The 57279-nt window shown below is 64.7% G+C and carries 51 protein-coding genes (1 of these 51 only partly in view); 20 read left to right on the forward strand and 31 right to left on the reverse strand.

The window, feature by feature from the left end; genetic code table 11:
* The 4 genes from JQ627_RS19390 to JQ627_RS19405 all read right to left on the reverse strand — a co-directional run.
* Nucleotides 1–81, reverse strand: partial view of a 5-methyltetrahydropteroyltriglutamate--homocysteine S-methyltransferase gene (locus tag JQ627_RS19390; protein ID WP_212485745.1) — the beginning only. It extends 1038 nt beyond the left edge of the window; the window shows 81 of its 1119 coding nt (coding positions 1–81); it begins with the start codon at nt 79–81; its stop codon lies off the left edge, out of view.
* A gap of 16 nt (nt 82–97) precedes the next feature.
* The gene (locus JQ627_RS19395; protein ID WP_212485809.1) at nt 98–1228 is read right to left on the reverse strand and encodes an ABC transporter substrate-binding protein; all 1131 of its coding nucleotides are present in this window, start codon (nt 1226–1228) and stop codon (nt 98–100) included.
* Between the two features lie 115 nt (nt 1229–1343).
* Nucleotides 1344–2450: an aromatic ring-hydroxylating dioxygenase subunit alpha gene (locus JQ627_RS19400; protein WP_212485746.1), complete on the reverse strand. Its 1107-nt coding sequence runs from the start codon at nt 2448–2450 to the stop codon at nt 1344–1346.
* A gap of 18 nt (nt 2451–2468) precedes the next feature.
* Nucleotides 2469–3440, reverse strand: coding sequence for a PDR/VanB family oxidoreductase (locus JQ627_RS19405; RefSeq protein ID WP_212485747.1), 972 nt, complete (start codon nt 3438–3440; stop codon nt 2469–2471).
* Nucleotides 3441–3595: 155 nt separating this feature from the next.
* Between JQ627_RS19405 and JQ627_RS19410 the strand changes: the two genes are divergently transcribed.
* On the forward strand, nt 3596–4807 hold the full coding sequence (locus JQ627_RS19410) for a LysR family transcriptional regulator (protein ID WP_212485748.1): 1212 nt from the start codon (nt 3596–3598) through the stop codon (nt 4805–4807).
* A gap of 112 nt (nt 4808–4919) precedes the next feature.
* On the opposite strand, the gene JQ627_RS19415 is transcribed toward JQ627_RS19410, so the two are convergent.
* The 5 genes from JQ627_RS19415 to JQ627_RS19435 all read right to left on the reverse strand — a co-directional run bounded on the left by JQ627_RS19415 (nt 4920) and on the right by JQ627_RS19435 (nt 11843).
* On the reverse strand, nt 4920–5711 hold the full coding sequence (locus JQ627_RS19415) for a CarD family transcriptional regulator (RefSeq protein WP_212485749.1): 792 nt from the start codon (nt 5709–5711) through the stop codon (nt 4920–4922).
* Between the two features lie 343 nt (nt 5712–6054).
* Nucleotides 6055–6393: a ferredoxin FdxA gene (fdxA, locus tag JQ627_RS19420; RefSeq protein ID WP_014490375.1), complete on the reverse strand. Its 339-nt coding sequence runs from the start codon at nt 6391–6393 to the stop codon at nt 6055–6057.
* A gap of 132 nt (nt 6394–6525) precedes the next feature.
* Nucleotides 6526–6795, reverse strand: a complete 270-nt coding sequence (locus JQ627_RS19425; protein ID WP_212485810.1) for an RNA-binding S4 domain-containing protein — start codon at nt 6793–6795, stop codon at nt 6526–6528.
* Nucleotides 6796–6820: 25 nt separating this feature from the next.
* The gene (locus tag JQ627_RS19430) at nt 6821–10192 is read right to left on the reverse strand and encodes a helicase-related protein (protein WP_212485750.1); all 3372 of its coding nucleotides are present in this window, start codon (nt 10190–10192) and stop codon (nt 6821–6823) included.
* 775 nt (nt 10193–10967) lie between these two features.
* Entirely contained in the window at nt 10968–11843 is an 876-nt protein-coding gene (locus JQ627_RS19435) for a DUF3108 domain-containing protein (RefSeq protein WP_409363812.1), read from the reverse strand.
* Nucleotides 11844–12349: 506 nt separating this feature from the next.
* Between JQ627_RS19435 and rpmB the strand changes: the two genes are divergently transcribed.
* The 5 genes from rpmB (at nt 12350) to ftsZ (ending at nt 18492) form a co-directional block, all read left to right on the forward strand.
* Nucleotides 12350–12658: a 50S ribosomal protein L28 gene (gene rpmB / locus JQ627_RS19440; RefSeq protein ID WP_014490379.1), complete on the forward strand. Its 309-nt coding sequence runs from the start codon at nt 12350–12352 to the stop codon at nt 12656–12658.
* Nucleotides 12659–12953: 295 nt separating this feature from the next.
* A complete protein-coding gene (locus JQ627_RS19445) occupies nt 12954–13949 on the forward strand; it encodes an ATP-binding protein (protein ID WP_312015782.1) in 996 nt (331 codons plus the stop codon).
* A 124-nt stretch (nt 13950–14073) separates the two neighbouring features.
* Entirely contained in the window at nt 14074–16383 is a 2310-nt protein-coding gene (locus JQ627_RS19450; RefSeq protein WP_212485752.1) for a S8 family peptidase, read from the forward strand.
* 253 nt (nt 16384–16636) lie between these two features.
* Nucleotides 16637–17182, forward strand: coding sequence for a hypothetical protein (locus tag JQ627_RS19455; protein WP_212485753.1), 546 nt, complete (start codon nt 16637–16639; stop codon nt 17180–17182).
* A 59-nt stretch (nt 17183–17241) separates the two neighbouring features.
* Nucleotides 17242–18492, forward strand: a complete 1251-nt coding sequence (ftsZ, locus tag JQ627_RS19460; protein WP_249143189.1) for a cell division protein FtsZ — start codon at nt 17242–17244, stop codon at nt 18490–18492.
* 343 nt (nt 18493–18835) lie between these two features.
* Here ftsZ and JQ627_RS19465 read toward each other — a convergent pair whose 3' ends face one another.
* Nucleotides 18836–19393, reverse strand: coding sequence for a hypothetical protein (locus JQ627_RS19465; RefSeq protein ID WP_249143190.1), 558 nt, complete (start codon nt 19391–19393; stop codon nt 18836–18838).
* 276 nt (nt 19394–19669) lie between these two features.
* Between JQ627_RS19465 and JQ627_RS19470 the strand changes: the two genes are divergently transcribed.
* Both JQ627_RS19470 and JQ627_RS19475 read left to right on the forward strand, forming a co-directional pair.
* Complete coding sequence (locus tag JQ627_RS19470; protein WP_212485756.1) at nt 19670–21010, forward strand: DUF2235 domain-containing protein; 1341 nt, start codon at nt 19670–19672, stop codon at nt 21008–21010.
* 320 nt (nt 21011–21330) lie between these two features.
* Nucleotides 21331–21576: a PilZ domain-containing protein gene (locus JQ627_RS19475; RefSeq protein WP_212485757.1), complete on the forward strand. Its 246-nt coding sequence runs from the start codon at nt 21331–21333 to the stop codon at nt 21574–21576.
* Nucleotides 21577–21631: 55 nt separating this feature from the next.
* Here JQ627_RS19475 and JQ627_RS19480 read toward each other — a convergent pair whose 3' ends face one another.
* The 7 genes from JQ627_RS19480 to cobS all read right to left on the reverse strand — a co-directional run bounded on the left by JQ627_RS19480 (nt 21632) and on the right by cobS (nt 28851).
* Nucleotides 21632–22039, reverse strand: a complete 408-nt coding sequence (locus JQ627_RS19480) for a hypothetical protein (RefSeq protein WP_212485758.1) — start codon at nt 22037–22039, stop codon at nt 21632–21634.
* Nucleotides 22040–22402: 363 nt separating this feature from the next.
* Nucleotides 22403–23515, reverse strand: coding sequence for an NADH:flavin oxidoreductase/NADH oxidase (locus tag JQ627_RS19485; RefSeq protein WP_212485759.1), 1113 nt, complete (start codon nt 23513–23515; stop codon nt 22403–22405).
* Between the two features lie 225 nt (nt 23516–23740).
* Nucleotides 23741–24436 (reverse strand): hypothetical protein, encoded by a 696-nt coding sequence (locus JQ627_RS19490; RefSeq protein WP_212485760.1) that lies wholly within the window; start codon nt 24434–24436, stop codon nt 23741–23743.
* Nucleotides 24437–24467: 31 nt separating this feature from the next.
* Nucleotides 24468–25538 (reverse strand): esterase-like activity of phytase family protein, encoded by a 1071-nt coding sequence (locus JQ627_RS19495; RefSeq protein WP_212485761.1) that lies wholly within the window; start codon nt 25536–25538, stop codon nt 24468–24470.
* Nucleotides 25535–27442: a cobaltochelatase subunit CobT gene (gene cobT, locus JQ627_RS19500; protein WP_212485762.1), complete on the reverse strand. Its 1908-nt coding sequence runs from the start codon at nt 27440–27442 to the stop codon at nt 25535–25537. Before cobT ends, JQ627_RS19495 begins: the two co-directional genes overlap by 4 nt.
* Nucleotides 27439–27849, reverse strand: a complete 411-nt coding sequence (locus tag JQ627_RS19505; RefSeq protein ID WP_212485763.1) for an N-acetyltransferase — start codon at nt 27847–27849, stop codon at nt 27439–27441. The genes cobT and JQ627_RS19505 overlap by 4 nt, the downstream gene beginning before the upstream one ends.
* Before the next feature lie 3 nt (nt 27850–27852).
* Entirely contained in the window at nt 27853–28851 is a 999-nt protein-coding gene (cobS, locus tag JQ627_RS19510; RefSeq protein ID WP_028159559.1) for a cobaltochelatase subunit CobS, read from the reverse strand.
* Between the two features lie 293 nt (nt 28852–29144).
* Here cobS and JQ627_RS19515 point away from each other — a divergent pair, with 293 nt between their 5' ends.
* On the forward strand, nt 29145–29804 hold the full coding sequence (locus JQ627_RS19515; RefSeq protein WP_038934391.1) for a DedA family protein: 660 nt from the start codon (nt 29145–29147) through the stop codon (nt 29802–29804).
* A gap of 29 nt (nt 29805–29833) precedes the next feature.
* On the opposite strand, the gene JQ627_RS19520 is transcribed toward JQ627_RS19515, so the two are convergent.
* Nucleotides 29834–31045 carry a citrate synthase family protein gene (locus JQ627_RS19520; RefSeq protein WP_212485764.1) on the reverse strand — a complete coding sequence of 404 codons (1212 nt, stop codon included), beginning with the start codon at nt 31043–31045 and terminating at the stop codon, nt 29834–29836.
* 79 nt (nt 31046–31124) lie between these two features.
* Here JQ627_RS19520 and JQ627_RS19525 point away from each other — a divergent pair, with 79 nt between their 5' ends.
* Nucleotides 31125–32219, forward strand: a complete 1095-nt coding sequence (locus tag JQ627_RS19525; protein ID WP_212485765.1) for a citrate synthase/methylcitrate synthase — start codon at nt 31125–31127, stop codon at nt 32217–32219.
* Between the two features lie 177 nt (nt 32220–32396).
* On the opposite strand, the gene JQ627_RS19530 is transcribed toward JQ627_RS19525, so the two are convergent.
* Nucleotides 32397–33029 carry a J domain-containing protein gene (locus JQ627_RS19530; protein WP_212485766.1) on the reverse strand — a complete coding sequence of 211 codons (633 nt, stop codon included), beginning with the start codon at nt 33027–33029 and terminating at the stop codon, nt 32397–32399.
* 106 nt (nt 33030–33135) lie between these two features.
* Here JQ627_RS19530 and JQ627_RS19535 point away from each other — a divergent pair, with 106 nt between their 5' ends.
* The gene (locus JQ627_RS19535; protein ID WP_212485767.1) at nt 33136–33411 is read left to right on the forward strand and encodes a BolA family transcriptional regulator; all 276 of its coding nucleotides are present in this window, start codon (nt 33136–33138) and stop codon (nt 33409–33411) included.
* Between the two features lie 126 nt (nt 33412–33537).
* Here JQ627_RS19535 and JQ627_RS19540 read toward each other — a convergent pair whose 3' ends face one another.
* From JQ627_RS19540 to JQ627_RS19550, 3 genes are read right to left on the reverse strand one after another with little or no spacing between them, the layout of a single operon-like run.
* Nucleotides 33538–34842 carry an HlyC/CorC family transporter gene (locus JQ627_RS19540; RefSeq protein ID WP_212485768.1) on the reverse strand — a complete coding sequence of 435 codons (1305 nt, stop codon included), beginning with the start codon at nt 34840–34842 and terminating at the stop codon, nt 33538–33540.
* Nucleotides 34843–34871: 29 nt separating this feature from the next.
* Nucleotides 34872–36020, reverse strand: coding sequence for a 3-dehydroquinate synthase (gene aroB, locus JQ627_RS19545; protein WP_212485769.1), 1149 nt, complete (start codon nt 36018–36020; stop codon nt 34872–34874).
* The gene (locus JQ627_RS19550) at nt 36017–36640 is read right to left on the reverse strand and encodes a shikimate kinase (RefSeq protein ID WP_212485770.1); all 624 of its coding nucleotides are present in this window, start codon (nt 36638–36640) and stop codon (nt 36017–36019) included. Before JQ627_RS19550 ends, aroB begins: the two co-directional genes overlap by 4 nt.
* A gap of 171 nt (nt 36641–36811) precedes the next feature.
* Between JQ627_RS19550 and JQ627_RS19555 the strand changes: the two genes are divergently transcribed.
* The 4 genes from JQ627_RS19555 (at nt 36812) to JQ627_RS19570 (ending at nt 41100) form a co-directional block, all read left to right on the forward strand.
* Nucleotides 36812–36958, forward strand: coding sequence for a hypothetical protein (locus JQ627_RS19555; RefSeq protein ID WP_014439243.1), 147 nt, complete (start codon nt 36812–36814; stop codon nt 36956–36958).
* 17 nt (nt 36959–36975) lie between these two features.
* The gene (gene xerD / locus JQ627_RS19560) at nt 36976–37935 is read left to right on the forward strand and encodes a site-specific tyrosine recombinase XerD (protein ID WP_212485771.1); all 960 of its coding nucleotides are present in this window, start codon (nt 36976–36978) and stop codon (nt 37933–37935) included.
* 214 nt (nt 37936–38149) lie between these two features.
* Nucleotides 38150–39112 (forward strand): acetyl-CoA carboxylase carboxyltransferase subunit alpha, encoded by a 963-nt coding sequence (locus tag JQ627_RS19565; protein WP_212485772.1) that lies wholly within the window; start codon nt 38150–38152, stop codon nt 39110–39112.
* Nucleotides 39113–39540: 428 nt separating this feature from the next.
* Nucleotides 39541–41100, forward strand: a complete 1560-nt coding sequence (locus JQ627_RS19570) for a murein L,D-transpeptidase family protein (RefSeq protein ID WP_249143191.1) — start codon at nt 39541–39543, stop codon at nt 41098–41100.
* 114 nt (nt 41101–41214) lie between these two features.
* On the opposite strand, the gene JQ627_RS19575 is transcribed toward JQ627_RS19570, so the two are convergent.
* From JQ627_RS19575 to JQ627_RS19605, 7 genes are all read right to left on the reverse strand, one after another.
* Nucleotides 41215–41910 (reverse strand): ABC transporter ATP-binding protein, encoded by a 696-nt coding sequence (locus JQ627_RS19575; RefSeq protein WP_212485774.1) that lies wholly within the window; start codon nt 41908–41910, stop codon nt 41215–41217.
* Nucleotides 41903–42637, reverse strand: a complete 735-nt coding sequence (locus JQ627_RS19580) for an ABC transporter ATP-binding protein (RefSeq protein WP_212485775.1) — start codon at nt 42635–42637, stop codon at nt 41903–41905. Before JQ627_RS19580 ends, JQ627_RS19575 begins: the two co-directional genes overlap by 8 nt.
* Nucleotides 42624–43745, reverse strand: a complete 1122-nt coding sequence (locus JQ627_RS19585; RefSeq protein WP_212485776.1) for a branched-chain amino acid ABC transporter permease — start codon at nt 43743–43745, stop codon at nt 42624–42626. The genes JQ627_RS19580 and JQ627_RS19585 overlap by 14 nt, the downstream gene beginning before the upstream one ends.
* 6 nt (nt 43746–43751) lie before the next feature.
* The gene (locus JQ627_RS19590) at nt 43752–44969 is read right to left on the reverse strand and encodes a substrate-binding protein (protein WP_212485777.1); all 1218 of its coding nucleotides are present in this window, start codon (nt 44967–44969) and stop codon (nt 43752–43754) included.
* A gap of 2 nt (nt 44970–44971) precedes the next feature.
* Nucleotides 44972–45829, reverse strand: a complete 858-nt coding sequence (locus tag JQ627_RS19595) for a branched-chain amino acid ABC transporter permease (protein ID WP_212485778.1) — start codon at nt 45827–45829, stop codon at nt 44972–44974.
* 99 nt (nt 45830–45928) lie between these two features.
* Entirely contained in the window at nt 45929–47443 is a 1515-nt protein-coding gene (locus JQ627_RS19600) for an amidase (RefSeq protein ID WP_212485779.1), read from the reverse strand.
* 151 nt (nt 47444–47594) lie between these two features.
* A complete protein-coding gene (locus JQ627_RS19605) occupies nt 47595–48779 on the reverse strand; it encodes a substrate-binding domain-containing protein (RefSeq protein WP_212485780.1) in 1185 nt (394 codons plus the stop codon).
* Between the two features lie 178 nt (nt 48780–48957).
* Here JQ627_RS19605 and JQ627_RS19610 point away from each other — a divergent pair, with 178 nt between their 5' ends.
* Nucleotides 48958–49392, forward strand: coding sequence for a MarR family transcriptional regulator (locus JQ627_RS19610; protein ID WP_212485781.1), 435 nt, complete (start codon nt 48958–48960; stop codon nt 49390–49392).
* A gap of 231 nt (nt 49393–49623) precedes the next feature.
* Here the strand turns inward: JQ627_RS19610 and secA are convergent, their stop codons facing one another.
* Nucleotides 49624–52464: a preprotein translocase subunit SecA gene (gene secA / locus JQ627_RS19615; RefSeq protein ID WP_212485782.1), complete on the reverse strand. Its 2841-nt coding sequence runs from the start codon at nt 52462–52464 to the stop codon at nt 49624–49626.
* A 354-nt stretch (nt 52465–52818) separates the two neighbouring features.
* Between secA and JQ627_RS19620 the strand changes: the two genes are divergently transcribed.
* The 3 genes from JQ627_RS19620 (at nt 52819) to JQ627_RS19630 (ending at nt 55503) form a co-directional block, all read left to right on the forward strand.
* On the forward strand, nt 52819–53739 hold the full coding sequence (locus JQ627_RS19620) for a peptidylprolyl isomerase (protein ID WP_212485783.1): 921 nt from the start codon (nt 52819–52821) through the stop codon (nt 53737–53739).
* A gap of 100 nt (nt 53740–53839) precedes the next feature.
* Complete coding sequence (gene argJ / locus JQ627_RS19625; RefSeq protein ID WP_212485784.1) at nt 53840–55081, forward strand: bifunctional glutamate N-acetyltransferase/amino-acid acetyltransferase ArgJ; 1242 nt, start codon at nt 53840–53842, stop codon at nt 55079–55081.
* An 11-nt stretch (nt 55082–55092) separates the two neighbouring features.
* Entirely contained in the window at nt 55093–55503 is a 411-nt protein-coding gene (locus JQ627_RS19630; protein WP_212485785.1) for a (deoxy)nucleoside triphosphate pyrophosphohydrolase, read from the forward strand.
* 43 nt (nt 55504–55546) lie between these two features.
* On the opposite strand, the gene JQ627_RS19635 is transcribed toward JQ627_RS19630, so the two are convergent.
* Nucleotides 55547–56395 (reverse strand): methyltransferase domain-containing protein, encoded by an 849-nt coding sequence (locus tag JQ627_RS19635; RefSeq protein WP_212485786.1) that lies wholly within the window; start codon nt 56393–56395, stop codon nt 55547–55549.
* Between the two features lie 64 nt (nt 56396–56459).
* Here JQ627_RS19635 and JQ627_RS19640 point away from each other — a divergent pair, with 64 nt between their 5' ends.
* Nucleotides 56460–57269 (forward strand): ComF family protein, encoded by an 810-nt coding sequence (locus JQ627_RS19640; RefSeq protein ID WP_212485787.1) that lies wholly within the window; start codon nt 56460–56462, stop codon nt 57267–57269.
* The last annotated feature ends 10 nt before the right edge of the window (nt 57270–57279 follow it).

Consider the following 57279-nt stretch of genomic DNA (forward strand, 5'->3'; position numbering starts at 1 on the left):
CGCGGCGTGGAGACTATCCGGGCGTAGCAGGCTGCCGACGGTGTCGGCGCGGACCGGTGCGTTCAGGGAGGCGTTCGTCATGGGAGACCTCGGTCGATCATTTCGCTTCCGACGCGCCATGCGCCGGGTCTTTCACGTTCGGGAAGGTCTCGAACTCCATGTTGTAGAGCTCGCCGTCGTGACGCTCGACCTTCCGCATGTAGATGTTCTGGACAATGTCGCGCGTCGCGGGATCGATCGAGATCGGCCCGCGCGGGCTGTTCCAGCTCTGCCCCTTCATCGCCGCGATGAGGGCATCGCCATTGGTGTCGCCCTTGGTCGCTTCCACGGCGCGATAGATCAGCTCGAGAGCATCCCACGCGCCGACGGCGACAACGTTGGGACGCATGCCGGGATTGACGGCCTTGAACTGCGCGACGAAAGCCTTGTTCTCCGGCGAGTCGTGGCTCGCCGAGTATGGCCCGCCGGTGATGGCGCCGAGGGCGGCATCGCCCATGTTGTTGAGGAGATCGTCGTCGGTGAGGTCCGACATCGCGACCAGCTTCATTCCGGCCTTGTCCAGACCGCGCTCGACGAACTGCTTCATGAAGTTGCCGCCCGCACCGGTCGGGACGAACACGAACAGCGCTTCCGGCTTGGCATCGGCCGCGCGTTGCAGGAACGGCGCGAAGTCGGGATTGGCGAGGGGAACCTTCAGCTTCTCGATGACGCGGCCGCCATGGGCTTCGACGGTCTTGGCGAACCATTCCTCGGCGTCGAGGCCCGGACCGTATTCGGAGACGATGCTGACATAGGTCTTCGGACCTGATTTCGGCGCCCACTGGCCGATGACGCTGGCGATCTGCGGGATCGATTGCGACGTGCGCACGATGTACGGCGACTTCTCGACGATCGACGATGTCGCGGCGACCATGATCACCTGCGGTACCTTCGCCTTGGCGGCGAACGCAGCGGCCGAGAGCGCGGCGGGCGTGTTGCCGAAGCCGGTCAGGATCGAGACGCGGTCCTGCGCGATCAGCTCCTGGGCGAACCTGTTGGCGTTATCGGGCGCGCCGCGATCGTCGCGCAGGATGAACTCGATCTTGCGGCCGGCGACGGTATCGCCCTTCGCCTTGGTGTAGGCGTTGATCGCCGCCTCGATCTGCTTGCCGTTCGACTGGAACGGGCCGGTCATCGGGATGATCACGCCGATCTTGATGGGATCGGCGGCGTGGGCCGCCGTTGCCATTCCCAGTGCCGCTACCGCGGCGATGCCCCAAGTCGCCAACTTGTTCTTCAATTGCTTCCTCACTCGTCCCTCCCTTGCGATGTTGTTTTTGGTCGTCAGAACTCACACGCGCCGCTTAGCGCGTTTCCTTGGCCGACAGGCGATACATGATGCGGCGAGCCATCAGACCCGGCTTGTCGGGCGCAAAGCTCAGGTCGAACTGCGCTTCGCCGTCGGTGCGCACCACCTCGTTGATCCATTCCAGCGCCTCGACGTCCTCGTGATAGGCCTGCGAATGCGCCTCGAACATGAACTTGTCGATCTCGGGATCGCCAGGACGATAGTCGCGCGAGTTGAACCACCAGTAATGGATGGAGTTGTTGGTCTCCGGCGTGAAGACGTGGGTGATGTTGTAGCGGTAGAGCGAGGGCTGGCCCGGATCGGGCGCGCCGTCGCGCACGCTGGCGAAGGCGGTGTGCAGCGCCGGGGAGACGAAACGCGCCTCGGAGGCGCGATCGACACGCTTGTGCATGATGTTGGCCGGCTTGCCGTAGACGCCCGGCGGCGACGCGTCCTTCAACTCCCGCCGGATCACGATTTGATTGTTCTCCGTGGAGACGCTGAGCTTCGAGCGCGCATATTCCGGCGTGCCCACCGTGCCCGGATGCAGGAACGGAAAATGGGTCTGGTCGATGAGGTTTTCATGCATCGCCACGTAATCGGACCTGATGTGAAAACTGCCGGTCACCGTCCCCCAGGCGGGGTCGCTGAGCCATGACGTGTCGGGGATCAGCGCCTCGTCGGCGAGATCGGGTGCGCCCATCCAGATCCAGGTGAGCGGCCCGCGATCCACGACCGGGAACGTTTGCACGGTAGCAGTCGCGGGCGCCTGCGTGAGCGCCGGCATGTGCGCGCAGACACCGTCGGGCCCGAACTCCATGCCGTGATAGCCACAGACCAGACGATCGCCAACGAGCTTGCCGCGCGCGAGCGGAAACGACCGATGCGGGCAGCGATTGCGCATCGCGACGGGCGCGCCGGCTTCGGTCCGGAACAGCGCGACATCGATACCAAGCAGTTTTCGAGCCCGCGGTGTGCGGCCGATCTCGCTCGCTCGCGCGCAGGCGTACCAGCAGTTTCGGATCAGCGGCGTCGCATGGTTGGCGAAATCGCCGGGCTCCCGTGGCTCCATCGCGGCGAAGACAGCTTCGTCGGTCGGTCGGGACAGGTCGATCGTATCCATCGGCACCTTTCCTAGGGGCTAGACGTTGAGCGCGAGCGCGCGGCCGGTGATCCGCGAGCAGCAGATGGCGATCTGACGGCCGGCGCGATGTTCCTCGTCGCTGAAATAGTGGTCGCGATGATCGAGCGCGCCGTCACATCCCGCGACGTCTGTGATGCAGAGACCGCATTCGCCGCGGCGGCAGCTCGACAACGTATCGACGCCGGCACATTCGAGCGCATCGAGGATCGTCGTCCCCGCGCCAACCTTGACGCGTCGGCCGCTCGACAGCCGCACCTCGAAATCACCGTCATCGGGCCTGTGAGCGGCGTTAAACACTTCGAAGCGGACGCGCTCCCTGCTCCAGCCGAGCGCGGCAGCGGCATCTCGCAACGTTTCGATCATCGCGCCGGGACCGCAGACATAGGCCACCGTGTCGGCCGGCTGACCGGACAGCAGACTGGCAAGATCGGGAATGCCGTCGCGCCTGTTTTCGTGGAGGGTCAGGCGATGGCCGCACAGGCCTTCCAGCTCACCGGCATAGACCATCGCGGCGCGATCCTGCCCCGCGTAGAACATCGCGAAATCCACGTTCCGCGCCCGCAGCGAGCGCGCCATCGCGACCATCGGTGTGACGCCGATGCCGCCCGCGACCAGCAACGTGTGCGCCTGACGGCGCGCCAAGCGGAAGGCGTTGATCGGCCGCGAGATGGTCAGCGCAGTGCCGGGACGAAAATGGTCGTGAATGAATGCGGAGCCGCGGGCGCGATCCTCCCGCTGTACGGCGATGCGCCAGAAAGGCTCGGGATCGTCGCGGAGCGTCAGGGGACCAACGATGGAATAGTGCCGCACGAAGCGGTGCTCACCGCCGCCAAAATGCAGCTCGATGTGGCTGCCGGATTCGACCATCGGCAAAGGGCGGCCGTCCGCACGTCCGATGCAGAACTCGGCGATGCGCCCGGTCAGGGCGCGGCGCGCGAGCACGACAGCATCGATACCCTTGCCGGACATGAGACCTCCCGGGCAACGCCAGGTCGGCGTCGCGTTGTTATCGTCTCTAGCTAGCAAGACAGGGCGCGGGATGATTATGCAGGTTTTGAAATAGAACTTGCAAAAAACGAATATTATACCGAGCCTACCGGCGTCCCGGGTCTCGCAACGCATCCATGAAAAGAACACCCATTCTCACGATCAAGCAGGTGCGGGTCATCAGCGCGGTGGCGAGCTATGCCAGCCTCGCGCGTGCAAGCGAGCAGCTGAACGCGAGCCAGAGCAGCCTGTCGCGCGCCATAGCCGAAGTCGAAGGCCGGCTGCGCCAGCATCTGTTCGCGCGTGGCTGGACCGGCATGGAGCCGACCTCGCAGGGCGAAATCGTCATCGCGCGCTGCCGCCACATGATGTCGAGCATCCAGGCTGCTCAGGAGGCGCTCAGGGCGTCCGGCGCACGCATTGCCGATCTTGGCCATCATCTCGCCTGGGAGCTGCTCAGCGCCGTCAGCGCGATCAGGAAGACCGGCAGCGTGTCGGCAGCCGCCGAATATCTCGAGCGGTCCCAGCCCGACATCAGCCGCGCGCTCGCCAGGATCGCCGCGGCGACGGGCCGGCCGGCCTTCGAGCGCACGCGCTCCGGCATGAGGGCAACCGGCGACGCCGTCATCCTCGCCGACCTGCACACAAAACTTCTGATGGACGTGATGACGCTGCCGGAGCAGCTCGAGGCGCTGTCCGGCAAGGTGACGGGACGCGTTGCGGTCGGCCTGCTGCCGTTCTCCGAGCAGGACATCGTCGTCAAGGTGTTCGGCGAGATGCTGAGCCGCCACCGGCACGTCCGTCTCCAGGCCGTCACCGGCAGCTACGCCGCGTTGATCGATGGACTGCGGCAAGGCGAGCTGGATTTCGTCATTGGCCCGCTGCGCGAACCGCCACCTTACGATGTTCTCGAGGAGCGGCATCTCTACGACGAATTCTTCGCCGTGATTGCGCGGGCGGATCATCGGCTGGCCAAGGGCCGGCGCAAGCTGAAAGATCTCGTCGGCGAGAACTGGGTCGTCGCGCCGCACGGCACGCCGACGCGCCGCTATTTCGAGGAGCTTCTGATCGGCCAGGGCCTGGTGCCGCCGTCGCAGACCTGCGAGATCGTCACTTTCGCGCTCGCCGAGCAGATGGTCATGAACAGCGACGTCATCGCATTGCTGACCTATTCGCCCGCGAAGCTGAGGACCAAAGCGAAGGGACTGAAGGCGCTTGCGGTCGAACTTCCCGCCAACTCACGCGCGATCGGACTGACTTACCGCAGGGACCAGCCGCTGACGGCTGCGCAACGGACTTTTCTGGAGATCCTCGACCAGAGAGCGGCGAAGCTTGCGCGCGCCAGGTGACGGTCGATGGAGAGGATCCGGCGGCGAGCTGATCACCACCGCTCGCGTCGAACAAAAAGCCCGGCCAAACCGGCCGGGCTTTTGATCTGTTGCAATCGACGCGACGAGAAGCTTACGCAGCCTCGTCGGCGACGGTGGTGTCGTCGCCATCGGTGTCGCCGTCGGCATCCGTCTCGCCCTCGCCGTCGGCGGCTTCCGCCTTGGCGTTGGTGCGGCGCGGGCTCTTGGCGAGCTGGGCCTCGATCTCCTTGACCGCTTCGGTCTCGGTCGAGTGCTGCACAACCGCGATCTCGCGGGACAGACGATCGAGCGCCGCTTCATAGAGCTGGCGTTCAGAGTACGACTGCTCGGGCTGCGACTCGGAACGGTAGAGGTCGCGCACGACTTCCGCGATCGCGACGATGTCGCCCGAATTGATCTTTGCTTCGTATTCCTGGGCGCGGCGCGACCACATGGTGCGCTTGACGCGGGCGCGGCCCTTCAGCGTCTCCAGCGCCTTCTTCACCAGCGCGGGCTCGGACAGCTTGCGCATGCCGACATTCGCAACCTTGGCGGTCGGCACGCGCAGCGTCATCTTGTCCTTGATGAAGTTGATGACGAACAGCTCGAGCTTCGCACCGGCGATCTCCTGCTCCTCGATGGCCAGGATCTGGCCGACGCCGTGAGCGGGATAGACGACGAATTCGTTGGCCTTGAAGCCCTGACGCTGGGTCACGACCTTCTTTTCCTCGACCTTTGGCGCAGGCGCAGCAGCCTTCACGGCCGGCTTGGCAGCGACGGGAGCCTTGGCAGGAGCAGCAGCAACGGGAGCCTTCGGCGCGGCCGGCTTGGCAGCGGGAGCCTTGGCAGCAGCAGGCTTGGCAACGGTCGCTTTCGCGGCCGGTTTGGCAGTCTTGTTAGGCATTGCGCTTCTTTTGTTCTTCGAGGACTTTGCAGCCGGCGCCTTCGTCGCGGTCCGACCCTTGGATGCGCTACGGCTGGCCGCGGCGACTTTTTTGGCCTCCTTATGGGAAGCCCTCGCTGAAGTACTCTTTTTACGCGTTTTCTGTGACACAGCCTGCGCGCGGAAACTGCCACGCCCCTGTTCGACATTTGGTTTCACGGGAACCCAGCGGGGCCAACGGGGCTGACGGGTTCGGCTTAATGTGCTCAATATAGCACATTTCCCGCAAAAATCAATGATTTAGGGGTCTTGAGGGCTGGTTTTCGGCGCTGACGAAGGTATTAGGGTTAAGTTTGGGCGGTAATTAGTCTCCCGAGCCGGGGTTCGGAGAAAAATATTTCTCGAATTTTCCTTCCTGGCCGTCGAATTCCTTCGCGTCGGGAGGTGATTCTTTCTTCTGGGTGATATTCGGCCAGCTCTTGGCGTAGTCGGCGTTGACCTGGAGCCACTTTTCCAGGCCCGGTTCCGTGTCCGGCTTGATGGCGTCGGCAGGGCATTCCGGCTCGCACACGCCGCAGTCGATGCATTCGTCAGGATGGATGACGAGCATGTTGTCGCCTTCGTAGAAACAATCGACCGGGCAGACCTCGACGCAGTCGGTGTACTTGCACTTGATGCAGTTTTCAGTGACGACGTAAGTCATCCAACGCTCCGAAAAGCTCTTTTAAAAGTCGCGGCTTGCGTAGCGCGGATGGCCCGGCGCCGCAAGGTCGGGAACGGCCGATCATGACGGCTTTATGTGTTTGATCGACCAAGAAATGAATTCCAAGCGCGATTAATCGCGCGCAGAACTTTGATTGCCTTCGCTCAGCTCCTCGTAGAGCACGCGGGCCGAGGCGGCATCGCCGCGGCGCTCGTTGAAGGCGGTGACCTTCAGCACGCGCACGGTGCGATCCAGCGCGATGGTGAGCACGTCGCCGATCTTGATCGCATGGCCCGGCGACGTTTCGCGCTCACCGTTGACGCGGACGTGGCCGGTGACGACGAGCTCGGCCGCGGAGGTGCGCGCCTTCACCACGCGCGCGTGCCACAGCCATTTGTCGATGCGCTGCCGCTCGGTCGTCGTGGGATCACTCCTTGCGGCCGGACAGCTGCTCTTTCAGCGCGGCGAGCTTGGCGAAGGGCGAGTTCGGATCGGCGGGGCGATCGCGCTCGCGCGGGTTGGCGCTCGAGGCGTAGGGACGCAGCGACGGCCCGCCCTGGCGATCGCGGCCCTTGTCGCGGTCACGACCGCGATTGTCGCGGCCCTTGTCGCGATCTCCGCCGAACTTGCCCTTGTTACGATCGCGATCCTTGTTGTCGCGATCCTTGCCTTCGAAGCGGCGGTTCCTGTCGTCGCGCCCCTCTTGGCGCGGCGTACCTTCGGCGCCACCTTCGCGCGGCTTGCGGAAATCCCTGGCCCCATCCCTGCGATGACCGCCGTGACGATGGCGCTCGCCGCGCCTCTCGCCGTCGGCTGACTGCGCGGCCTCGCCTTCCGCTGGTGCAGCACCCGCCTCTGCGCCCGCCTGCGGGCGCTGATGGTGGTGACGCTGGTGGCGATGGCGCTCGTGGCGGGGCTTGCGATCCTCGTGACGGCCGCCGGGACGCCAGACCTCGACGAGTTCGGGCTCGGCGGGCGCGGCGGCAGCCTCAACGGGCGCGGCGGCAGCAGCGGATGCGGCCGCTTCGGTTGCGGCGGTCTCAGTGGGCGCGGCTTCAGCAGCCTCGACGGGCGCAGCAGCCTCTTCCGCCGGCGGCGCGATGCCCGGGGCATCCTCGGGCGTGACAGGGGCATCCAGCGCTTCGAGCGCCGGCTCTTCCTGCGCGGGCTCGTCGTGCTGCTCCATGCCGGGCGCATCTTCGACGGTCACGGGCTCGGCGGCGGCTTCGATCGCAGTGTCCGCGGGGGCTGCGGCATCCTCGGTCGCAGGCGTCTCGGCGGAAGCTTCAGCAGCCGGCGTCTCGGCAGCAGCAGGCGCCGCGGGCTTTGCCGGCAGCGGCGGACGCTTCTCCATGCGATAGCCGAGCGCGCGCAGCACCGAGGCGAAATCCTCGCCGGCCGAGCCGGTGAGCGAGGTCATCGCCTGTGTCACCACAAAGCTGCGGCCGTCGAACGCGCCGGCAGGCTTTTCGCCGGGCGAGTTGTCGCGCCAGGCCAGCGCCGGGCGGATCAGATCGGCGAGCCGCTCCAGGATGTCGACGCGGACGGCGCGCTCGCCGGCCTGCTTGTAGCCGAGCACGCGATAGGCATCGCGCGGCAGCTGCTTGTCGACCGGGAACGAGGTGCGGCCCGACGATGCCAGATGCTGCGCGCCCGAGAGCGAGGACAGATCGACATTGTCCTGCTTCAGCGCCCAGAGCAGCGCGGCCAGCGCACGCCCGGCGGGCTTCAAGAGGCCGGGAAAATAGATGTGATAGGCACCGAAGCGGACGCCATATTTGCGCAGGACGGCGCGCGAGGGCTGGTCGAGATCCTTCAGCTCGTTGGCGATCTTGGGACGCTCGAGCACGCCGAGCGCCTCGACCAGCTGATAGGCGATGCCGCGGGCAATGCCGGTGACGTCCTCGGCCTTTGAGAGCTCGAACATCGGTCCGAGCAGCTTCTCGATATGCGTCTTGAGCCAGAGCTCGAGGCGGGCCTGCACCTTCTCACGGGGCGCACCGGTCAGTCGCTCGTCCGAGATGATGCGGATGCGCGGATGCAGCGCATCCTCTGCGGCGGACAGGCGCGCCACGGCATCGCCGGTCCAGCGGATGGTGCCTTCCGAGGTCAGCACGAACTGATCGTCCGGCGCATTGCCGAGCTTTTCGGCGCGCGCGTTGATCTCGCCGGCGAGCACCGCTTGCGCAGCAGCCTGCAAGGCTTTCGCATCGGAGCCGGCTTCCGCCGCATCCGGTGCAAAGGTGAAGCCATCGAGGCGGCCGATGACATGGCCTTCGACGATGACTTCGCCGGTCTTGCCGATTTCCGTATTCAAGCTCGTGTTCTCCCGCAGGCGGCGCATCAATACACTGGTCCGGCGATCAACGAAACGCTCAGTCAAGCGTTCATGGAGCGCATCCGATAATTTATTTTCGACCTCCCGCGCGATCCCCTGCCAGCGTTCGGGGTCTTTCAGCCAGTCCGGGCGGTTGGCGACGAAGGTCCAGGTGCGGATCTGAGCGATCCGGGCCGACAGCGTGTCGATGTCGCCGTCGACGCGGTCGGCCTGGTCGACCTGGGCGGCAAACCAGGCATCGGGAATGCATCCCTTCTGCATCAGGAAGCCGTACAGCGTGGTGACGAGTTCGGCATGGGCGGCCGGCGACAGCTTTCGGTAGTCCGGGACCTGGCAGGCGTCCCAGAGACGTTCCACGGCCGCCTTGCCATGCGCGATATCGCGCACCTCGACGTCGCGGGCGGCGTGGTCGAGCACGCGCATGTCCTCGGCGATCGGCGCGCGCGTCAGCGCCTCATGGCCGGGCGACTGGTTCAGGGACACCTGGAGCGCGCCGAGGGATGAGAAATCCAGCTTCGAATTGCGCCATTGCAGCATCTTGACGTTGTCGAAGGTGTGGTTCTGGAGCGCGTTGACGAGCTCGGGCTCGAACGGCCCGCAGCGTCCCGTGGTGCCGAAGGTGCCGTTGCGCGTGGCGCGGCCTGCGCGGCCGGCGATCTGCGCGAATTCGGCCGGCGTCAGGCGGCGGAACTGGTAGCCGTCGAACTTGCGGTCGGAGGCGAAGGCGACGTGGTCGACGTCGAGATTGAGGCCCATGCCGACCGCGTCGGTGGCGACGAGGTAATCGACGTCGCCGTTCTGGAACATCTCTACCTGCGCATTGCGCGTGCGTGGGCTAAGCGAGCCGAGCACGACGGCGGCACCGCCATGCTGGCGGCGGATCAGCTCGGCGATGGCGTAGACCTCATCTGCCGAGAAGGCGACGATGGCGGTGCGCCGCGGCTGGCGCGTGATCTTGCGGTCGCCGGCAAATTCCAGCTGCGACAGGCGCGGCCGCGTGATCATGGACACGCCGGGCAGCAGCCGCTCGATGATGGGGCGCATCGTGGCAGCGCCCAGCAGCAGCGTCTCGTCGCGGCCGCGGCGGTTGAGGATGCGGTCGGTGAAGACGTGGCCGCGTTCGAGATCGGAGGCGATCTGGACCTCGTCGACGGCGAGGAAGGAGACATCCAGATCGCGCGGCATCGCCTCGACGGTGGAAACCCAGTAGCGCGGGTTCTTCGGCTTGATCTTCTCCTCGCCGGTCACAAGCGCGACGGCCTCGCTGCCGACCCGCGCGGCGATCTTGTTGTAGACCTCGCGCGCGAGCAGCCGCAGCGGCAGCCCGATCAGCCCCGAGGGATGCGCCAGCATCCGCTCGATGGCGAGATGGGTCTTGCCGGTGTTGGTCGGCCCGAGCACCGCAGTGACGCCCGCGCCGGGTGCGCGCTCGGAAGCGAAGGGGGAGGAGGAGAAGGCCATGTCTGGGGGATTAGGTAGTGGCGATTTGGGCGAATGTCAGTGCTGTTTTGGGGTGTGTTGAGGGCTGGGCTTGCCCTGAGGCGCGAAGCGCCCACTGCACACACCGCTGTCATCGCCCGGCTTGGCCGGGCGATCCAGTATTCCAGCGGCGGCGCTGCTCATGCCGAGAAGCCGCGGCGTGCTGGATGCCCCGGTCAAGCCGCGGCATGACGGCGGAGAATGCGGCACCCCTCCCCAAACCTCGCGCAACTGTCTCACTTTGCGACGCTTTTCCCGTTGGCTTTAAGCTTCGGAACGACTCTAGAACGAATCGCGGCCGAATCGCTGACTCCCGCCAGAGTCCCGTTCCGTTCACGCAACATGTCGCGGGAGTCTTATTGGCTGTGCACTAGATGGAGTTTTGCGCCACCGCACAAGCGGCGTTTCGGTGGCAGGTTCCTTAAAATTGGGGACGGCGCGGAGTCGAATCAGAATCGGGGAGGAGTCAAATGGATTCCCCGATCACGACCCCGAACTCATTTTCGCGAAAACAACCCCATGCACAGTAGGCATGTCGTTGAAAGAATTACATTAATCGCCGCCCCGTCATCCTGAGGTGCGAGTGGCGCGGTGCGCAGCATCGCGCCGGGAGCCTCGAAGGATGGACGGCCCGGATGTGGCGGGGAGCAAGCTATCTTCGCGGGAAGAGCCGGGCTGTCGTCCTTCGAGGGCCGCCGAAGAGGCGGCCACCTCAGGATGACGGGCTGAGGGGGAGTGCACGGCTGCGGCTAAAGCCCTACTGCGTCTTGGCGACCCGTGGCGGCTGGGGGGACGTGATGAAGCTGGTCGCTTCCAGCATGGCCGGGCCGAGCGGCGTCGGCACTTTCAGCCAGAACGGGACCAGGATGCGCGTGCCTGCGATGGGGGCGAAGGCGATCTCGATGTTGCGCTGGGCGGCGAGGTATTTGATCACGGGGCGGTCGGGGATGTAGCCCGACACGGGCGCGAAATAGAGCGCGCAGACCACGACCGGGCCCTTGTAGCCCTTCTCGGCCTTCACGGTCTCCATGCGCTTGAAATCGAGCTTCAGATCGTAGCGCATGCGGCCGTCGAACACCGGCGCGGCGTTGCGGCAGGCGTCCGGCGTCACGGGGTCGCCGGTGCCGGGCACGCGCAGCAGCGAGGCCGTCATCGGATCCCAGACGCCGCGGCGATGCGCGTCGGTGACGACGATGCGGTCGGCATCGACCGGCGGCTCCGGCACGATGCCGAACTCCTTCACATTGCCCTTGTCGAGCGTGATGTGGATCTGTTCGGTCTTCTTCGACGTGGTGGTGGAGGCCTGGTAGCCGGTCGCGACCAGCGCGCCGTTGACCACCCTGCCTTGCGAGGCGCCGGTGCCGGACCCGCCCGCGAACGACTTCAATATCCCCGTGGTGCCGCCGGAGGCCGCGGCCGCGAACACGTCGTCCCCGATGTCGATGTTCCAGGCGCCCTTGCCGACGGGAATGCCGGCCAGCGAGGCCTCGTACTGCGCCTCGAGCTTGCCCTGCGCCGCCACGGGATCCGCCCCCCACGCCACGACGAGCCCGCAAAGGACCGCGAAGGCCAGCCGGCCGGCAGAGCGCGGACTGACCAGGCGCTTGGGCAGAAGTCGGGGAGATGTGAGCACGAAACAATCCAATCGGGGCGCGAACGGTTGTTACTTAAGCCAAAAACCGCGGCAAACAATGTGTCCGGGCGTGACGGCTTGCGGAACTCCACCGGATACTTCGGGGGCGAATACGCCCTTTATGTGATGGTAAGGCGCGCTAATCATTGCCGTTTTGGTGATCGGGGCGCGTCAGGGGCGCGCACCTCGCCCCGCCCATTCCGCCGTCATGCCCCGGCTAGACCGGGGCATCCAGTACGCCGCGGCCCCTCGGCCCCAGCCGCGACGCCAGTGGAACACTGGATCGCCCTGCTGCGCGGGCGATGACACCGGTTTTGCGGCCTGAGATCCCGGGTTCGCGCTCGCGCGCGCCCCGGGACGACGGGCCAAAAACGGCCCTTCGCCTTGACGTCCCGCCCCTTCCCCCCTATACGTCCGCCCGCTCCCTGCAAGGACACAGAATTAGCCCCCGTGGCGCCCAGAATGGCGGCCGCAAATCGTTTGGGGGACAGAAGAGGATTTCTACCATGTCTCGCCGCTGCGAACTGACGGCCAAGGGCCCCCTCGTCGGCCACAAGGTCAGCCACTCCAACATCAAGACCAAGCGCCGCTTCCTGCCGAACCTCGTCAACGTGACGTTCATCAGCGAAGCGCTCGGCCGCAACGTGCGCCTGCGCGTCTCCACCAACGCGGTCAAGAGCGTCGACCACAATGGCGGCCTCGACCCCTTCCTGCTCAAGGCCAACGCCGACGTCCTGTCGCCGCGCGCCCTCGAGCTGAAGCGCGCCATCCAGAAGAAGGTCGGCGACACCGCGCCGGCGAAGAAGGCGAGCTAAACGAATTTTTTGAAATGGGCGGGGGCTAAGTTGCGTCGCGTGGCGTAGTCTTAGCCAAGTAGAGTTTTTGCGTGACGGCCGGATCGAAAGATCCGGCCGTTTTTGTTTTTGGGGAGGTCTGCCGTCTATCAGAGCCCAAGTTGTGAGAGAGGTCTCAGACCTTCTATATGGCATCAGCTCATGTTAGCTTCATCAAGACTGCTTCGCTGTGGGCTCATCGGTGGCACGAAGTGACCTTCTCCTATCAATAGTTCGCGCTGGCGCTACCGGTGATCGAGCGGCCCTGCGTTCATCCGTGGAAGCTGCTGTTGCAGAAGAGCGTAGCAAGAATCATCATGTACTCGCCGATCGCCTGCAAAGGGCGCTATCCGCCGTTACAATTACGCCGCCGGCCAACGTCGTATCGGCGAGCGCTCAGTCTGGCAAAGACAGCATTATCGAGACTGTCCCACGGCGGCGACTGGAAGAATTGATTCTACCGCTTCCCGTTTCGCAGCAAGTGAAGCAGCTTATTGAAGAACAGCATCGAGCGGATTTGCTGCGAGCTCACGGAATGCAGCCGCGACATCGTTTGCTGCTGTCTGGTCCTCCGGGTAATGGAAAGACTTCCGTCGCAGAAGCTGTCGCGGAAGCTCTAGCAGTTCCTTTTTTTACTGTACGATACGATGCACTCGTTGGCTCCTTTTTAGGAGAGACGAATACTCGCTTGGCTCGCTTGTTTGACTATGCCCGCACCGTTCCTTGCGTTTTGTTTTTCGATGAATTCGACTCGATCGGAAAAGAGCGCGGCGATAACCACGAGACGGGCGAGATCAAGCGAGTAGTCTCGTTTTTGCTTATGCAAATTGATCGTCTGCCCAGCTACGTTGTTACCGTCGCCGCCACGAATCACGCAGAGTTACTGGATCGAGCGGTGTGGCGTCGCTTCGAACTTCGATTAGCTATGCCCTCACCCTCTCATGAAGCTCTTGCGGCCTTCTTGGACTGCCAGTTCGAACGGTGGCCGCAGAGTGCGGGTGTGGCAGCGAGTGTCTTAGCCAGTAAGCTTGGCGAGATCAGTTTTGCCGAAGCTTTGGATTTCTGCCAAACGGTCCGACGACAGCACATACTTTCGCTCGCGAATCGCGAGTTGAAGGATATTCTACGCGAACAGGTTGAATTATGGATATCAAGGGTTACTGCAACGCCAGATGCCTCACGACCCGCGGAAGCCGCTTCTACGCTTAAACGATCCAAGAGACGTCCCAAGGCGGCGATCGGGCAGCGGAGGAGGACGGGCAAGGCGCTTTGACCGGCAAGCACAGGCACAAAATCACGGGCCTGTCTTTTCTCTACTCCAAGATATTCTGGATCGACCTGACGCGGCCCTTCGGCTTCGATCCGACCCAAACTGTCTAGCTCCAGAGCGACTTCTTGTGTTTGAGGTCACTGGCTCAGTGCAGAATTTTGCCAAGGCGGTCCAGCGTATCGATGGACTGGAGTTTGCTGGCGAAGAAGAGCTTGAGGCGGATGACTTCGACCAAAGCCCCGAATTCTATCTGCTCGTTCCCCAATTAGGAGCGCTGCAGCAAATCGTTTCACTTTGGGAATTGTGGGTACGCGAAGGTAGTGTCCCTAGAAACTACACACCCTGGAGAGACCTGTTCTCGCAGCTTCGCGCGGTCCGTCCTTGGGGACCGACTGATCGCGTCTCACGCGCGAATCGGGAGTATTTCCATATTCTAGCGGATGGAGCGCCAGACACAGAATTCTTCGGGCTAGAGATTGAATTGGTCTTCAGAAGCTCGATCGAAGCATCGCAATCGACTGAACGAGACGCTCGTCATCTCATTGAGACGATTGGTGGACAGGTTGTCCACCAATCTCGTCGACCAGAATTCGCATATCACGCCCTCCTCGCCGAAGTGCCTACGGCGGAAATTCGCCGTATCGCCGCGCTCGATCCGACATCGCTTGCTGGCGCAGACCCTATCGCCGCAATCACTCCTCAGAGCATTGGGACTGCTATTGATGTCGCTGACGAGATGATCTCAGAAGGGATCGTACGCACGGCTCCTCTTAGAGAGCAACCAATCGCGGCTGTCTTCGATGCCATTCCGGTTCAAGCCCACCCGCTGCTCATCGACCGGCTAAGAGTAGACGATCCCGACGATCTTGAGACCCGCGCGGTCGGACAGCGCGTGCACGGAACAGCAATGGCGTCGCTAGTTGTTCACGGTGACCTGAATGATGCTCCTTCACCGCTGAGCCGTCAGATCTATTTCAGGCCCGTTATGTATGCGCCGGCATTCGGCGTGGAAAGATTCGACGAGAATAGACTCGTGATTGATGTGATCTTCGAAGCCGTCATGCGCATGAGGAGCACTGATGGGGCAGAAGTAATTATCGTAAATCTATCTCTCGGCGACACAACCAAGCCCTTCTCCGGTAAGATATCCACGTGGGCCCGTGCACTCGACTATTTGTCTTACACATATGGCATACTCTTCATCATAAGCGCTGGAAATTCAGGGCAGTCAGTCATTTTGAATGACTTTCCAGATGAAGCAAGTTTCAGCACGGCACCTCTTGACGCGCGAGTCCAACCCACTTTAGCCGGCATAGACTCAGTGAAGGCTGATCGTCGTGTCCTTGCTCCTGCCGATAGTATCAATTCGCTGACGATCGGAGCTTGGCACCACGATTTTTCACAAGAGATCTTTAGGGGCACAACACCCTTCCCGCCCTTCGTGGGCGTAGAGATGCCAAACTTCTCTTCAAGGCTTGGGCCTGGTTTGCGGCGGGCGATTAAGCCTGAAGCCTTGTTTGCTGGAGGACGCGAGAGGGTCAGGATCGAGCCTGCGTCTTCCCCCACAAGCCTAGCACCACATCCTCATCCAAGCCACTATTGGGGACTAAAAGCCGCATCTCCCTCGCAAAATGGAACCCTTGGAACACACTTCACAATCGGCACAAGTGCGGCGGCTGCTCTGGCTACTCACTCAGGGCACCGAATTTTCGATGCGCTTGAACAAGCCTACCCTCAGCTCATCGAAACGATGCCGTTGGCCGAGCGTGCTTCTCTTCTGAAAGCTTTTCTCGTTCATTCCGCTTCTTGGCGCGGTAGCGAAGTGTTTGTTCGCGCCATTGTCGATCCGACATCAACACTTCATCACGAACATTGGCGACGGGAAGTCAGCCGCTACCTCGGCTTCGGATTCGTTGACCCCGACAACGTCATTGCATGTGCAAATGACCGAGCGACGTTGTGGGCAACCGGAACGCTTGGTCCCGAAGATTCTCTGATATTTGATCTGCAAGTGCCTAGGTCGCTTACGATGTCAGCGTCCATGCGAGAAATAAGGGCTACACTCGCTTGGTTCACACCCACTCGACCTGGACATCTGGCTTATCGGGCTGTGAAGCTCAAGATCGACTCGCTCGAACGAGGTTCTCTACAGTTGACCGGCGTAAGTACAACGTCAGATCAGCCCTCTAATAGTCAATCCGAAAGCGGGACTGTCGTTCATCGTAGGTGGACAAGCTCGCAAATCGGCGAAGCCGCAAGCGGCGCGACAATTCCAATTCAGATTCAGAGAGAGCGAGACCAGGGGACGCCGATCGATGAACCAATTCCATTCGGTCTAGTGATCACGATCGAGATGCCGGGAGAAGCTAAGATATATGAGGAGGTTCTCACGAACATCCAAGTACGACCGAGAGTACCGATCCACGCACAAGCATAGTGCAGAGAAATTTAGGTCTATTTTCCGCTATACTCGCCCCGCTAGCCTCACCAGGAGGGGCATATTGCGGAGCACGCGCCCAAGCCAGATCCCAAGCCAGCTCCGAAAAACCTCGTCATCTGCCGCGACGGCACCCGTAAACAGCCCCCCTCCCGCGTTAACCGTCCGTTAACCAACGCACCCTAGCCTGCGGTAATCGTCCAGCCATCACTAGCCCGAAATGCCTTCCCGGTTTGCTCCAGGAGAAGCGCCGATGTGCGTTGCGTTGTTGACGTATGCCGATCTCAGTGCCCGCCTCAATATCTCGCGCGAGGCCGCGCGTTCACTTGCCAGACGTCGCCGTTGGCCGCGCTCGCGGTCGGATGACGGCAAGGCCCTGGTGAGCGTCGATCTCGCCGAACTCCGCTACACGCCCCGCCCACGAATGGGCCGCCGGGCAGCCCCCATCGATGCCTCCCTGGCTGAGGTCGAGACATTCAACACCGAGGCACTCAAGACCGAGGCATTCGAGATCGAGGCATTGAAGGCGGAGATCGCGCGGCTCGAAGACGTCGCAGCCGCCTACAGGGCGGTTTTCGAGCGCGAGCGCGAGCGCGCCGATCGCCTGGCCGTCGAGCTGACACAGGCGGCCGCCGAGACGACGGCAGCCAATGCGTGGGCGGCACGACTGGAAGACGAAGTGGCGGACTTGCGGACCGGTCGCCAGGCTGGCGGCGCGACCGCCGGACAAGCCGCCGCGCGTCGATTGGGACATCTGGCCGCGGCCATCGTGGGCGCAGACCGCGCGGCCCGCAGATAGCACTCGAACCCTTCTCCATCCCGGCCTGCCGGAGCAATCGCGAGGACAAAATGACTGGCATGACCGATATTCGCGAGATGAAGGCCCGCATTGTCGTATTCGGGGTCGGCGGCGCCGGCGGCAACGCGGTCAACAACATGATCACGGCCGGGCTGCAAGGCGTCGACTTCGTCGTCGCCAATACCGACGCGCAGGCACTTGCCATGTCGAAGGCGACGCGCCTGATCCAGCTGGGCACCCAGGTGACGGCAGGCCTTGGCGCCGGCTCGCAGCCTGAACTCGGACGCGCCGCGGCCGAGGAGGTCATCGATACGATCCGCGATCATCTGACCGGCGCGCACATGGTGTTCGTGACCGCCGGCATGGGCGGCGGCACCGGCACCGGGGCCGCACCCATCATCGCCAGGACCGCGCGCGAGCTCGGCATCCTCACGATCGGCGTGGTCACCAAGCCATTCTACTTCGAGGGCCAGCGCCGCATGCGCTTTGCCGAAGCCGGCATCGAGGAGCTGCTGAAGACGGTCGACACCCTCTTGATCATCCCGAACCAGAACCTGTTCCGGGTGGCAAGCGAGAAGACCACGTTCGCCGATGCCTTTGCCCTTGCCGACCAGGTGCTCTATTCGGGCGTGGCCTGCATCAGCGACCTCATCGTCAAGGAAGGCCTGATCAATCTCGATTTTGCCGACGTTCTCTCCGTGATGCGGGAGAAGGGCAAGGCCATGATGGGACGGGGCGAGGCTACCGGCGAGAAGCGCGTGCTCGCGGCCGCCGTCGCCGCAATTTCCAATCCGTTGATCGAGAACCCCTCGATCAAGCGCGCCAGCGGCCTCATCATCTCCATCACCGGCGGGCGCGATCTCATGCTGTTCGAAGTCGACGAAGCCGCGACCCGGATTCGCGACGAAGCCGACCCGGACGCCAACATCATCGTCGGCGCGTCGTTCGATGAAAGCCTCGAAGGCATCGTCCGCGTCTCGGTGGTGGCGACCGGTATCGACAATGTCGACCCGGCGCTCCTGGCGCGACCGGCGGAAACCCCACTCACGCAGCTCGCCGGCAGGCTGCGCGACGACAGCCGCCGCATCGCCGATCGCATCGAGCGCAGTGCACCGCTTCCGCAAGTGGAAAGCCCGCCGCTCCGCCCGACGGCGCGCCATCCCCAGGGGCAGCCGGCAAGGCCGAATCCGGAATATGCGCGCCAGGCGGCTCCTCAACCGCTCGATCCCTACGGCCGCTCCTCCCCGCGCAACATGGCCGACGAAGACCTTCTCGACATCCCGGCCTTCCTGCGCCGCTCGGCCAATTGAGCGGGCTGGCTCCACATCGTCATGGCCGGGCATAGCCGTCTGAAGGACGGCGTCGCTTCGCTCGCCTATGTCCCGGCCATCCACGAACTTTCTCCGCAGCGCAAAGAACGTGGATGCCCGGGACAAGCCCGGGCATGACGACCTCGTGTAGATCTCAAGCTACCGGATGAGTTCGGCCTGCAGGTTTCGCCCGGCGACGCGAAGCATCGTCCGGAGACGCGCCGCGAGCGGGCTCCTCACCATGAGGCTCCGATATCTCGCCGCAAAACGCGACCTCATCCTGAGGAGCCTGCCGCAGGCGGGCGTCTCGAAGGATGGGCCGCAAGGAAACCAATCGCCGCGTTCACGCTGCCGTGCTGCGCGGGGTCTCCGCCGGTTCCTTTTTCTCCGGCTCCTTGTCGCGAGACAGCCATGCCGGGAAACGAAGCAGGCGATCGATGCTGTCTTTTGATGGCTCGATGGGCGGCACGATGGGCGCTTCACTGCCCGAACGCGGGAGGTCCAGCACGGCCTGTCCTGCCCGCACCGCATCCGCGCGCTGATCGAGTTCGCGCAACAGGGGATCGAGCACGCTGTCGATTTCGGTCGCCACCGACACGACAAAACTGTTGAGCTCACGAGCCTCCGGCACGACGGCCGAGGCCGACTCGATCGCCCTGGAGAGACCATCGACGACGGGTGCGAACGCGCCGGCGGCTTGCTTGATTCGCGTTCTGATCGCTTCGATCTCGCCCAGGACGCGCTCACGCTCCCGCCTGTTCTTCTCTTCCGTAAGGCGGGCTTCAATTTCAGCGATCTGAGTCGTCAGAGTCGTGGCTTCGGATGCGAGTGCATCGCGTCGCAGGCGCGCACGATCGAGATCGCGGCTGAGATTGTCCACTAGATCGTCCTTCCCGAACATGGCTTTGCTCCGTAGGACAGCCGTAACGCGAACCGCCAGCCGGTCGAGCGAACCAGAGGCTGGATCGGCCGAAAAAGGCATCAGTTTCGGTCGCGTCATATGGGCCGACATGGTGACCCCCACCGTCAACATTAGGCGACGACATGGTTAACAGGTGGTTAATGTCAACAGATGATGGGGCAATGAAGCACCATGCCGCCGACGCCGACTTCGTCTCCTCGCGGCCATCCAGTTCCGCTATACTCGCCCCGGTAGCATCACCGGGAGGGGCTGACCGTGGAGCACGACGACCAGCACAAATCCAAAACCGAGCCGAAAAACCTCGTCATCTGCTGTGACGGCACCGGCAACGAGATCTCGGAGAACATCTCCAACGTCCTGAAGCTGTATCGCTGCCTGCGCAAGACCGACAAGACGCAGCCGCGGCAGATGGTGTTTTACGATCCCGGCGTCGGCACGGTGACGGAGCCTTCGACGTGGCACCGGCTCAAGGCCAACGTCAACCTGGTGCTGGGGCTCGCCACCGGCTACGGGCTCGATGACAACGTGTTGTCGGCCTATTGCTTCCTGGTCGAGCATTACGCGCCGGGCGACCGCATCTACCTGTTCGGCTTCTCGCGCGGCGCCTATACCGTGCGAGTGCTGGCGGGGCTGATCCACAAGATCGGCCTGATCTCGCCGGAGCAGGCGAACCTCGCAGGGAGCGGTCTCGTCGCCTACAAGCAATATTCCGGCACCGGGCGCGGCAACGACATCGAGGACCTCAAGGACGTCGCCATCGACGACCAGGGGCCGCTGCCGAAGGACGAATTCGACCTCGCCGCCCAGTTCGCGCGAATCACCTCGACGCGCTGGCCGACCATCCACTTCATCGGGGTCTGGGACACGGTGGCGAGCGTGATCGTGCCGCGGCGCGACAATTTCTTCTTCGTGTTCAGCCTGGAGGAGCTCGCCTTCACGCTGCGCAATCCAAGCGTCAAGATCTTCCGCCAGGCGATCGCGATCGACGAGCGGCGCTGCATGTTCCGCCTGAAAAAGTATGAGGAGCCGCAGGACTATTGGCGCAACCGCTACGTGCCCGACGAGAAGAAGGAGCCGCAGGACATCATGCAGGTGTGGTTCGCCGGCGTGCATTGCGACGTCGGCGGCGGCTATCCGGAAGCCGAGAGCGGCGAATCCAAATATCCGCTGATCTGGATGATCGAGGAAGCCGCCAAGGCGGGGCTGAACTTCAACCCGCGCACCGTGAACCAGCTTGCCTGGGGCATCCAGCGCAAGAACTCGCCGTTTAGGTATGTCGAGCCCGCCTACACCGGCAAGACCGGCGAGCTGCACGATTCGATGACGGCCGCCTGGCGCGTGTTGGAATTTTTGCCGAAGAGCGCGAAGTACAAGGAGTGGCCCGACCGGACGGTCGTGCTCGGCTTCTACATCCCCGATTGCGAACCGCGCGTCATCCCCGAAGGCGCGCATGTGCATGAGAGCGTGGTGAAGCGGATGGCGGCGGAGCCTGGCTATCGGCCGGTGAATCTGCCGAAGGATTATGTGACGGTGCCGATGCCGGTGCGGCCGGGTGTGGGGGTGGGCGCTGAGGCGAATGAGGTTGTGACGGCGTAGGGGGACTTCCCTTCTCCCCTTGTGGGAGAAGGTGGCGCGAAGCGCCGGATGAGGGGTCCTCTCCACGAACGAGAAAGCATCACGCAAGGCGCGAGACCCCTCACCCGTCTCGCCGCTGCGCGGCGATCCACCCTCTCCCACAAGGGGAGAGGGGAAGCGAGCCCGTGCGGCGCCGCCGCACCCCGCTACCGGCGCTTTCTCCATTCGCGGCTACTTTTCATTAAAATTCTCCGGCCTTCCTTAGTCGGATCGCATCAACTCTTTTCCATCATGCCGCTCCAGACCACCCGCGCCGTCCGCGGAATTGGAGGAGAGTGCCAATGCATCCGCGTCGACATGCCCGCGTGAAACCTTCCGGGCTGGTGTCCCGCCAGGCCAAGATCATCACCGACCCGCGCGCGCCGGTGATCCCCTGCACGCTGATCGACTACTCGCCCGGCGGCGCCTGCGTCGATCTCGGCGGGCAGGTAACGATCCCCGACAGGTTCGAGCTGCTGCACGTCAACACCAAGAAGCGCTGCCGCATCGCCTGGAAGCGCGGCACGCGCGTCGGCGTGGTGTTTTGAGGACTAGCGAGACGCTTGCTTAACCCTGCCCTGGAGGGGAGGGTCAGAAAGAAAGCTACTTCCGCATCCTGGCCTTCGTGCCCGCGACGATCTGCATCGCGACGCCGGCGACCCAGCCGACGAGAGCGAGCCAGGTCCACGCCATGTGCGGCTCCAGTCGCAGCACGATGACGGCGACGGAGGCGAGCGCGGTGAGCGTCGCGCAGAGCGTGCCGGCAGCGCTCAGGAATTCCGCGGCGTCGATGGTGCTGTGCGCGTCGTCGAAGGGCAGCTGCGGCGTGTCGATGCCGAGATAGAAGCCGACGAAGCCGAGCAGCATCATCAGCAGCAGGAAGCCCTGCGTGGTGAGCGGGGCAATCGCGGATCCCACATAGGCGCCGACGAACAGCCCGCACGCGGCGCCTGCCATCGCGAGGCCCACACGTTCGAAAACGTGGGCAGTCTTGCGAACACGAAACCGCATGGCCGGCCTCCGTGAGGAGTTGGGTGCGCGGGAGGGTAGGCCAGTTTTGCGGTGCGTGGAAGGTGAGGAGTTTTACGGATGCGTGAAGGGGCGATGGCCCGCGCTACACCCATCATTGTCGTCCCGGACAAGCGAAGCGCAGATCCGGGACCCCCGCGCGAGCGCCTGCGCTCGTCGCGAAACCCCAGGGAGAAATTTGGCGAAGACTCGAAGGTCAAGTTGTGCAGCGGCAACTCATACCGCACGCAATCGTGAGATCACGCGATATCGATCGCGGATCTGCGCTTCGCTTGTCCGGGACGACGGCGGAGCATGGGGCGCGCCATCGCTCGACACGCACGATATGCGGCGCCTCCTCGCGCCCTACCTTGCCCCGAACGTGGTCTTGCCGAACAGCGCCTTTTGCGTCGATGGCTGCGAGCGCCAGTATTGCGGCGGGGCTTCGACTTCGCCGCCGAGTTCGGCCGCGGCGTGCCAGCCCCAGCGGGGATCGTAGAGCAAGCTGCGGCCGAGCGCGATCATGTCGGCCTTGCCGGATGCCACGATCTCTTCGGCGTGCCTGGCTTCGGTGATCAGGCCGACGGCGATGGTGGGCAATCCGGTCTCGCGCTTGATGGCCTCCGCGAACTGCACCTGATAGCCCGGACCGAGCGGGATCTTCTGCAGCGGTGAGACGCCGCCGGAGGAGGCGTCGATCCAGTCGATGCCGCGCGCCTTCAGCGCGTTTGCGAATTCGATCGTCTGCGCCAGATCCCAGCCGCCCTCGACCCAATCGGTCGACGACACCCGGATGCCGACCGGCTTGTCGTGCGGAAAGACCGCGCGCACCGCGTCGTACACCTCGAGCGGGAAGCGCATGCGGTTTTGCAAGCTACCGCCATACTCGTCGGTGCGCCGGTTGGAGATCGGCGACAGGAACTGGTGCATGAGATAGCCGTGCGCGCCGTGCAGCTCGATCGCGTCGATGCCGAGCCGGGCAGCGCGCTTCGCGCTGTCGACGAAGGCGTCGCGGATGCGCTTCAGGCCCGCGGCATCGAGCGCCAGCGGCGCGGCCTCGCCCTCCTTGTGCGGCAGCGCCGACGGCGCCACCGTCTGCCAGCCGCCTTCGCTCTGCGGAATGAGCTGGCCGCCGTCCCAGGGTCGCGCGCTGGAGGCCTTGCGGCCGGCATGGGCGAGCTGCATCGCGATCGCCGTCGAGGAATGTTTCCGCACCGAGGTGAGGATCTGCTTCAGCGCGGCCTCGCACGCATCGCTGTAGAGCCCGAGGCAGCCCGGCGTGATGCGGCCGATCGCCTCCACATGGGTCGCCTCGATGCAGAACATCGACGCGCCCGACAGCGCGAGGTTGTTGATGTGGGTGAAGTGCCAGTCGGTGGCGACGCCGTCGTCGGCCGAATACTGGCACATCGGCGACACGACGACGCGGTTCTTCAACGTCAGGCCGCGCAGCTTGATCGGGGAAAACAGAGCGCTCATGCGGGGAGTTCCGGGGGATCGAGGAATGGAAGCGATTGCATGAAGTTTAGTGGCCCTACGGCGAATTGCCAGCTGCGCGGCGGACATGCCCGCCCGCGGCGCCATGCATTGCGCGCGTCATATGATCACAAGGCCGGGATGCCCCTCGGCCGCTTGCCAGGAACTCCGCTGTCATCCCGAGGCACGCGAAGCGCGAGCCCGGGACGACGATCGAATTTGAGGCCCCTACTCCAGCTCCTCGAACCTGCCCGGCACAGGCTTGGCCATACGGATCCGGCCGTCGGGCAAGAGCTCGCCATCGGCTTCGGCCGAGAACTGGATCGTGTTGCCGCCGCCGTCGCGCTTGCTGGCCTTGCCGAGCGGCCCGAGCTTGTCGGCGAGCGCGGCGTCGTCGAGCACGAACACGCGGTACTCGGTGAGGTGGAAGCGGCGCGGCGCCTGCCATGTCAGCGCCGGCACGGATGTGCGCATGTCGCCGTCGGTCTTGATGTCGACGCTGCGGCCGGTGACGTCGCGGAACAGATCCGGCTCGGCGACGAGGCGCGCGCGGCCGCCGTCGACGGCGTAGAGGTTCAACGTGACGATATGGCGCTCGCTGCGGAAGGTCACGGCGACGTAACGCGAGTCGCTCGACCAGGCGGCGTGGAAGGCATCCGGCGCGGTGTCCAGAATGTTGTCGTCGTTGACGTTGTCGAGCGTCATCAGCCGGCGATGGGTCGGCTCGGCCATCAGATAGATGCGAAAGCCGTCGCTGCCGGATTCGCCACCGCCATGGGCCGCGACCGAGAGCTTTCCATTCGGCGCGCGGCCGCCCGCGATGATGGCGTATTCGTTCTTGCCATATCGATGCTCGGCCGTGGCGAAGGCCGGCGAGGATGCGACGAGCGCAAGGATGAGGGCGAGGATGGCGCGGCAGGGCATGACGGTTTGTCGGAGAAGGGCGAGCGGACGTTCACTCCACCAGCGTGAACTGCAGCAGCAGCGTGCGCTGGAGCATCGAGAAATTGTCGTCCGACACCAGCGTCAGCACGGTCTCGCCGTCGGGCGTGACGTGGGCGTCGATGCCTTCCATGTTGTCGACCTCGTGGCCGAGATCGGCGGCGAACAGCGCAGGCCCGTCGACCAGCGCGTTCGGCGCGATGGATTTCAAAGGGATCGACCGGATGCGGATGTTGATGCCGGTGAACCAGGAGAATTTGCGTTCGAGGATGAGAAGCTCGCCCGAGGCCAGCAGCACGGCGTCGCTGATGTCGAATTTTTCGGTGCGACGGACGCTGAACTGGCCGGGCGAGGGGCCGCCGATCAGGAACGCGACCAGATTGCCGTCGGCGTCCAGCCCGCGCTCGGAGAAGGCAATCAGGGTGCCCGCGAGCGGCTGGCCTTTCGGCACCACGACCATCGCTTCGAGCCCCTTGTTGGAGGGCAGCTTCCGCACGGCGGGCGGCGTTGGCACCACCTCACCGCGGGCGCGCGTGCCGCCTTTCGCAAAATCGAAACGCAGGATCTGGTTGACGCGTTCGAGCCCGACATAGACGACATTGCCGTCGCGCGCGAGCGACTCGGTGTCGTACCAGAACCGCTTCTCCGTGATCGGCCGGCCCTCGGAATTGAGCATCGGGGATGCCTCGACATCGTCGAGCGCGACCATCTTGCCGCTGGAATAGCGGATGCTGCCGGTGAACCAGCCGCCTTGGTCGGAGATCGCGAGGAAGCGCTCGCCCTTCGCATCGAGCCGGATGCCGGACAGGCCGCCGAAGCCGCGATAAGGCGAGGTCAGCACCAGGCCGCTGCGATACTGCAGCTGACCGAAGCGCACGCGCGAGCGGTCGCGCGGCTCGAAATTGGGAATCTGCCGCGCGTTCACCTCGACGCTGACAGGCTCGGCGACGGCGTGCTCGATCTGCGCGGCGCGCGGCGGCGGCTCGGTCGTCGGCTGCGCCTGCGCCTGTCGGGACAGTGCGAGAATGGAAAATCCCGCCGCCGCGTGGCCAAGAAAGCTGCGGCGGGACGATTGCGTGCTCACGAATGCAATTTGCGTCGCGGGCGACCGGCCTGATGCGTGGGCGCGGTGTTGGTCTCGCTGAACAGCTCGGCGAGCTTCTCGGTGATGGCGCCGCCGAGTTCTTCGGCATCCACGATCGTCACCGCGCGGCGATAGTAGCGCGTGACGTCATGGCCGATGCCGATCGCGATCAGCTCGACCGGCGAGCGGGTCTCGATCTCCTCGATGATGTGGCGCAGGTGCCGCTCGAGATAGTTGCCGGGATTGACCGACAGCGTGGAATCGTCGACCGGCGCACCGTCCGAGATCATCATCAGGATCTTGCGCTGCTCGGGCCGGCCGAGCAGGCGCTTGTGCGCCCAGTCCAGCGCCTCGCCGTCGATATTCTCCTTGAGCAGACCCTCGCGCATCATCAGGCCGAGGTTTTTTCGCGCACGACGCCACGGGGCATCCGCCGACTTGTAGATGATGTGGCGGAGATCGTTGAGGCGGCCGGGATTGGCCGGCTTGCCGGCGGCAAGCCACGCCTCGCGCGATTGCCCGCCCTTCCAGGCGCGCGTGGTGAAGCCGAGGATCTCGACCTTGACGCCGCAACGCTCCAGCGTGCGCGCCAGGATGTCGGCGCAGGTCGCGGCGACCGTGATCGGGCGACCGCGCATCGAGCCGGAATTGTCGAGCAGCAGCGTCACCACCGTGTCGCGGAACGTCGCCTCCTTCTCGTGCATGAAGGACAGCGGGTGATACGGATCGGTCACAACGCGCGACAGGCGCGCAGGGTCGAGAATCCCCTCTTCGAGATCGAAGTCCCAGGCGCGGTTCTGCTGCGCCATCAAGCGCCTCTGAAGCCGGTTGGCGAGGCGGGCGACGATGCCCTGCAGATGCGCCAGCTGCTTGTCGAGATAGGCGCGCAGGCGCTCCAGCTCGTCATGGTCGCAGAGGTCTTCGGCCGCGATGACCTCGTCGAATTTCGGCGCGAAGGCATGATATTCCGGCCCGCGCGGCTCGTTCCTGCCGTGCGCGTTCGGACGCGTCGCCTCGCCCGGCGTCTCGTCATCGCCGAGCTCGCCGTCGTCGAACGTGTCGGAGGTCGAGGCCTGCGCGCTTTCCATCGCGCTCTCGCTCATCTCCTCGCTCGAGGCCTGCGCCTGGTCGGCGCTCATCTCCTGAGCGGCGTCGGAATCGGGCGAACCTTCGGCGCCGGACTGGTCGTTGTCGCCGTCCTGGTTCTCGTCGTTATCGTCATTATCTTCGCTGTCGGCGCCGCGCTCGTCGCCGAGCTCGAGCGCGGTCAACAGGTCATGCACGGCGTCGCCGAACCTGGTCTGGTCCTCGACCAGGCCGTCGAGCCGGTCGAGCCGCTTGCCGATCTTGTCCTCGAGAATGGGCCGCCAGAGGTCGACCATCTTCTTCGCCGCCGTGGGCGGCGCCATGCCGGTCAGGCGCTCGCGCACCAGCATCGCCAGCGCATCCGCCAGCGGCGCATCGGCACGGTCGGTGATTTCGTCGAACTTGCCGCGATGGAAGTGGTCGTCGAGCATCGCGGTGAGATTCTTGGCAACGCCGGCCATGCGGCGCGCGCCGATCGCCTCGACGCGAGCCTGCTCGACCGCCTCGAACACGCCGCGCGCCTGCGGATTGCCTGGCATCAGCTTGCGATGCAGCTTTGCATCGTGACAGGCGATCTTGAGCGCGATGGAGTCGGCGTGGCCGCGCACGATCGCAGCGTCACGTTTTGTCATTTTGCGCGCCGGCTCGGGCAGCCGCGCCTTGCCGGGCGCGAGGCCGGGACGCTCGGCCGCGAAGCTGACCTCGAGCTCGGGCGATTTCGCAATCGCCTTCAGGCAGGAGGCCACCGAGCGCTTGAACGGCTCGGTCGGGGCTTCCTTGGTGTTACGGAATTTGGAGTTGGATGATGATGTGCTCATAGCGACTTCGTAAACGAATGGCGCGTCACGCCGCCGGGATAGCCCTTGAGGGTGCCGAATTCCTCGTACCCGCAGGAACGATAGAAACCCGGCGCCTGGAAACTCATCGTGTCGACATGGGCCTGGATCGCGCCCTGCCGTCTTGCCTCGTCCTCGATCGCCGCGATCAGCTTCGTTCCAAAACCCTTGCCGCGCTGCTTCTGGTCGATCCAGAAATACTGGATGAACAGAACCGTGGCCCAGAGATGCCCGACGATGCCGCCAACGATCTTGCGGCCGTCCTTCAACGAGACCGCGATGCTCTTGACCCTCTGCTTCCCGAACTGCTCGTCGTTATAGGCGCCGAGCCCGGCGAGCACAGCCTTCTTGGTGGTCCCAATGGTGCGCTCGACGGTGATGGTTGGCATGGTCTAGCTGAGCGCCACGTTGACCGCCGATTCCGGCAGCTCCGCGTTGAAGCAGCGCTGATAGAACTCGGCGACCAGGGGACGCTCGAGCTCGTCGCACTTGTTGAGGAAGGTGACCCGGAACGCGAAGCCGATATCGCCGAAGATGTCGGAGTTTTCCGCCCAGGTGATCACCGTGCGCGGGCTCATCACCGTCGACAGATCGCCATTGGCGAAGGCGTTGCGGGTGAGATCGGCGAGGCGAACCATCTTGTTGACGATGTCGCGGCCCTCCTGGGTGCGATAGTGCTTGGCCTTGGCCAGCACGATCTCCACTTCCTCGTCATGGCTGAGGTAGTTCAGCGTGGTGACGATCGACCAGCGGTCCATCTGGCCCTGGTTGATCTGCTGGGTGCCGTGATAGAGGCCCGAGGTGTCGCCGAGGCCGACCGTGTTGGCGGTCGAGAACAGGCGGAACGCCGGGTGCGGCTTGATCACCTTGTTCTGGTCGAGCAGGGTCAGGCGGCCGGAGACCTCCAGCACGCGCTGGATCACGAACATCACGTCGGGGCGGCCGGCGTCGTATTCGTCGAACACCAGCGCGACGTTGTTCTGGAGCGCCCAGGGCAGGATGCCGTCGCGGAATTCGGTGACCTGCTTGCCGTCGCGGACCACGATCGAGTCCTTGCCGACGAGGTCGATACGGCTGATGTGGCTGTCGAGGTTGACGCGCACGCAGGGCCAGTTCAGGCGGGCGGCAACCTGCTCGATATGGGTGGATTTACCGGTGCCGTGATAGCCGGTCACCATCACGCGGCGATTGCGGGCAAAGCCGGCGAGAATGGCGAGCGTGGTGGCGCGATCGAAGCGGTAGTCGGAATCGACTTCAGGCACATGAGGATCGACTTCGGAATAGGCCGGGACTTCGAGATCGCTGTCGATCCCGAACACCTGGCGCACCGACACCTTCATGTCGGGCAAACCGGAAACTTCCTCAACTTTGGACATGGCGGCGGTCGTCATCAATCCTCCGAGGCCCCGGGCGGTCCCGAGACCAGTTATTTGCACGTTGGCTGCGGCTGGGTGCGTTTGCGAACCTATCAGAGACAACGTGCCGGCAGAAGCCCGCGCCCCAATCAAAGTTCCATTGTCTTTTCATTTAGATAGGCAAGGAACGCGATTTTTGGAGGGCTGCCTTGCGAATCGCGCTCGAATTTCGGGCGGGAGGCGCGACCTGCCCACGCGAATGGCACTTTTACCGCGTGCACCTACTTATGTAGGGTCCGAACCCCGGTGCTCCAGCCCCCCAAGAAAACGTGACGTCCTTTCTCGATCCCCTCATCTCCTTCGTTTCGGCCCATGCGTGGCTGGCCTATCTGACCCTGTTCCTGGCCGCGCTGCTCGAAGCCGTTCCGGTGGTGGGATCGGTGATCCCCGGCTCGACCATCATTCTGGCGCTGAGCGCGCTGGTTCCAGGCGGGGAATTGAAGCTGCAATGGGTGCTGCTGGCGGCGGCAATCGGCGCCGTGCTGGGCGACGGCTCGGCCTACTGGATCGGGCACCGGCGGCAGCGCGAGATCCTCAATACCTGGCCGCTGACCAACTATCCGCGCGTGGTTGCCGAGAGCGAAAGCTTCTTCCACCGCTTCGGCACCTGGGCCGTGTTCTTCGCCCGTTTCGTGCCGCCGATCCGCGCCTTCGTACCCGTCACCGCCGGCGCGCTGGGGATGACCCCCGCGAAGTTTTATGCCGTGAATATCCCGGCGATCCTGCTCTGGGCTCCCGCGCATGTGCTGCCGGGCGTGCTGGCGGTATCGGCCCTCCACCAATATTTCGGCGTGCCGCACCATGGGCATCCGTTCAAGCACATCTGGATCTTGATGGTGGTGGCCGTGGCGATCATCGGCGGCCTTGGCATCTGGTACTACCGCCGCCGGCAGAACGGCCTCGTCGCGACGTCCAAGCCGCGGGGTTAGTGCGGAGGACGACGCGCTCGCAGAGAGATCTACCTAGCCCGCCGCCCCGGTGCCGGCCCCACATACCTTGCCCGCGGCCTGATCAGCTTGCCGAACTGCAATTGCTCGCTGGCGTGCGCGATCCAGCCGACGCTGCGGGCCATCGCGAACAGCGCGAGCTCGCTGCCCAAGGGCAGGCGTAGCGCGTGAACGAGGACGGCGAGCGCATAGTCGATGTTGACGAGCTCGCCGGTGGCTTCAATGATCCGCTCCGGCACTTCTCTCGTGAATTTGCGCGGCGCTCCGGCACGCGCCAGCGCGTTCAGCAGCGATTGCGCGCGGGGATCGCCGCGCTTGTAGACGCCGTGGCCGAATCCGGCAAAGCGCTCACCCAGGGCGACGCGCTCGCGAACCATCGGGGCGACATCGCGATCGATCAGCGTCTTGACGAGCTGCGAGGCCAGCACGCCGGCGCCACCATGCTTCGGCCCCTTCAACGCGGCGAGGCCGGCGATGACGGAGTCATAGAGGTTGAGGCCGGTCGATGCCGCGCAGCGCGCGGTGAAGGTCGAGGCGTTCAATTCGTGATCGGCGAGCAGCACCAGCGCGCGGCGGATGAGGTCGGGCGCGTGCTTGTTGTCGGGCGCCCAGGCCTTCGCGATCTGCTGGTGCAGCGGCTCGGCCGACGGCTCGGCATTGAGCATGGTCGCGACCAACAGGCGGACGATGCGCCCGCCGACCATCGCCCGGCCATCCGGCGCGCGGGTGTAGGCACGCGCGTCCGCGCTGGTCGCGAGCGCCAGCACCGCGATGGCACGGTCGATCGGCGCGGCGCGGCGCGCGGCCTCCGCGATCGCGCGCATCTCGTCGGAGATCTGGGGCTGATTGTCCGGCGTGAAGGGATCGACGTCGGAGACGTCCCACAGCAGCGTGGCCGTGTGCTCCAGCGTGTCGTTCTCGGCAAGATCGACGCAATTGACGCCGCGGTAGATCGCGCCCTCCTCGGTGATGGTCGAAATCTCCGTGTCCATGACAGGCAGGTCGGCATCGAAACTGCGCAGCCCACGCGGCTCCGGCGACGGCACCCGGCGCTCCTTGAGGGCGCGGACGTCCTCGGCCCGATAGCGGTTCTTGCGCGAATCCGGCGTCGGCTCGGAGCGGATCAGGCCGCGGCTGACATAGGCGTAGAGGGTGGCCGGCGAGATCGCCAGCTCGGCGGCAGCCTCCCGGGCCGACAGATAGAGTTCCTCGGAATTATTCATATTGATTTATGTAATCAAGATTGATCAATCTGTCGAGAGGCCTGATTTTCTCCTGGTGCAGTGCAAAGGAGATTGGGTCATGAACATCCACCTCACCAAAAGCCAGATCGGGCTGGACGGCGTTCTCGCGGCCGAGACCGTGCTGAGCCATGTCGATGGCGAGCGCGGCGAGCTGATCATCGCCGGCGAGCATGTCGGCCGCCTCGCCGCCAAATCGAGCTTCGAGGGCGTCACTGCCCGGCTCTGGAACGGCGCCAGCAAGACCAGCCTGAGCGAAGCCAATGTGCGGGCGAGCTTGGGCGCGGCGCGCGCGCGCGCCTTCGCACGGCTGGACGAATTGCTGCCGGCGACGCGCGGCATGGGCATCGTCGAGGGGGTCCGCGCGGCGGTCGCTGGTCTTCGCGCCGAGCACGGCCTCGAGCATGAAGCGACCATCGTCGGCGCGTTTCCAGTGATCGCGGGTGCGCTGGTCCGCCGGGCCAAAGGGCTCGAGCCGATCGCGCCCGATCCGAATGTCAGCCACGCCGCCGATACGCTCCGCATGCTGCATGGCCGCGCCCCCGCAGCACGCGAGGTGACCGCGCTCGACGCCTATCTCGTCACCGCAAGCGACCACGGCATGAACGCCTCGACCTTTACGGCGCGCGTGGTCGCCTCGACGCAAGCCGATCTGTTTGCGGCCGTTACCGCCGGCTTTTGCGCGCTGACGGGACCGCTGCATGGCGGCGCACCGGAGCCGGTGCTCGAAATGCTGGATGCAATCGGCTCGCGCGAGCGCATCGAGCCCTGGGTGGATGCCGCGCTGGCGCGCGGCGAGCGGATGATGGGTTTTGGTCACCGCGTCTACCGCGTGCGCGATCCGCGCGCCGACGTGCTCAAGACCGCGGTCGAGGCGCTGGCGTCCAACGGCACCGATTTGCCGTTCGCCGGCGAAGTCGAGGCCTATATCCGCAGCGCGCTGCGGAAGAAGAATCCGGAGCGGCCGCTGGAAACGAACGTCGAGTTCTTCACTGCGATCCTGCTCGATGCGCTGGCGATCCCACGGCAGGCGTTCACGCCGATCTTCGCGGTGGCGCGCGCAGCCGGCTGGACCGCCCATGCGCGCGAGCAGCAGCGGACGGGGCGATTGATCCGGCCGAGTTCGTCATATGTGGGGGCGATGCCGGAGGCGTGAAGTGGCGCGGATATCTCCGCGAGTCCGAAATCGTAGGGTGGGCTAAGGCGCACTTGCGCCGTGCCCACCATCGATTCGAAATTGCAACAAGAGCGTGGGCACGCTTCGCTTTGCCCACCCTACGATACTGTCGTCCCCGCGAAGGCCGGAACGACACCAGGAAATGCAGCGAGGGCCTTACGCCTCCCGCACCACGGTCTTCAGATAATTGTAGGCCTTGATGATCTCGATCAGGCGGTCTTCGGTCGAGCGGTCGCCGCCGTTGGCGTCGGGGTGGTGCTGCTTGACCAGCGCCTTGTACTTGCTCTTGACGTCGGCCAGCGTGGAATCGGGACCGAGGCCCATGACCTGGAGCGCCTTGCGCTCGGCGTTCATCACCTTGCGCGTCTCGGCCTTGGGCTGGGCTTCGGGCCCGCGGCGCCAGTTGGCGCGGCCGTTGATCTCGGAGAACATGCTGAACGGATCGGCCGCCATGTCGATCTCGGCTTCGGCCCCCTTCTTGCCGCCATTGGCGCCCATCTTCCAGGTCGGACGGTGGCCGGTCAGCGCATCCTTCTGGTAGCGCGCGACGGCGTCGGCATTCATGCCGGAGAAGAAATTGTAGTTCTGGTTGTACTCGCGCACATGGTTCAGGCAGAAGTGCCAGTACTCGCGCTGGTTCTCGCGACCCTTCGGCGCACGGTGCGCGCCCTTGTTCTGACACCCGGCCCACTCGCAATTGACCACGGCATCGCGCGGCTTCAATTCCGGCTGCTTACCTTTCGGCTTGACCCGGATGGAGTCGAAGAACTTTGATGAATCGATCGGCATGGCTGACTTTGACTACGCAATGCAAAAACCTTCAAGTCTTGACATTGCAATTAGCGTACGACCCCGGCAATTGACGGAGTGCGATCGCGCACATTAATGGGCAAACATGGCTACCAAAGACGTTATCAGCAACAAGTTGCAGGAAGCTTTCACGCCGGAAAGCCTGCAAGTCGTCGACGAGTCACATTTGCATGAGGGCCACGCCGGTCACAGGCCGAGCGGCGAGACGCACTTTCGCGTGTATATCGTGTCTCAGGCCTTCAAAGGGAAGAGCCGGGTCGATCGCCACCGCATGATAAATTCGGCGCTGGCCGCGGAACTTTCCGGCAGCGTGCACGCGCTGGCGATCCACGCGCAGGCCCCGGGTGAAGGCGGGAGTTAGCTCGTCGATTCGGCCGTCATGCCCAGCGAAGGCGGGGCATCCGGTAAACACTGCTGTCGAAATTCAATCAATGGGACGCGCGCACTGGATCGTCCGCCTTCGCGGACGATGACACCTCTTGTGAGGCTAGAACGACGTCCCCGCCCGTCGCGGCTTGGCTTCCTCCATCTCCGCCTCGCGCGGCACCGGCGAAATACGGAGCGCGGTGATGCGGTTGCGTTCGCGGCGGAGGACGCGGAACCGGAAACCGTGGAAGGTGAAACTCTGGCCGCGGTCGGGGATCGAGCGCGCCTCGTGAATGACGAGGCCGGCGACCGTCGTTGCCTCTTCATCGGGCAGGTGCCAGTCCATGGCGCGGTTGAGATCGCGGATCGGCACCGAGCCGTCGACGACAACCGAGCCATCCGGCTGGGCGCGCACGCCGGCGACCACGACGTCGTGCTCGTCGGAGATGTCGCCGACTATCTCTTCCAGAATGTCTTCCAGCGTCACGAGACCTTCAACTTCGCCGTACTCGTCGACGACGAGCGCGAAATGGGTTTTTCGCCGGCGGAATGCCTTCAACTGCTCGGAGACGGGCCGCATCTCCGGCACGAACCAGGGCGGCAGCGCGATGGTGGAGACGTCGATGCGCGAGGTGTCGCCGTCGGAGGCGCGGATCGCGCGCAGCAGGTCCTTGGCGTGGAGCACGCCGATGATGTTCTCCGGCTTCTCGCGCCACAGCGGGATGCGGGTGTATTCGGTCGCCAGCACCTCGCGCACCAGCTCTTCCGGCGGCAAATCGGCGTTGATCATCATCATCTCGGTGCGATGGATCATGACGTCGGAGACCTGGAGCTCGCGCAGATCGAGCAGGCCGCCGAGCATGTCGCGGTCCTGCTTCTCGACCTTGCCCTCGTGATGCAACAGGTCGACCGCGCCGCGCAGGCGCTCGGTCGGCGACAGGATCGCCTGGTGCTCGCCGGCGAGCCCGAACAGGCGCATCAACAGGCGCACGATGACTTCCACGATCCGCAGCAGCGGTCCCAGCACGTACATCGTCAGCCGCATCGGGCGGGCGACCGCGAGCGCCATCCGGTCGGGCGCATTGATGGCGATGGTCTTGGGCAGCACTTCCGCAAAAATCACGACCAGCGCGGTCATCACGCCGGTGGCATAGAGCACGCCGACATCGCCGAACCAGGCCGTGAAGATGCTGGTGGCGAGCGCGGACGCGGTGATATTGGCGATGTTGTTGCCGAGCAGCAGCGCGCCGATCAGGCGCTCGCGCATGTCGAGCAGCTGCGAAACCACGTCGGCGTCGTGATTACCCTGCTTGGAGAGCCGCAGCATGCTGGCGCGCGAGGCGCCGGTCAGCGCGGTCTCGCTCGCAGCGAAGAAGCCCGAGACGAGCAGGCAGATGATGACGATGGTGAAGCCGAGCCAGTCCATGCACCACTCAACGGAAATTCAATCGCGCATTATGCCTTTTGCGCGAGCTTCTCTTGCAGGAAATCGCGCACCGGCGCCGGCTCGACGTCCTTCGCGATCACAGCGCGCCCGACGGCCTCCAGCAGGATGAAGGTGAGCTTGCCGCGCTTGACCTTCTTGTCCTGCGCCATCAGCGCCATCAGCGCGTCGGCATCCGCAAGGCCTTCCTGCGTGAAACCGGCGATGTCCTGCAGGCGCGTCGGCAGGCCGGCTTCGATCAGGTGACGCTCGACGCGTGCCGCATCGGCGTCACCGATCATGCCGAGCTTCGCCGAGAATTGCGCCGCCAGCGTCATGCCGATCGAAACACCCTCGCCATGGAACAGGCGGTCGGAGAAACCGGTCGCGGCTTCCAGCGCGTGACCAAAGGTATGGCCGAGATTGAGCAGCGCACGCTCGCCGGTCTCGCGCTCGTCGCGCGAGACGACGCCGGCCTTGGCACGGCAGGAGGTCGCGATCGCGTGCTCGCGCGCCGAACCGCCCTTGAAGATGTCGGAATGGTTCTTCTCCAGCCAGGTGAAGAAGGCCTCGTCGCCGAGCACGCCATATTTGGCGACCTCGGCATAGCCGGCGCGGAACTGCCGCGGCGACAGCGTGTCGAGCACGGCGGTGTCCGCAATCACCAGCACCGGTTGGTGGAAGGCGCCGAGCAGATTCTTGCCCTGGGGCGAGTTGATGCCGGTCTTGCCGCCGACGCTGGAATCGACCTGCGCCAGCAGCGAGGTCGGGACCTGCACGAAATCGACGCCGCGGCGCAGGATCGCAGCCGCAAAGCCGGCGAGATCGCCGACCACGCCGCCACCGAGCGCGATGACGAGATCGTTGCGCTCGATTTTCGCCGCGATCAGGGCCTCGCTGACCTTCTCGAGGCCGGCATAGGTTTTGGAGATCTCGCCCTCCTCGACCACGATGCGCGAGGTCGGAATGCCGGCAGAAGCGAGCGACGCTTCAGTCGGCTCGAGCCAGTATTTTGCAACGGTGCGATCAGTGACGATTGCCGTACGCACGCCGGGCCGCAAGTGCGCGACCCGCTCGCCGAGCGAGGCCAGCACGCCGCGGCCGATGACGATGTCATAGGCGCGATCGCCGAGCGCAACGTCGACGTTGACAGGATCGGAATGTTTCAAGGGCGCAGTCATCGAACGGCACTCGCGACGTCGGCAGGGGGCTGGGACGGCTGCTCGCCGCAGAGATGGGCGCGCAGCGTCTCGATGGTCTCCTCGACGATCTTGTCGTGCGGCACGTCGCGGGAGGCGATGGTGAGGTCGGCATGGCCGTAGATCGGCTCGCGCTCGGTGAGCAGGCGCGTCACGGTTCCTTCGGGATCGGCGGTCTGGAGCAGCGGACGATCGGCGCGGCGGCGCACCCGGCGCATGATGACGTCAGGATCGGCCTTGAGCCAGATCGAGACCGCTTTGGCCGCAATGCGGGTCCGCGTCTCCTCACGCATGAAGGCACCGCCGCCGGTCGCAAGCACGACAGGCCCGCCGTCCAGGAGACGCGCGATCACCCGCGCCTCGCCGTCGCGGAAATGCGGCTCGCCGTGGCGCTCGAAAATCTCCGGTATGGTCATGCCGGCCGCCGACTCGATCTCGGTGTCGGCGTCGACGAAGGGCAGCTTGAGCCGGGCGGCCATCCGACGGCCGATGGTGGATTTGCCCACCCCCATCATGCCGACGAGCACGATCGAGCGCGTCCCGAGCGCCGACAGGATGTCGGCCTCAGGGGCAGCTTGGATCGGCAACGCGGCGTCGGACATAAATCTCGCTCTGGGTCTCGCTCAATCTGCCGCCAAAGGCGGCATGCTTTGGCCACCTATACGACCCCCTCGGGGCCCTCGCCAGAGGACTCTTGCCACGAAACGGCGAACATGTTGGATGATTTCATTGGTTAATTTGGACGCCTGAGACCCTCGCCGAGATATTGCCCGATGCCCAGCCTGTTCCGCTTCCTGACGGTCGTCGCCGTGATCGCCGGCATCGTCTATGGCGTGGTCTTCGCACTGGCGAACTTCGTGAGCCCGAAGTCACGGGAAATGACGGTGACGATCCCGCCGGATAAATTTCTCAAGAAATAGGAGCTAGCTTCCAGGGCATGCGCGTAACGCCCTCAGACAGCAAGCTCACCGGCCTGTTCCTCGACATGCTCGCGGCGGAACAGGGCGCCGGCCCCAATACGCTCGATGCCTACCGCCGCGACCTCACCGATTTCTCGGAATTTTTGGGCCGCGCCGGGCACAGCTTTGCCGACGCCGAGACGCAAGTGCTGCGCGATTACCTCGCCGATCTCGACAGCCGCGGCTTCAAGTCCACCAGCGTCGCGCGGCGGCTGTCGGCGATGCGGCATCTCTACCGCTTTCTCCTGAACGAGCGCATCCGAACCGAGGATCCGGCGGCGATCCTGTCCGGGCCCAAGCGCGGCCGCGGCCTGCCGAAGGTGCTGTCGATAGCGGATGTCGACCGCATGCTTCGCCGCGCCAAGGAATTGAGCGAGGCGGCGGATGCCTCGCCCCCGAAGCGGCTGCGCGCGTTGCGGCTCTATTGCCTGCTCGAAGTGCTCTACGCCACCGGCTTGCGCGTCTCCGAGCTGGTGGCGCTGCCGCGCTCGGCGGCCAAACGCGATGCCCGCATGATCGTGGTGCGCGGCAAGGGCAACAAGGAACGCCTGGTGCCGCTCAACGAGGCCTCGCGGCAGGCGATGGCGGATTATCTCGCGCAGACGGAGGCCGCGAAGACGGAGAAGAAGAAAGACAGCCTCGCCACCTCGAAATGGCTGTTCCCCTCGTCCGGCGAGAGCGGGCATCTGACGCGGCAGCATTTCGCCCGCGACCTCAAGGAGCTTGCGGTCGCCTCCGGGTTGCAGGCCCGGCTGGTCTCCCCGCACGTGCTGCGCCATGCCTTTGCCAGCCACCTCCTGCACAACGGCGCGGATTTGCGCATCGTGCAGACCCTGCTCGGCCACACCGACATCTCCACGACCCAGATCTACACTCATGTGGTCGAGGAGCGCCTGAAGAGCCTGGTGCGCGACCTGCACCCGCTGGCGGAGAAATAGGTCTCCTGCCTCGTCCGGGATACAACGGCCCAGCCAGAGCAACTCATGAAACCGCCTTGACTTCGGCCACATCTCCGCAGAAAGAGCCGTGGCCTCACGCATGATTTGGCGGCTGCTTCAGAGCACACAAGCCAACTCATTGAAGAAGCTACACTTCTTTTCGCTGGTCCAAATCCGCTTCGACGCCCCGCCCCGTCTTCCCTATATTGAGTTGATGCCAGACCCGATGCGCAGCTATCTCGACTTCGAAAAGCCCGTCGCCGAGCTCGACTCCAAGGTCGATGAGCTCAGGACGTTAGCTGCCTCCGGCACGGACATCACTGATGAGATCGGCCGGATCGAGGACAAGGCGGCGCAGGCGCTGGCCGACCTCTATCTGAACCTGACACCGTGGCAGAAGACGCTGGTCGCGCGGCATCCGCAGCGGCCGCATTTCAACGACTTCATCAAGGGCCTGATCACCGAATTCACCCCGCTCGCCGGCGACCGCAAGTTCGGTGAGGACGAGGCGTTGGTTGCCGGCTTCGGCCGCTTCCGCGGCGAGCCGATCTGCGTCATGGGCCAGGAAAAGGGCGATTCCACCGAGAGCCGCATCCGGCACAATTTCGGCATGGCGCGGCCCGAGGGCTATCGCAAATGCGTGCGGCTGATGGAGATGGCCGAACGGTTCGGCCTGCCGGTGCTGTCGCTCGCCGATTCCGCCGGCGCCTATCCCGGCATCGGCGCCGAAGAGCGCGGCCAGGCCGAGGCGATTGCGCGCTCGACCGATGCCTGCATGGCGCTGACCGTGCCCAACGTCGCCATCATCACCGGCGAGGGCATGTCGGGCGGCGCCATCGCCATCACCACCGCGAACAAAGTGCTGATGCTGGAGCACGCGATCTACAGCGTGATCTCGCCCGAGGCCGCCTCCTCGATCCTCTGGCGCGACGGCTCCAAGGCGCAGGAAGCCGCCAACAACATGAAGATCACCGCCCAGGACATGCTCCGTTTCGGCGTGATCGACAGCATCCTGAAAGAGCCGGTCGGCGGCGCCCATCGCGACCCCGCCGCCATGATCGCCACCACGGGCGATGCCATCGCCAAGGCCTTTGACGAGATGCGTGGCCTGGACGGCGACGCCATCCGTAAGCAGCGGCGGCAGAAATTCCTCGATATCGGCCGGAAACTGGGCTGATTCGACCGTTTTCGGTCCCGTAGGGCGGGCAAAGGCGCGAAGCGCCGTGCCCACCAGCCGGTCGGACGGCAGAGAATGGTGGGCACGCTTCGCTTTGCCCACCCTACGAGACCTCCAGTAACTCCCCGTTAACCCTTTTTTTGCCCAAATCGGCGATCTGAGTCCCGGTTGGGCCGGAAGGCCCAAGTAAGGCCCAAAGTCGCGTCCATTCAGTCTTCGTTGACCATGCCACTGGGCCAACGGGCTCGTGATCCCCGCTCGGGTTGCGACCACATGACCCAGAGGTTAGAATTTTAATCAATGGCTTCAGGGCACAAGCGCTGGAGCGTGGTTCGAAAAAGCCCGGCACGACGGGTCCGGATCTCCGGTCGGATCATGCTTCGAGATTGGGGTTCGCGCTGCTTGCCCGGCACGGTGTGGGGTCCATCTTGATTTCTCGTTCGCTTGCTCGCGCGCTTTTGGCTTCGGTTGCGCTGCTGACGGCCAGTGTCCTGCTGACCGGCTGCGACACCGACCAGGTCTCGCTCGCAACCAACGCCAAGGCCAACCAGCCGGTGCCGCCAAAGCTTCTCGCCGCGATGGTCGAGAAGAACATGGACCTGCAGTCGCCGATCCTGGTCCGCCTGTTCAAGCAGGAGGCCGAGCTCGAGGTCTGGAAGCAGGCCCGCAACGGCCAGTTCGCGCTGCTCAAGACCTATCCGATCTGCCGCTGGTCGGGCGATCTGGGTCCGAAGGTGCGCGAAGGCGACCGCCAGGCGCCGGAAGGATTTTACTCGATCAATCCGGGCCAGATGAATCCGCAGTCGGCCTACTATCTCTCGTTCAACACGGGCTATCCGAACGCATTCGACAAGGCCTTGGGCCGCACCGGCTCGCAGCTGATGGTGCACGGCGACTGCTCGTCGCGCGGCTGCTACGCGATGACGGACGAGCAGATCGCGGAGATCTATTCGCTCGGCCGCGAATCCTTCTTCGGCGGCCAGAAGGCGTTCCAGCTGCAGGCCTATCCGTTCAAGATGACGCCGGTGAACATGGCCAAGCACCGGAACAATCCGAACATGGCCTTCTGGAAGATGATCAAGGAAGGCTATGATCATTTCGAGGTGACGCGGCAGGAGCCGAAGGTCGATTTCTGCGAGAGAAAGTACGTCTTCGACGCGACGAAGCCGGCCGACGCCAAGCGCGATCCGGTGTTCGACGCGTCCGCAAAGTGCCCGGCCTACGTCATCCCCGAGGACATCGCCAGCGCGGTGCGCGAGAAGGATGCGCGCGACCAGGCCGAGTACAACAAGCTCGTCGCCAAGGGCACGCCGATGGCGCGCATGAACACCGGCATCGACGGCGGCATGAACAAGATTTTTGCCTCGAAGATTCCGGAGGGATCGACCGGACTCTCGGAGAATGCCGAAGGCTCGACCCTGGAGATGCTGGCAATGGCGAAGGCGCCGGGCACGATCCCCGGACACGTCAATCCGCCCAAGCCCAATCTCGATGCGGTCGCCGCCGCGCCCGCGAACCAGGAGCCAGCCGTCGCCGTCAGCGCGCCCGCCGCCACCACCCGCGTCGCCGCGGCCGCGCCGGCCAGCGAGAAATCCCAAGAGAAATCGTCAGGTGGCTTCTTCGCCAATCTCGGCCGCAAGATGGGGATGGGCACCGCCGACACCACGGCGACCACGCCTCCGCCGCAAGCGACCGCCTCCGTGGCCCCGGCCGCTGCTCCCGCAACGCCGCCCACCGCGACGTCGAGGCTGAAGGCCGCAGTGACCCGGTTCGTGCCCGGCCGCGACACGTCCAAGGACGCGCCGAAGCCGACCGTGGCTGCCGCCAAGCCGGCCGAACCGGTGAAGCCGGACACGCGCCTCGCCGCGACGCGTCCCGCGCTGAAGCCGTCGGTATCGGATGGCGCGAGTGAAGCGACCCAGATCATGGGCGCCGCGCCCGTGGTGCAGTCGAACTCGTTCGACAGCCGCTTTGGGGCGGTGAGGTAACGGGCGGCGCTCCGCTTAATCTCTCCGATCTATCTCAGCCTGACGCCGTCATCCCCCGCGACAGTTGAGCCACGGTGAGAGCGCTGCGCCTCACTCAAAGACGGGCAGCACGACCTACGGCGCCAGGTACCGCATCAGCTCCGGATTGCCGCGCACGTCACTCGCCTGCCCCTGCAATGCGACCCTGCCACGGTCCAGCACGTAGGCATAGTCCGCGACGCGCAGCGCGAGGTCGAGATGCTGCTCGACGATGATGACGGCGATGCTTTTCGCGAGCTCGATCAGGCGCTCGGTGATCTCCTCGATGACGCCGATCCAGACACCCTCGGTCGGCTCGTCCAGCAACAACAGCTTCGGATCGCCCAGCATCGCGCGGCCGATGGCGAGCATCTTGCGCTCGCCGCCGGAGAGGGTGCCGGCGGGCTGGTCGAGACGCTGGCCGAGTTTCGGGAAGATGGTCAGCACATGGTCGACCGCGTCGGCCTTCTTGCTCGCGAGCGAGCCGACCGCGAGATTGTCGCGAACCGACAGGCGCGCGAATACCGAATGCTCCTGCGGCACATAGCCGATGCCGGCGCGCACGCGCTCCTGGGTCGCGCGGCGGCTGATGTCGCGGCCGTCGAAGGCAACCTCGCCCTTCCACGCCGGCAGTTCGCCGACGATGGTCTTCATCAGCGTGGTCTTGCCGGCGCCATTGCGGCCGAGCACGGCGACGCCGCCGCGCCAGGGAATGCCGAGGGTGACGTCGAACAGGACCTGGCTGCGGCCATAGCCGGCGTCGAGATGCTTGATGTCCAAAAATTCAGGCACGGCGCAAATAGATCTCCTGGACGGATTTATTGGCCTGGATCTCCGACACGGTGCCCGATGCCAGCACCTTGCCCTGATCGAGCACGGTCAGGCGATCGCAGATGTCGCGGATGAAATCGAGGTCGTGCTCGACGATGACGAGCGAGCAGTGCTTCTTGATCGGCTGGAGCAACTCGCCGGTGACGCGGCGCTCCTCCAGGCTCATGCCGCCGGTCGGTTCATCCAGCAACAGGAGTTTTGGCTTGCCCGCGAGCGCCATCGCGATCTCCAGCCATTGCTGCTGGCCGTGCGACAGGGCGGCCGCCGCGTCGAAGGCGCGATCGGCGAGGCGGAACTGCGTCAGCATGGTCATGACCTGGTCGTGCAGCGCGCCGCGGGTGCGCGAGAACACGAGGTCGAACAGCGAGGACTGCGCCTGCAGCGCGAGCAGGATGTTGTCGTAGAGCGTCAGCGTCGGCAGCACGCTGGTGATCTGGAATTTCAGGCTCATGCCGGCCCGGGCCCGTTCGGTCGGGGTGAACGCGGTGATGTCGGTGTTGATGAAACTCACTTTGCCTTGCGTCGGCACCTCGGCCCCCGCAATGCACTTCATCAGCGTGCTCTTGCCGGAGCCGTTCGGTCCGATCAGGCCGTGAAACTCGTTCTCGCCGACGGTGAGCGCGGCGCCGTCGAGCGCGGTGAGCTTGCCAAAGATCTTCTGGATGCCGGCGGCTTCAAGGAGCGGCATTGCGCTTCTCCTTCTCCGTCTCCTTCTCAGTTCCCTTGGGCCTGGCACCAAAGCTGCCGACCCGCTCGCGCTCGCCGAGCACAAAACTGATCAGGCCGAGCGGCCGGAACAGGATCACGAGCAACAGCAGCAGACCGAGGATGATCGGCCAGATGTCGCGATAATTGTCGGAGAGCCAGAAGCTGACACCTTCGACGATCACGGTGCCGATGACGGCGCCAATCAACGTGCCGGAGCCGCCGAACAGCACATAGAGTACCACCTGCGTCGAGACGACGACTCCGACCATGTTGGGCCAGACGAAGCCTTCGTGGAAGGCATAAAGGCTGCCGGCAAGACCTGCGATGGCGCCGCCGATCGCGAAGATGATCGCCTTGAGATGCTGCGCCTTGTAGCCGAAGAAGGCGATGCGCTGCTCGTTCTCGCGCAGGCCTGCGAGCGCCAGCCCGAATTGCGAGCGCACCAGGAATCGGCACAGCAGATAGACGACGACGAGGATGCCGAGCACGAGATAGTAGAACGCCGGGCCTTCAGTAAACTCGTAGCCGCCGAGCGACATCGGCGCGATCGAGGGGATGCCGTTCTGGCCACCGAGATAGTACCAGCCGCGCGCGAGGCGATCGGCGGCGTAGGAGCCGGTCAGCGTGCCCAGCGACACGAAGATCACGCTGGAGGGATGCCGTCCCAGCAGCAGGAAGCCGCCGAGCAGCAGCGCGAAGGTGAGGCCGATCAGCGTTCCCGCCGGCAGCACCAGGAAAATGTTGGTAATGTCGAGGTCGCGCGCGAGCAGCGCGACGCCATAGCCGGCCGAGCCGAAGAACAGGGCCTGGCCAAAGCTCATGATGCCGGCATAACCCCAGACCAGATCGAACGACAACGCGAACAGCGCGAGGATGATCACGCGGGTCGCGAACACCGTGAGGTAGTCCTGCAGCACCAGCGGCGCGAGCAGCGCCGCGACGAGCACGACGCCCTCCACGATCGGCAGGACCTTTCGTCCTGCCTTGACCTGTTCCTTGGCCTGTCCCGCGGCCACGCGTTCAACCATCGCATCGTCCGCTTCGTCGCCGGCGATGGCTTCTCTTACCACACTCATCGACTTAGGCATTCCGCCTCAGCATTCCTTGGGATCGACGAGCCCGTCGCTGCGTCCGACGATCTCGTAGTTCCCACCCTTGGCGACCGCCGTGTACATCTTCATCTTGCAGTGCCGCTTGCCCGGCACCATTTCGGCGGGTCCGCCAGGGCCTTCGGCGATCTTGGCGTGATCGAGCGCGGCGGCAACCGAGTCGCGATCGACCTTGCCGGCCTCCTTCACGGCCGCCTCCCACAGCTTCAGGCCGCGATAGGTGCCGGTCGCGGCACTGCCGGCCGCGAACAGGAAGTTGCCCGGAAAGTCCTTCTCATACGCCGCCTGGATTTTTGCGTCGAACGGGTTCTCCTTGGTCAGCACCTTGAAATAGTCGAGACAGCTTGCGAGCCCCTCGATCTCGGCGGCCTGGTTGATGTTGAGCGTGTTCTCGTCGTAGTAGACGCAGGCCAGGCGCCCGCCGTTCTTGAGGAAGCCCGCTTCATAGAGCTGCTTGAAGAACGGGCCGACGCCCGGCGGAATGACGGTGTTGAAGACGACGTCGACCTTGTTGGAGACGATGCGGTTGACGGTCGCGGAGAAATCGACCTGGTCGAGCGGGTAATATTCCTCGAACACGACCTCGCCGCCGTTCTGCTCGATCACCTTGCGGGCATAGACATTGAGCGTGTGCGGCCAGACATAGTTGGCGCTCGGCAGCGCGAACTTCTTGCCGCCGTTCTTGATCAGCCAGGGGATGAACTCGTCACACTGCTGCGCCGGTGTCGGCCCGGTGCAGAACAGATAGGGCGTGCACTCCTTGCCTTCGTAGAGCTGCGGATAGATGTAGAGCGTCTTGCCTCGCGCCACGATCGGGTCCTTGATCGCGTTGCGCATCGACGAGGTGATGCCGCCCAGCACCATGTCGACCTTGTCGCGCTGGATCAGCTTTCGGACGTTGCCGACGGCGACGGATTCGTTGGAGGCAGTGTCCTCGATATAGAGCTCGAGCGGACGGCCGAGCAGGCCACCGGCCGTATTGATCTCCTTGATCACCATCTTGGCGACATTGGCGTCGGCATTGCCGGCATAGGCGATGGGACCGGTGAGGTCGGTCGCGATACCGACCTTGATCGGGCCTTCCGCCGCATTCGCCCAGGGCGCCGGAACCACCCAGCTGCCGACGCCGGTCGCGACCGCGCCGGTGGTAAAGGCAAGATTGGAGAGGAAGCGGCGACGCGAAAGCTGAGTACGATCGAACATGACTAAACCCCTTTTCCAGCGATGAGGCCCTGTGGCCGAAATTTGATGAAGACAATGGCGAGCACGAAGACGAGGACGTCGGCGACGACGGGCGCCATCACCCATGGCAGCGCGGCGCTGAGGGTGCCGATGACGCCGGCGCCCGCCACCGGTCCGATGAAGGAGCCGACGCCGCCGACCATCACCGCGACAAAGCCCTGGATCAGGAAGCGCAGGCCGAGATCGGCGTACAGGCTGAACACCGGCACGATCAGCGCACCGGCAAGGCCGGCGAGCGCGGAGCCGAACGCGAACGTGGCGCCGTACATCAGGGGCGTGGAAATGCCTGAGGCCCGCGCCAGCGAGGGATTTTCCAGCGTGGCGCGCATGCGCAGGCCAAAACTCGTGCGCGACAGCAGGAGGTAGCAGCCCGCCATCACCAGCAGCGTGATGACGATGATGGTGAAGCGCCAGGCCGAGATGTGCATGGCGCCGATATCGATCGAGCCGCCGATCGGCTCGGGCACGGTGAGATAGAAGCCGCCGATCAGGCCGCGCACGGCTTCGCGGATGATCAGGCCGAGCGCATAGGTGCCGAGCATCGCCACGATCGGCGCGGCGTAGAAGCGGCGGATGATCAGCGCCTCCAGCACGAAGCCGAGCGCACCGACCACGAAGGGCGCCGCGACCATGCCGGCCCAGATCGGCAGGCCCTTGGCGTAGGCGAGGTAGGTGATGTAGGCCCCGAGCAGGACGAACTCTCCTTGGGCGAAGTTGAAGATGCCCATCATGCTGGCGATGATTCCGAGCCCCAGCACGATCAGGACGATGATCGCGCCGAAGCTCAGGATCTCGAACGCCGCGACGAACGCGTTAGCCATGCGATGGGTTCTTGCTTTGACGCGTTTTCTCGACGCGAACCGGTATCCACTTCGCTCGAAAACGCTCTGGTCTTCCGTCCGTCTGCATGAATGCCCCTCTCACATCTTCTTCCAGTCGCCGATCTGCTCGAAGGCATGCGCGGCGCGGTAGATGGTTGATTCCTCGAACATGCGGCCGACCAGCATCAGGCCGACCGGCAGGCCGTCGACCATGCCGCAGGGCAGCGACATCGCGGGATGATGGGTGATGTCGAACGGCGCGGTGTTGGCGATCATCTCCAGCGCGCGGGCGACATAATCCTCGCGGCTGGCGGTGGGCTCCGGCAGCTTCGTCGCCTTCATCGGTGTGGTCGGCAGCAGCAGCAGGTCGTATTCGCCGAACGCCTTGTCATAGGCCGCGGTCAGGCGACGCGAGATGTTGAGCGCCTTGCCGTAGTAGCGGGGACCGAAGCTGTTGTTGATGTAGGTCCCGAGCAGCAGGAACAGTTTTGTCGTCTCCGACAGCGAATCCGCCTGCCGGCGCCAGCCGCGATGGAAGTCCATCAGCGAGGTCGAGTAGAGATCGGAGCGGGACAGGCCGTAGCCGTCGCCGTACATCATGGTCTGGGTCATGCCCTCGGTGCCGATCGGCGTCCAGATCGCGGGGCCGACCATGTGCATGGGGATCGAGACCGTCTCGACGGTGGCGCCGAGATCCTTGAAGCGCTTGGCCGCCTCGCGAACGCTTTCGTTGACGGCGGCTTCCGCGGTCGGCTGCTCAAAACCTTCCTTGAGGATACCGATCTTCATGCCCTTGACGCCCTGGCCGAGCGCCTTGGTGTACTCCTCGACCTTCGGCGCCTTGATGCGGGGATCGTAGCCGTCGTCGCCGGCGAGCACTTCGAGCAGCAGCGCATTGTCGGCGACGGTCGCCGTCATCGGGCCGGTGTGATCGACGAAGATCTCGATCGGCATGATGCCGGTGTAGGGGACGAGGCCCCAGGTCGGCTTCATGCCGTAGGTGCCGCAGAACGAGGACGGCATGCGGATCGAGCCGCCCTGGTCGCCGCCGATCGCCATGTCGACCTCGCCGAGCGCGACCACGACGCCGGAACCGGAGGACGAGCCGCCGGCCGAATAGCCCATCTTGTGCGGATTGTGCACGGCACCGACCGCACCGGTGTGGCTGCCGCCGGACATGCAGAAGGATTCGCAATGCACCTTGCCGGCGATCTCGGCGCCGGCATCGAGCATGCGCGTGACGATGGTGGCGTCGAAATCGGGGACATAGCCTTCGAGCGTCGCCGAACCGTTCATCATGGGCACGCCGGCGAGCATGATGTTGTCCTTCAGCGCGACGGTCTTGCCCTTGAGCTTGCCGCTCGCCGCACCCTTCACGGTCGACTTGCGGTACCAGGCGTTGCGCGGGTTCTCCTCGGGCGAGGGCCGGTAGCCCGGCGTGCGGGGATATTTGACCTCCGGCAGTTCGTCCGGCATCGCGCCGACGAGATTATAGGCTTCGATCGAGCCCTGCATCAGGCCCCGGAACGAGGCGACATCATCGTCGGTCAGCGAAAGGCCGCACTGCTTGGCGACGTCAAGAAGTTGGGCAGGCGTGGGAAGGACAACTGTCACGGCGCTCTCCTGAAGTTTCTTGGTACGGTCCCTGCGCACGGCCGCGATTGGCGCGACGCGCGCAGCGGCCCGGCTGAAACATTCAAAACGGAAATATTTTCCTTTTCAAGTATTATTTTGAAATGCGGCTGTCCGGATCGCCGCGGCAAGCTCAGACCGGCTTGATCAGCTTGAAGTCGAGGCCGTCGGCCTCCGCGAGATACATCTGCATGCGAGCGTGGCCGTTGCGAACGACGACCGGTCCGCGCGCGCCGCCGTAAACGATGTTGCGGCCCGCCGCGAGCATGGGCGCCATCGACAGCGAACCTGCCTTCTTCGCCACGGCTTCGAGGAAACGCAGGCCTTCGTAGCTGGACTGGCCAAGCGAGCCGATCGGCGGGGCATTCGGCCCGAACATCGCGCGATAGCGGATCTGGAAGTCGTCATTGGCCCGCGAGCCGATACCGGAGAAATAGCCGGATGCGCAGAACAGGTTCTCGCTGTTGTCGGCGCCGATGCCGAGCAGCACGGTCTCGTCCATGGCCCCCGCCAGCCGCAGCGTCGTGGCGCCGAGGCCGCATTCGCCGAACGCGCGATTGAAGGTGATGCTATCGGTGCCGATCAGCGAGATCAGCACGACATCGGGCCTCGCGGCACGGATGCGCGCCAGATGCGGCTCGTGATTGTCCTCGCCGAGCGGAACGAACTCCTCGCCGACGACGTGGCCGCCGGTTTCCTTGATGTAGTTCTTCACGGCGCGGTGCGATTGCCAGGGCCAGACATAGTCGCTGCCGATCAGGTACCAGCGCTGCGCCTTCTTGACGTCGGCAAGCCAGTGGATCGACGGCCGGCTCTGCCAGCGCGGCGTCTCGCCGATCGCCATCACGCCGGGCGTGCGCTCGCCGCCCTCGTAGACGGGGGTATAGATATAGGGGATGCGGTGGCGCGTGGTGACGTTACGCAAGCCGACGCGGATGGCGCTGGTGTGCAGCCCGACGATGAGATCGACCTCGTCGGAAGCGATCGCCTGCTCGGCGCGGTTCAAGACCTCATCGAGCGGTCCGCCGGCGTCGTAGATCGAAAGCTCGATCTCGCGGCCAAGGATGCCGCCCCGCTTGTTGATCTCGGCGACGGCAAGCTGCGCGCTGTTTGTCGCGCAGGGGCCCCAGACTCCGGGCGATCCGGTGCAGCAGATGAAGCCGCCGATATGCAGCTTGTTCGCGCCACGCCGCCTGAAGAAGGCGTGATCGCTCGGCGACAACGCGCCGTCAGCCGCCGATGACGACAGATTCCTGAGCAGCATGGACGGCGGCAACGCCGGGCCGCCCTGAGCCGGGAAGTTTACCGTCGCGCGCACGCCAACTCCTGTCTGGCACCAGACTTGAAAGCACATTCAGCAGGCGGCCGCGGCATCCGCCCTTTTGTTGGGCAATATCCTATTTTGAAAATATTGAATATTCAACAATTGAAGTGCATATAGATGCAGCATTGATTGCAAGACATTCACTCATTTGGGTCAAGACGAAGTCTTAGCCGTGGCAAAACCGAACTCCCCGATCACCGAACACCTCGCCTACCTGCTCGCGCAAGCAAACCGGGAGATCAACCGGCAACTCGAACTGCGGTTGAGCAAGGAAGGCGTGCCCGTCGAACAGTGGCGCATCCTCAAGGTTCTCTCCGATGGCAGCGGCCATTCGATGGGCGAGCTTGCGGACGCCGTGCTGCTCAATCATCCGACGCTGACCAAGATGATCGACCGCATGGTCTCCGACACGCTGGTCTATCGCGTGCAGGACCCGAACGACCGCCGCAAGGTTTTGATGTTCATCTCCGACCGCGGCAAGGTGCTGTGCAGGAAGCTCAACTCGCTCGCGGTGGACCAGGAGGAGCACATCCTGGAAAGCTACGGCGACAAATCGACGAGCGAGCTCAAGCGGCTGCTGGAGAGCTTGATCGATAGTTCGAATTGAGCGTTGGCTTGGCGCGCTCTCGCAACACTTCATCTCGTGAGGACGTGGCGCAAATCGCGACACACTCAGCCGTCATCGCCCGCGAAAGCGGGCGATCCAGTATTCCAGAGACGTCAGTGATTCAACCGAGAGGCCGCGGCGTACTGGGTCGCCCGGTCGAGCCGGGCGACGACAGTGGAGCGTGAGGCACGAATATCGCGTCTCACGCGCGCATGACAGCGGAGCTGGCGGCTAGGCGTACCGCCCGTGGCAGTGCTTGTACTTCTTACCGCTGCCGCACGGGCAATCCTCGTTGCGGCCGACCTTGCCCCAGCTCGCCGGGTTCTTCGGATCGCGCAGCGCGGCGTCGGAAGCCTGCGCTCCGAGCGTGACGCTGGCGAGCGCCATTTCGTCCTCGCCGGTGTTCGGGTCGAACTTGTGCGCTTCCATCGCCGGCAGCACCGGGGCTTCCTGCTCCGGCGGGACGATCTCGACGCGCATCAGCTGCGCCGTGACGGCCTCGCGCAAGTGAGCGCTCATCTCCTGGAAGAGATTGAAGGCCTCGGTCTTGTACTCCTGCAACGGATCGCGCTGGCCGTAACCGCGCAGGCCGATGACCTGGCGCAGATGGTCGAGCATGATCAGATGCTCGCGCCAGAGATGGTCGAGCGTCTGGAGCAAAATGGTCTTCTCGACGTAACGCATCACGTCGGGACCCCACTGCGCGACCTTGGCCGCCATGTGCTCGTCGGCCTTGGTCTCGATGCGCGACAGCAGCTCCTCGTCGGCGATGCCCTCTTCCTTGGCCCAGTCGTCGACCGGCAGGTCGAGATCGAGCACGCGCTTCAGCTCGTCCTTCAGGCCGGCCACGTCCCACTGCTCGGCATAGGCATGCTCGGGCACGTGCTTGGCGACGAGATCGTCGATGAAGGCGTGGCGCATGTCGGAGATCGTCTCGGCGACGCTCTCGTCCTTCATCAGGTCGACGCGCTGGTCGAAGATCACCTTGCGCTGGTCGTTCTGGACGTTATCGAACTTGAGCAGGTTCTTGCGGATGTCGAAGTTGCGCGCCTCGACCTTCTGCTGCGCCTTCTCGAGCGCCTTGTTGATCCAGGGATGGATGATCGCCTCGCCTTCCTTGAGGCCGAGACGCTGCAGCATGCTGTCGAGGCGATCCGAGCCGAAGATGCGCATCAGATCGTCTTCCAGCGACAGGAAGAACTTCGAGCGGCCGGGGTCGCCCTGACGGCCGGAACGGCCGCGGAGCTGGTTGTCGATGCGGCGGGATTCGTGACGCTCGGACCCCATGATGTAGAGGCCGCCGGGCTTCTTCACGGTCTTGGCGGGCTTGCTACCCTTCGCCGGCTCGATCTCCACCTCTTCCTCGGCCTTCAGCACGATATCGCGGAAGTGTTCGATGTCGGCCTTGATCTGCGCGATCTTCTTCGCCTTCTCGGCCTCGTCCTCGATGCCGGCAGTCTCCTGCTGGATCCGCATCTCGAGCGAGCCGCCGAGCTTGATGTCGGTACCGCGGCCGGCCATGTTGGTCGCGATCGTGATCGCGCCGGGCACGCCGGCTTCCGCGACGATATAGGCTTCCTGCTCGTGGAAGCGCGCATTCAGCACCGCGAACAGTTTTGCCGGCTTGCCGGCGCGGGCCGCTGTGTACAGCTTCTGCATCGAGTTTTCGTTGCCGAAATCGATCTGCCGGTAGCCGTGCTTCTTGAGGTATTCGGCGATCACTTCCGATTTTTCGATCGAGGCGGTGCCGACCAGCACCGGCTGCAGCCGCGCATTGGCGCGCTCGATCTCGGCCAGGATCGCGGCGTATTTCTCGTTCTGGGTGCGATAGACCTCGTCGTCCTCGTCCAGACGGGCGACCGCCAGATTGGTCGGGATTTCCACGACCTCGAGCTTGTAGATGTCGAACAATTCGTCGGCTTCGGTCAGCGCCGTGCCGGTCATGCCGGCGAGCTTCTCGTACATCCGGAAGTAATTCTGGAAGGTGATCGAGGCCAGCGTCTGGTTTTCCGGCTGGACCGTGACGTGCTCCTTGGCTTCCAGCGCCTGGTGCAGGCCTTCCGAATAGCGGCGGCCGGCCATCATGCGTCCGGTGAACTCGTCGATGATGACGACCTCGTCGTCGCGGACGATGTAGTCCTTGTCGCGCGTGAACAGCGTGTGGGCGCGCAGCGCCTGATTGATGTGGTGCACGACGGAGACGTTCTCGACGTCGTAGAGCGACTCGCCCTTGAGCTGGCCGGCGTCGCGCAGCAAGGTCTCGATCTTCTCCATGCCGCCTTCGGTCAGCGTCACCGTGCGCTGCTTCTCGTCGACCTCGTAATCGGTCTTGTCGAGCTTGGGCAGGAAGCTGTCGATGGTGTTGTAGAAGTCCGAACGGTCGTCGAGCGGGCCGGAGATGATCAGCGGCGTGCGCGCTTCGTCGATCAGGATGGAGTCGACTTCGTCGACGATGGCGTAGAAGTGCGGCCGCTGGACCATGTCCTCGAGCCGGTACTTCATGTTGTCGCGCAGATAGTCGAAGCCGTATTCGTTGTTGGTGCCGTAGGTGATGTCGCAGGCATAGGCCGCCTTGCGCTCGGCATCGTCCAGGCCGTGCACGATCACGCCGGTGGTCATGCCGAGGAAGCCGTAGATCTGGCCCATCCAGCCGGAGTCGCGGCGGGCGAGGTAGTCGTTGACGGTGACGACGTGGACGCCCTTGCCCGCGAGCGCGTTGAGGTACACCGCGAGCGTTGCGACCAGCGTCTTGCCCTCGCCGGTCTTCATCTCGGCGATGTCGCCCTCGTGCAGCACGATGCCGCCGATCAGCTGCACATCGAAATGCCGCTGGCCAAGCGTGCGCTTGGCGGCTTCGCGCACGGTGGCGAAGGCCGGCACCAGCAGGTCGTCGAGCGTCTTGCCCTCGGCGAGCTGCTTCTTGAATTCGCCGGTGCGGGCCTTCAGCGCCTCGTCGGAGAGTTTCGAGACCTCCGGCTCCAGCGCGTTGATCGCGTTGACGCGGGACTGATATCCCTTCACCCGCCGGTCGTTGGCGGAGCCGAAAAACTTGCGGGCGAGCGCGCCGATCATGCCTAGTTCCTGTGTTCGCGATTCAACCGCGTTGCAGCCAAGAAGTTGTCACCCCCCTGCCTATCAACTCACCGTGACGCCTGATGGCGTCAGAGCCCGGACTGCGGGGGGTCATCCGCCATATGGGTGGGAATTGGGCAAGTCTGGGTTCAACGGCCAAAAACGCAGCAAAATAAACGCCATCGCCATGGTCGCGACCGGGCAGAGATATGGCCCGGTCAGGGCCTTGTCAACGGCGGGCGCATTGCGGCTAATTCATCATTTTGACAGACTTTTCGCGTTGCCAAGGCCCCCTGAATTAGGCGAGTGTCCGCCCGCTTCGAGCAGCCCCCTGCTTCAACAAAAGGATTTTCCATGACCACCTCGTTCCCGGTAACCAAAACCGGCCTGCGCTTCGGCCTCGCCACCGCCCTCGTGGGCTGCCTTGCGCTGGCGCTGATCGCGGGTCCCGGCCGGGCTGCCGACGACCCGGTGCTGGCGAAGGTCAATGGCGCGGAAATCAAGAAGAGCGACGTCGCCATGGCCGAGGAGGAACTCGGGCCGAGCCTCGCCCAGATGGACCCGGCGACCAAGGACGAGAACGTCCTGTCCTTCCTGATCGACATGAAGATCGTCAGCAAGGCTGCCGAAGACAAGAAGGTCGCCGACAGCGAGGAGTTCAAGAAGCGCCTGGCGTTCGCCCGCAACCGCCTGCTGATGGATAGCCTGCTCGCCAATGAGGGCAAGGCCGCCACCACCCCCGACGCCATGAAGAAGGTCTACGAGGAGGCCTCCAAGCAGATCACCGGTGAGCAGGAGGTGCGCGCCCGCCACATCCTGGTCGAGACCGAGGACGAGGCCAAGGCGGTGAAGGCCGAGCTCGACAAGGGCGCCGATTTCGCCGAGCTCGCCAAGAAGAAGTCCAAGGATCCGGGCTCTGCCGATGGCGGCGACCTCGGCTTCTTCACCAAGGAGCAGATGGTGCCGGAATTCTCGGCCGTGGCCTTCGCGCTGGAGCCGGGCAAGATCTCCGATCCCGTGAAGTCGCAGTTCGGCTGGCACATCATCAAGGTCGAGGAAAAGCGCAGCCGCAAGGCGCCGGACTTCGAGCAGGTCAAGGCCCAGATCGAGAACTATGTCACCCGCAAGGCGCAGGCCGACTTTGTCGCCAAGCTCCGCGCTGAAGCCAAGGTCGAGCGGCTGGACCAGCCGGCGGCGGATGCCAAGCCGGATGCCAAGCCGGCCGACCCTGCCAAGCCGGCCGACAGCAAGATGGCGCCCCCCGCGAAGAAGTAAGAATTCGCTGTCACTTCACGGACGCCAATAGTATCTAACGTCGCAATGGCCGGGCAAATGCCCGGCCATCTGCATATCCAGACCTCACCAAGGCGCCCCGATGTCCTCCTCCGTCTCCCCGCTCGCCCCCAAAACCGTCCCCGACATGCCCGTGATCGCGGGCGTCCGCCTTGCGACGGCCGAAGCCGGCATCCGCTACAAGAACCGCACCGACGTGCTGCTGGCGGTGATGGACAAGGGCACCGCGGTCGCGGGCGTCTTCACCAGGTCGAAATGCCCCTCCGCGCCGGTGGAATGGTGCCGCGCCAAGCTGAAGGGCGGCAAGGCGCGCGCGCTGGTGGTGAACTCCGGCAATGCCAATGCCTTCACCGGCAAGACCGGCCGCAGCTCCACCGCGCTGACCGCGAAGATCGCGGCCAAGGCGGTCGGATGCAGCGAAAGCGAGATCTTCCTGGCCTCGACCGGCGTGATCGGCGAGCCGCTGGACGCGACCAAGTTCGACGGTGTGCTCGGCCGGCTGGCCGAGGCTGCCGAGCCCGGTGACTATCTCGCCGCGGCCAAGGCGATCATGACCACCGATACGTTCCCGAAGGTCGCGACCGCGACGGTGAAGCTCGGCAAGGCCAAGGTCACCATCAACGGGATGGCCAAGGGCGCCGGCATGATCGCCCCCGACATGGCGACGATGCTGTCCTTCATCTTCACCGACGCGCCGATCGCGCCCGGCGCGCTGCAAGCCTTGCTCAAGAGCGGCGTCGAGGACACCTTCAACGCGGTGACGATCGACGGCGACACCTCGACCTCGGATACGCTGCTGGCCTTCGCCACCGGCGCCGCCGCCGAGCACGGCGCACCAAAGATCAGCCGCGCCAGCGACCCCCGCCTGAAGGCCTTCGTCAAGGCCTTCAACCAGGTGCTCGCCAACCTCTCCGAGCAGGTCGCCCGCGACGGCGAAGGCGCCCGCAAGCTGGTCGAGATCACCGTGGAAGGCGCCAAGACCAAGGCGTCGGCGCGCAAGATCGCGATGTCGATTGCGAACTCGCCGCTGGTCAAGACCGCGATCGCCGGCGAGGACGCCAATTGGGGCCGCGTGGTGATGGCGGTCGGCAAGGCTGGCGAGCCGGCCGATCGCGACAAGCTCTCGATCTCCTTCAACGGCATCCGCGTCGCCAAGAGCGGCGCGCGCGATCCGTCCTATGACGAGACGCAGGTGTCGGAGGCGATGAAGGCGCCGGAGATCGCGATCAAGGTCTCGCTCGGCCTCGGCAAGGGCCGCGACCGCGTGCTGACCTGCGACCTGACGAAGGAGTATGTCGCAATCAACGGGGATTACAGGTCTTAAACCGAACGCCGATGGCCGATCTCAAACTGACACTGGTGGTGGCCTGCGCGCTTGTCGACGCCGACAAGCGCGTCCTGATCGCGCAGCGCCCCGAGGGCAAGACGCTGGCGGGCCTCTGGGAGTTTCCAGGCGGCAAGCTCGAGCCCGGCGAGCGGCCGGAGCAGAGCCTGATCCGCGAGCTGCATGAAGAGCTCGGCATCACCGTCGCCGAACCGTGCCTGGCACCGCTGACCTTTGCGAGCTATGGCTACGAGACCTTTCATCTGCTGATGCCGCTTTACATCTGCCGGCGCTGGGAGGGGATGGTCAGCCCACGCGAAGGCCAGACCCTGGCCTGGGTCCGCGCCAACAAGCTGCGCGACTATCCGATGCCGCCCGCGGACATCCCGCTGATCCCGCATTTGATTGACTTGCTGATGTGAAGCGCTGTGTTCCGGACACAGCGCAGCGCGTTGGGGACACGCCTCACTCTTTCCCCGCCTTCTTCACCGCCTCCGCCAGGCTCGCTTTCGCCGATCCCGGCTTCAGCGGCTGCTGCTGGCTTGCATGCGGGGCCCAGCCGGACAGCCAGATGATGTCGAAGGTCGCACGGATGCGGCCGTCGGCATCCGCAAAGCGTTCGGCATAGATTTCGGCCATCCGCAGCAGCGTCGCGCGACGCGTCGGTATGCGCCGCCGCTCGATCAGCACATTGGCCGCGCCCATGCGGCGGAGATCCTGCATCAGCGCGAACACATTGGCGTAGCGCACCACGACGCGGTCGACATCGGTGACCGGCAGCGCAAAGCCCGCCCGCTGCAACAGCGCGCCGATGTCGCGCAAATCCGCGAACGGGGCCACGCGCGGCGAAACGCCGCCCTCGCATTCGGCCTCCGCTGCGGCAAAGGCCTGGCGCAACTCGGTGAGGCTGTCGCCGCCGATCATCGCGGCGAGCAGCAGCCCGTCCGGCTTCAGCGCACGCCGCACCTGCGCGAGCACCCCCGGCAGGTCGTTCACGAATTGCAGCGCCAGCGCCGAGACGACAAGGTCGAGACTTTCGGCCGTGAAGGGAAGTTTCTCCGCTCCCGTCGCGTCGAGCGCGATCCGCGCGATGGACGGAAGCCGCTTGCGCAGGCCAGCAAGTGCGTCACCGGGCGTCCAGAGATCGGCCGGCGCGTGAAATTCGCGCATCACCGCGGCCAGCCGGTCGGACATGTCCTCGGCAACACGATCGAGCAGGAAGGTCACCTGACCCTGCGCCTGCGCGCGCCGCTGCCGCGCCTTCAGCAACGCGCGATCGAACAAGGCGGGCGGGGTTTGCGGGGTCTGAGCCATGCCGCTGGTTACGCCGATCGCTACGGTTCTGGCAATCCAGTGCGTGCGGCGCTAGCCTCCCCGCATGGAATCCGACGCCGCCCCCACCCGTTCCATCGCCGCACCGCTGCGGGCCGCATGGACGGCCGGCCGCCACGTGCTGACGCGGGCGGCACGGCTCGCGCTCGACATTGCGCTGCCGACGCTGTGCGTGTCGTGCCGCGAGCCGGTCGATGGCGAGGGTGTCTGCGCGGCGTGCTGGGCGCGGCTCTCGTTCATCGAGCGGCCCTATTGCCCGCGCCTCGGCATTCCCTTTGTTTACGATCCCGGCCCCGAGATGCTGTCGATGGAGGCGATCGCGAGCCCGCCGGCCTACCAGCGCGCGCGCGCAGCGGTGCGCTATGACGACGTCGCGCGCACGCTGGTGCATGCGCTGAAATACCAGGACCGTACTGATCTGGCGCCAGCCATGGGCCGCTGGATGGCGCGGGCGGGTGGCGAGTTGCTGACCCAGGCCGACATGCTGGTGCCCGTTCCCTTGCATTGGCGCCGAGCGTGGCGCCGCCGCTACAACCAGTCCGGGGCGCTGGCGCGCATCATCGCGCGGCAGAGCGGTGTCAGGGTGCGCGGCGAAGTGCTGCGCAGGGTGCGCGCGACCGAGCAGCAGATCGGCCTGTCGCGGGCCCAGCGCGCCACCAATGTGCAGGGTGCATTCCAGGTATCTCCCGACCGTCAGGCGGAAATCCAGGGCCGCCGCATCGTCCTGATCGACGATGTCCTGACCTCGGGGGCGACGCTGGACGCCTGTGCGCGGGCCCTGCTCCGTGCCAAGGCGGCGCAGGTGGACGTGCTGGTCTTCGCCCGGGTTGTCGAGAGCGGCCCCCGTCCCATATAGTTCAATGAAT

Source organism: Bradyrhizobium liaoningense, from assembly GCF_018130785.1.
GTDB lineage: Bacteria > Pseudomonadota > Alphaproteobacteria > Rhizobiales > Xanthobacteraceae > Bradyrhizobium > Bradyrhizobium liaoningense_A.

Coding starts and splice junctions, on each gene's coding strand:
- JQ627_RS19395 (WP_212485809.1), bottom strand. CDS start 1,228: ATGGCAACGGCGGCCCACGCCGCCGATCCCATCAAGATCGGCGTGATC.
- JQ627_RS19400 (WP_212485746.1), bottom strand. CDS start 2,450: ATGGATACGATCGACCTGTCCCGACCGACCGACGAAGCTGTCTTCGCC.
- JQ627_RS19405 (WP_212485747.1), bottom strand. CDS start 3,440: ATGTCCGGCAAGGGTATCGATGCTGTCGTGCTCGCGCGCCGCGCCCTG.
- JQ627_RS19410 (WP_212485748.1), top strand. CDS start 3,596: ATGAAAAGAACACCCATTCTCACGATCAAGCAGGTGCGGGTCATCAGC.
- JQ627_RS19415 (WP_212485749.1), bottom strand. CDS start 5,711: ATGCCTAACAAGACTGCCAAACCGGCCGCGAAAGCGACCGTTGCCAAG.
- fdxA (WP_014490375.1), bottom strand. CDS start 6,393: ATGACTTACGTCGTCACTGAAAACTGCATCAAGTGCAAGTACACCGAC.
- JQ627_RS19430 (WP_212485750.1), bottom strand. CDS start 10,192: ATGGCCTTCTCCTCCTCCCCCTTCGCTTCCGAGCGCGCACCCGGCGCG.
- rpmB (WP_014490379.1), top strand. CDS start 12,350: ATGTCTCGCCGCTGCGAACTGACGGCCAAGGGCCCCCTCGTCGGCCAC.
- JQ627_RS19455 (WP_212485753.1), top strand. CDS start 16,637: ATGTGCGTTGCGTTGTTGACGTATGCCGATCTCAGTGCCCGCCTCAAT.
- ftsZ (WP_249143189.1), top strand. CDS start 17,242: ATGACCGATATTCGCGAGATGAAGGCCCGCATTGTCGTATTCGGGGTC.
- JQ627_RS19465 (WP_249143190.1), bottom strand. CDS start 19,393: ATGTTCGGGAAGGACGATCTAGTGGACAATCTCAGCCGCGATCTCGAT.
- JQ627_RS19475 (WP_212485757.1), top strand. CDS start 21,331: ATGCATCCGCGTCGACATGCCCGCGTGAAACCTTCCGGGCTGGTGTCC.
- JQ627_RS19480 (WP_212485758.1), bottom strand. CDS start 22,039: ATGCGGTTTCGTGTTCGCAAGACTGCCCACGTTTTCGAACGTGTGGGC.
- JQ627_RS19485 (WP_212485759.1), bottom strand. CDS start 23,515: ATGAGCGCTCTGTTTTCCCCGATCAAGCTGCGCGGCCTGACGTTGAAG.
- JQ627_RS19490 (WP_212485760.1), bottom strand. CDS start 24,436: ATGCCCTGCCGCGCCATCCTCGCCCTCATCCTTGCGCTCGTCGCATCC.
- cobT (WP_212485762.1), bottom strand. CDS start 27,442: ATGAGCACATCATCATCCAACTCCAAATTCCGTAACACCAAGGAAGCC.
- JQ627_RS19505 (WP_212485763.1), bottom strand. CDS start 27,849: ATGCCAACCATCACCGTCGAGCGCACCATTGGGACCACCAAGAAGGCT.
- cobS (WP_028159559.1), bottom strand. CDS start 28,851: ATGACGACCGCCGCCATGTCCAAAGTTGAGGAAGTTTCCGGTTTGCCC.
- JQ627_RS19520 (WP_212485764.1), bottom strand. CDS start 31,045: ATGAATAATTCCGAGGAACTCTATCTGTCGGCCCGGGAGGCTGCCGCC.
- JQ627_RS19525 (WP_212485765.1), top strand. CDS start 31,125: ATGAACATCCACCTCACCAAAAGCCAGATCGGGCTGGACGGCGTTCTC.
- JQ627_RS19530 (WP_212485766.1), bottom strand. CDS start 33,029: ATGCCGATCGATTCATCAAAGTTCTTCGACTCCATCCGGGTCAAGCCG.
- JQ627_RS19535 (WP_212485767.1), top strand. CDS start 33,136: ATGGCTACCAAAGACGTTATCAGCAACAAGTTGCAGGAAGCTTTCACG.
- JQ627_RS19540 (WP_212485768.1), bottom strand. CDS start 34,842: ATGGACTGGCTCGGCTTCACCATCGTCATCATCTGCCTGCTCGTCTCG.
- aroB (WP_212485769.1), bottom strand. CDS start 36,020: ATGACTGCGCCCTTGAAACATTCCGATCCTGTCAACGTCGACGTTGCG.
- JQ627_RS19550 (WP_212485770.1), bottom strand. CDS start 36,640: ATGTCCGACGCCGCGTTGCCGATCCAAGCTGCCCCTGAGGCCGACATC.
- JQ627_RS19555 (WP_014439243.1), top strand. CDS start 36,812: ATGCCCAGCCTGTTCCGCTTCCTGACGGTCGTCGCCGTGATCGCCGGC.
- xerD (WP_212485771.1), top strand. CDS start 36,976: ATGCGCGTAACGCCCTCAGACAGCAAGCTCACCGGCCTGTTCCTCGAC.
- JQ627_RS19565 (WP_212485772.1), top strand. CDS start 38,150: ATGCCAGACCCGATGCGCAGCTATCTCGACTTCGAAAAGCCCGTCGCC.
- JQ627_RS19580 (WP_212485775.1), bottom strand. CDS start 42,637: ATGCCGCTCCTTGAAGCCGCCGGCATCCAGAAGATCTTTGGCAAGCTC.
- JQ627_RS19585 (WP_212485776.1), bottom strand. CDS start 43,745: ATGCCTAAGTCGATGAGTGTGGTAAGAGAAGCCATCGCCGGCGACGAA.
- JQ627_RS19590 (WP_212485777.1), bottom strand. CDS start 44,969: ATGTTCGATCGTACTCAGCTTTCGCGTCGCCGCTTCCTCTCCAATCTT.
- JQ627_RS19595 (WP_212485778.1), bottom strand. CDS start 45,829: ATGGCTAACGCGTTCGTCGCGGCGTTCGAGATCCTGAGCTTCGGCGCG.
- secA (WP_212485782.1), bottom strand. CDS start 52,464: ATGATCGGCGCGCTCGCCCGCAAGTTTTTCGGCTCCGCCAACGACCGG.
- JQ627_RS19620 (WP_212485783.1), top strand. CDS start 52,819: ATGACCACCTCGTTCCCGGTAACCAAAACCGGCCTGCGCTTCGGCCTC.
- argJ (WP_212485784.1), top strand. CDS start 53,840: ATGTCCTCCTCCGTCTCCCCGCTCGCCCCCAAAACCGTCCCCGACATG.
- JQ627_RS19630 (WP_212485785.1), top strand. CDS start 55,093: ATGGCCGATCTCAAACTGACACTGGTGGTGGCCTGCGCGCTTGTCGAC.
- JQ627_RS19635 (WP_212485786.1), bottom strand. CDS start 56,395: ATGGCTCAGACCCCGCAAACCCCGCCCGCCTTGTTCGATCGCGCGTTG.
- JQ627_RS19640 (WP_212485787.1), top strand. CDS start 56,460: ATGGAATCCGACGCCGCCCCCACCCGTTCCATCGCCGCACCGCTGCGG.